Below are 55,389 nucleotides of genomic sequence, written 5' to 3'. Positions count from 1 at the left end.
CGATGACCGCCACGTGCGAGCACATCCGCTGCACCAGGTCCATGACGTGGCTCGACACGACGACCGTGCCGCCGTCGGCCACGTACCCGTGCAGGATGTCGCGGATGTTCGCGGCGCTGACGGGGTCGACCGCCTCGAAGGGCTCGTCCAGCACGAGCACGCGCGGCGCGTGGATCATCGCCGACGCCAGGCCGATCTTCTTCGTCATGCCGGCGGAGTAGTCGACGACGAACGTGTCGCGGTCGCCGACCAGGTCCATCGCCTGCAGCAGGTCCTCGGTGCGCTCCGCGACGGTGTCCCGGTCCAGCCCGCGCAGCAGGCCCGCGTAGGTGAGCAGCTGTGCGCCGGTGAGCCGGTCGAACAGCCGGACGCCGTCCGGCAGCACCCCGAGCTCGGCCTTGGCCCGCTCGGGCAGCGTCCACAGGTCCGTGCCGTGCACGTGCACCGTGCCGAAGTCCGGCCGCAGCAGACCGGTCGCCATGGACAGGGACGTCGTCTTGCCCGCGCCGTTGGGGCCGACGAGGCCGAAGAACGAGCCGGTCGGCACGTCGAGGTCCACGCCGGCGACGGCGATCTTCTGGCCGAACCGCTTCCACAGGCCGCGCAGGCTCAGGGCGGCGGAGAGGTCGGGCGGAGGGACGGGGGCGGGGGCGGCGGGCGGCGGCCCGGTCTGGTCGCTCACAGGTCAACCGTAGTGCGCGCGGCGCGGCGCGTGACAGGGCCGCGCCGCACCGACGTGCTGGTCAGCGACGCGCCGCCGCGGTGCTCCCCCGTGTCGGTGCCCCATGACACCGTGTGGCCCATGACGACGAGCCTCGCGGTGATCCTGGTCCTCGGCGCCCTCGTGCTGGGCATCCTGGTCGGATGGCTCTGGCACGCCAACCGGGCCGCGAGGTCGGGCCGGTCGGACGAGCTGCAGCGGGTCCAGGAGCACGGCGAGCTCGAGGTGCTGCGGCGCGACGCCGCGGAGCTGCGCAGCCGGCTGGCGCAGGCGGGCGAGGAGAGCGACCGTCGGCTCGCGGAGCAGCGCGAGCACGCCCGCCAGGAGGCTGACCGGCGCGTGGCGGAGGCGCGGGAGCAGGCCGACCGGCTGCTCGCCCAGGTGCGCGAGCACCTCGAGGAGCAGCTCGCCGAGGCCAAGGGCGACCAGGAGGCCGCCGCGCAGCGGTTCCGCGCGCTCGCCAACGACGTGCTCACGGCGAATCAGAAGCAGTTCCTCGACCTGGCCGACGAGCGGCTGCGCCGCAGCACGCAGAAGAACGACGAGACGCTCGCCCAGCGCGAGCAGGCGATCCGCGCGCTGCTCGACCCGATGAGCAAGACGCTCGACAAGGTCAACGCCCGCGTCGACACCGCCGAGCAGGCGCGCCTCCAGGGGCACACGGCCCTCACGGAGCAGCTGCGCCAGCTCGAGACGGTCAACGCGCAGCTCCGCGTCGGCACCAGCGACCTGGTCTCGGCCCTGCGCTCCAACCAGACCCGCGGCGTGTGGGGCGAGCTCCAGCTGAAGCGCGTGGTCGAGGCCGCCGGGATGATGGACCACGTCGACTTCGAGGCCCAGGTGCACCGCACGACGGCGGAGGGCGAGACGCTGATCCCCGACCTCGTGGTGAGCCTGGCGGGCGGCAAGAACATCGTGGTCGACGCGAAGGTGCCGCTCAGCGCGTACCTGCGGGCGCAGCAGGCGGACAGCCCGGCCGACGGGGACCGGGAGCTCGACGCCCACGCCAAGGACCTGGCCAAGCACGTCGAGGTGCTCGCGGGCAAGGCCTACTGGTCGCAGTTCGACGCGGCACCCGAGTTCGTCGTCCTGTTCGTCCCCGCCGAGCCGATCCTGGCAGCGGCGGTCGAGCGTCAGCCCGACCTGCTCGAGACCGCGATCCGCAAGCGGGTGCTCGTCGCCACCCCCATGACGCTCGTCGCCATGCTGCGCACCGTGGCCTACGCCTGGCAGCAGGACGCCATCGCCGAGGACGCGCAGAAGGTGCTGCAGACGGGCAAGGAGCTGTACGCCCGCATCGTCACGATGACCAAGAGCATCACCAAGCTCGGCCAGTCGATGACCGCCGCGACCAAGCACTACAACTCGTTCGTCGGGTCGCTGGAGACGCGCGTGCTGCCGCAGGCACGGCGGATGGTCGAGCTGAAGGTCGTGGACGCCGGTCAGGTGATCGAGCCGCTCAAGGCGGTCGAGGACACCACCCGCGCGGTCACCAAGCCCGAGCTGCTCGCCGTGGAGGAGGGCCTGGTCGTCGATCTCGGCACCCTGACCGCGGACGGGGCCCGCGACGACTCGGTCGAGTCGCTGGTCGACGCCGCACAGCGCGACCTCGAGCGCTCGTCCGTGGCCGACGAGAAGGGCGAGTCGGCCGCCGGCTGAGCCCTCCGGCCGGCCCGACCGGCGGGACCGACGGCGTCAGGCCGGCTCGACGGGCAGCGCGGTGCGCGCGCCGCGGCGGGGCCGCTTCTCCTCCTGGCCGGCGGCCTTGAGGCCGCGCGCCAGCTCGCGCGGCAGCGAGAACATCAGGTCCTCGGTGGCGGTGCGCACCTCTTCGACCTCACCGAAGCCGTGGCTGTCCAGGTGCGCGATGACGTCCTGCACGAGGATCTCCGGCACCGACGCGCCGGACGTGACGCCCACCGTCGTCGCGCCGTCGAGCCAGGCGTCCTCGATCTCGGTCGCGCGGTCCACCCGGTACGACGTCCGGGCGCCGGCCTGCAGCGCCACCTCGACGAGGCGCACCGAGTTCGACGAGTTCGCGGAGCCCACGACGATGACGACGTCGCACTCCGGGGCCAGCTTCTTCACCGCGACCTGGCGGTTCTGCGTGGCGTAGCAGATGTCGTCGCTGGGCGGGTCCTGCATCTCGGGGAACCGGTCGCGCAGGCGGCGCACGGTCTCCATGGTCTCGTCCACGGACAGGGTGGTCTGCGAGATCCACACGACCTTCTCCGGGTCGCGGACCTGCACCTGGTCGACCTCGTCCGGGGAGTTGACGACCTGCACGTGGTCGGGCGCCTCGCCGGCGGTCCCCTCGACCTCCTCGTGCCCGGTGTGGCCGATGAGGAGGATGTCGTAGTCGTCCTTGGCGAACCGGACGGCCTCCTTGTGCACCTTGGTCACCAGGGGGCAGGTGGCGTCGATGGTGTCGAGGCTGCGGGCCGCGGCGGACGCGCGCACCGCCGGGGAGACGCCGTGCGCGGAGAACACCAGCCGGGCGCCCTCGGGCACCTCGTCGGTCTCGTTGACGAAGATGGCGCCGCGGTCGCGCAGCGTCTCCACCACGTGCTTGTTGTGGACGATCTCCTTGCGCACGTACACGGGCGCGCCGTACGTCTCGAGCGCCTTCTCGACCGCGACCACCGCGCGGTCCACCCCCGCGCAGTAGCCGCGCGGCGCGGCCAGGAGCACGCGCTTGGTGGACGTCGGGGTGGCGGGGGCCGGGCTGGTCACAGTCACGGGCAACAGTCTAGGTACGGACTGTGGACAACCGGTGACGAGGCTCCGTCGGGGGCGTGGGGCATGCTGGACGCCGTGTCGGACCAGTCCCAGCCGCAAGCCCAGCCGCAGCCCCTGCCCGAGCTCGCCCGCGACACGACCGCGGACCGCCCGTGGCCGGTGCGGCTCCTGTCCGCGAAGGTCCGGGACTACGTCGCGCGGATGTCGTCGGTCTGGGTCGAGGGCCAGGTCGTGGAGCACACCTACCGCCCCCGGGCCGGGATGCAGTTCGTCACCCTCCGGGACACCGACGCCGAGGCCTCGCTGCCCGTGCACCTGCTGTCGCGGATCTACGAGGGCCTCCACCACAAGCCCGAGGTGGGCGACCACGTGGTGGTGCAGGCCAAGCCGGAGTTCTGGGTCAAGACGGGCCGTCTGTCGATGCGCGCGACCGCGGTGCGCCAGGTGGGCGTCGGCGAGCTGCTCGCCCGCATCGACCAGCTGCGCCGGGTGCTCGCCGCGGAGGGCCTGTTCGACCTCGACCGCAAGCGCCCGCTGCCGTTCCTGCCCGCCGTGGTGGGCCTCGTGTGCGGGCGGGAGTCGAAGGCGGAGCACGACGTCGTGGTGAACGCGCGCGCCCGCTGGCCCCAGGTCCGGTTCGAGATCCGTGAGGTCGCCGTGCAGGGCGTCGACGCCGTCCGGGAGGTGAGTGCGGCGATCGCCGACCTCGACGCCCGGCCCGAGGTCGAGGTGATCGTCGTGGCGCGCGGCGGCGGCTCCGTCGAGGACCTGCTGCCGTTCAGCAACGAGGCCCTGGTCCGCGCGGCGTCCTCCTGCACGACCCCGCTGGTCAGCGCCATCGGGCACGAGACCGACACCCCCCTGCTGGACCTCGTCGCCGACCACCGCGCGTCCACCCCGACCGACGCCGCGAAGCAGGTCGTGCCCGACGTCGCCGAGGAGCGGCTGCGCCTCGACCAGGCGCGCCGGCGGATGCGTGCCGCGGTGGCCGGCCGGGTCGAGCGCGAGCAGCACGGGCTGGACGCCCTGCGGTCGCGCCCGGCGCTGGCCCGGCCGCAGACGACGGTCGACGTCCGCGAGCGCGAGATCGCCCAGCACGTGCGGCACGCCCGCCACTGCCTGGACGCCGCGCTGCTGCGCGCGTCCGGAGAGGTGGGCCGGCTCGCGGCCCAGGTCCGGGCGCTCTCCCCGCAGGCCACGCTGGAGCGCGGGTACGCCGTCGTGCAGCGCGCGGACGGGCACGTGGTGCGGGCGAGCCACGACGTCACGGCCGGCGACGCCGTGCACGTGCGCGTCGCCGAGGGTTCGCTGGAGGCCGCCGTCACCGCGACGGCCGCACCCGCGCCGCCTGCCTGAACCGGTCCGCGAGCCGACCGAACGCCGCGGCGAGCTCCTGTCCCTCGAGCACCTCGACGTCCAGGTCGAGCCGGGTGATCCACAGGGCGAGCTGGTCGGGGTCGTCGCTGCCCACCTCGATCCGGCAGGTGGACGGCCCGGCCTCCTCGACCTCCAGCGGGGAGCCGACCTTGGCCACGACCTCCGCGGCGGGAGCGTGCACGAGGATCCGCGCCCGGTAGCGCCAGGTCGCCCGGCCCACCCGCGCCACGACGTGCCGCAGCACCGCGTCCTCGGGGATGACGCGCGGCCGGAAGCGGGCCCCGGTGGGCGGGCGCAGCGTGATCCGGTCGACCCGGAAGACGCGCCAGTCCAGCCGGTCGAGGTCCCAGGCCAGCAGGTACCAGCGCGACCCCCAGCGCACCAGGCGGTGCGGCTCCGTGTGCCGGGAGGACTCGGCTCCGTCGTGGGAGGCGTAGCGGAACCGGAGCCGCTCACCGGAACGGATCGCGGCGGCGACGCCCCCGAGCACCTGCAGGTCCGGCGCCGGGTCCCCGCCCGGCACGACGCTCGTCGCCTCCCGGACGGCCTCGACGCGGCGCCGCAGGTGCGCGGGCATGACCTGCTCGACCTTCGCGAGCGCCGTGAGCGCGGTCTCCCCCTCACCGTGCTGCCCGTGCGCGGCCGCGGCCAGCCCGATCGCGACCGCGACCGCCTCGTCGTCGTCCAGCACGAGGGGCGGCATCGCCGACCCTGCGGCGAGTCGGTACCCGCCGGCGACGCCGGGGCGGGCCTCGACCGGGTAGCCGAGCGAGCGCAGCTTGCCGACGTCGGTGCGCACGGTGCGGGTGCTCACCCCGAGCCGCTCGGCCAGGTCGCCGCTGGTCCAGTCGCGCCGCAGCTGCAGCAGGGACAGGAGCTGGAGGAGGCGGGCCGAGGTCTCGAGCATCTTCGGAGCATCTCACCGATCGCGGAAGCAAGTCTTCCGCGTTTGCTGCGAGCGTGGGAGTCATGAACCGAGTGATGAACCCCACCGCCGACACCGCCCTCGTCCCCTTCCGCGTCGACGTCCCGCAGGCCGACCTCGACGACCTGCGCGACCGCCTGGCGCGCACCCGCTGGCCCCTGCCCGTGCCCGGCCGCGACGACCGCACGGACTTCAGCCGCGGCATCCCCCTGCCGTACCTGCGCGAGCTCGCCGAGTACTGGCGCGACGGCTTCGACTGGCGCGCGCAGGAGGCCGCCCTGAACGCGCACGAGCAGGTCACGACCGTCGTCGACGGCCAGACCTTCCACGTGGTGCACGCCCGCTCCGCGAACCCGGACGCGACCCCGCTGCTGCTGTGCCACGGGTGGCCGGGGTCGTTCGTCGAGTACCAGCGGCTGCTCCCGCTGCTCGCCGACGCGTTCCACGTCGTCGTGCCCTCGCTGCCCGGGTTCGGCTACTCGACGCCCCTGTCCGGCACGGGCTGGGAGGTCGCGCGCACCACCGAGGCGTACGCCGAGATCATGACGCGGCTCGGGTACGAGCGGTTCGCCGTGCACGGCACCGACATCGGGGCCGGCACCACCGGCCGGCTCGCCGCGCTCTACCCGGAGCGCGTGATCGGCACCCACGTCGGCAGCGACGGCCGGTCGCTCGGCATGGTGGGCGCGGCCTACCCGATGCCGGACGGGCTGACCGACGACGAGATCGCCCAGATCGACGCGGTGCGCGCGGCCGACGCCGCCGAGCACGGCTACTTCGAGATGCAGAACCACCGCCCGGACACGATCGGCGCGGCCCTGAGCGACTCCCCCGTCGGGCAGCTCGCGTGGATCGCCGAAAAGTTCCAGACCTGGACGAACCCGGCGTCCCGCACGCCCGACGAGGCCGTCGACCGCGACCAGCTCCTCACGAACGTGTCGCTGTACTGGTTCACCCGTAGCGGCGCGTCCAGCGCGCAGTTCTACTACGAGGCCTCGCACTCCGGGCTCGACTGGCTCTCCGCCTCCGACGTCCCGTCCGGGTGGTCCGTGTTCGACACGCACCCGCTCATGGCGAAGGTCTTCAACGGCTGGGGCGCGATCGACCGGTGGGTGGAGCACGCCGAGGGCGGGCACTTCCCCGCGATGGAGGAGCCGCGGCTGCTGGCCGACGACCTGCACGCCTTCTTCGACGGACGGTCCTGACCCGTCACCGTGCGCGGACGACCCGCCCCTCGTCCCAGACGGGCTCGGGCGTCTCGCGCACGGTGCCGTCCTCGCCGAACACCAGGAACCGGTCGAACGACCGCGCGAACCAGCGGTCGTGCGTGACGGCGACGACGGTGCCGTCGAAAGCCTCCAGGCCCTCCTGCAGCGCCTCGGCGCTGGCCAGGTCGAGGTTGTCGGTGGGCTCGTCGAGCAGCAGCGCGGTGCAGCCGGCCAGCTCGAGCAGCAGGATCTGGAACCGCGCCTGCTGCCCGCCGGACAGCCGGTCGAACGCGCGGTCGGCGGCGACGGTCAGCTCGTAGCGGCGCAGCGCGGACATCGCCGCGCCGCGGTCGCGGGCGTGGTCCTCCCACAGGATCTGCGTGAGCGTGCGGCCGAACAGCTCCGGGTGGGCGTGCGTCTGCGCGAAGACCCCCGGCACCACGCGCGCGCCGAGCCGCCACTCCCCCGTGTGCGCGACGTCGTCGCCGCCGAGCAGCCGCAGGAAGTGCGACTTGCCCGACCCGTTCGACCCGAGGACGGCGACGCGCTCGCCGTAGAAGACCTCGAGGTCGAACGGCTGCATCAGGCCGGTGAGCCCGAGCCGCTCGCAGGTCAGCGCCCGCACGCCCGTGCGGCCGCCGCGCAGGCGCATGCGGATGTCCTGCTCGCGCGGCGGCTCGGGCGGTGGGCCGGCCTCCTCGAACTTGCTCAGTCGGGTCTGGGCCGCCCGGTACCGGGACGCCATCGCGTCGCTGTTCGCGGCCGCCTGCCGCAGCTCGCGCACCAGCCTCTTGAGCTGGGCGTGCTTCTCGTCCCAGCGCCGGCGCAGCTCCTCGAACCGCGCGAACCTCTCCCGGCGTGCCTCGTGGAACGTCGCGAAACCGCCGCCGTGCACCCACGCGTCGGCGCCGGACGGCGCGGGCTCGAGGGAGACGATGCGGTCGGCGACGCGCGCGAGCAGCTCGCGGTCGTGCGAGACGAACAGCACGGTCTTCCGGGTGGCGCGCAGCTGGTCCTCGAGCCATCGCTTGCCGGGCACGTCGAGGTAGTTGTCCGGCTCGTCGAGCAGCAGCACCTCGTCGGGGCCGCGCAGCAGCGCCTCGAGGACGAGCCGCTTCTGCTCGCCGCCGGAGAGCGTGCGCACCTCGCGCCAGCGCGCCTGCTCGTACGGGACGCCGAGCGCGGCGACCGTGCACACGTCCCACAGCGTCTCGGCCTCGTAGCCCTGCGCCTCGGCCCAGTCGGCGAGCGCCTGCGCGTAGGCGAGCTGCACGGGCTCGTCGTCGACCTCCATGATCGCCAGCTCGGCCGCGTCGACCGCGCGGGCCGTGTCGCGGATCCGGGGCGGCGCGACGGAGACGAGCAGGTCGCGCACCGTTGTCTCGTCCCGCACGGAGCCGACGAACTGCCGCATGACGCCGAGTCCGCCCGTCACCGTGACGGACCCGGCCTGCGGCACGAGGTCGTCCGACAGCAGGCGCAGCAGGGTGGTCTTCCCGGAGCCGTTGGGACCCACCAGCGCGGTGGCGCTCCCCTCGGGGACGCGGAACGAGACGTCGTCGAGCAGCGTGCGCCCGTCCGGCAGCACGTGCTCGACGTGCGCCACCTCCAGATGACCCATGCGGCGCACGCTGCCCGACCGCCCGCCCGCCCGCAAGGCATTTCCGCCCGCAGCCGTGCCCGCGACACGGACGACGTCGACGGCCTGTCGGCCCGGTGTTGTTGACTGTCCCCCGTGACCGATGCGAACCCCGGTGCCCCGGACCTGCCCGCCGACGTCTCCGCCCTGACCTACGAGGAAGCCCGCGACGAGCTCGTCCAGGTGGTCGCCCGGCTCGAGGCCGGCAGCGAGCCCCTGGAGGCGTCGCTCGCCCTCTGGGAGCGCGGCGAGGCGCTCGCGGCCCGCTGCCAGCAGTGGCTCGACGGCGCGCGGGAGCGGCTCGCGGCGGCGCAGGCCGCCTCGTCCGCCACCTCGTCCGGCACCGACGAGGCCGAGGAGGACGACGCGTGAGCGCGCACGTCCTCGCGGTGGGCGAGGCGCTGGTGGACGCGGTGCACCGCCCCGACGGGACCAGCGAGGAGCACCCCGGCGGCAGCCTGGCGAACGTCGCGCTCACGCTCGGCCGTCTCGGCCGCGACGTGCGGCTCGCGACCTGGCTCGGCCGCGACGCGCGCGGCGACGACGTCCGGTCGTGGCTCGCCGAGTCCCGCGTGGCCCTGGCCCCGGGCAGCGACGGCGCGGCGCGCACGAGCGTCGCCCAGGCGACCCTCGACGACACCGGCGCCGCGACCTACGAGTTCGACCTCGAGTGGCAGGTGCCCGCGGACGCGGGCGCCACGGCCGAGACGCTCGCGGTGCACACCGGCTCGATCGCCGCCGTGCTCCCGCCCGGGGACGCCGACGTGCGGGGGCTGGTGGAGGTCGCCCGGGCGACGTCGACCGTGACCTATGACCCCAACGCGAGGCCCGCGATCATGGGCGACGCCGACGTCGTCCGGCCGCGGGTCGAGGAGATCGTCGCGCTCTCGGACGTGGTGAAGGTCAGCGACGAGGACCTGGCGTGGCTCTACCCCGACCGGGCGCCGCTCGACGTCGCGCGGGACTGGCAGGCCACCGGCCCGGCGGTCGTCGTGGTGACGTTCGGGGGCGAGGGAGCGACGGCGGTCACGGCGGCCGGCGAGGTCGCCGTCGCCGCGCCGCGGGTCGACGTCGTCGACACCGTCGGCGCCGGCGACTCGTTCATGGGCGCCCTCCTCGACTGGTTGTGGGGCGCGGACCTGCTGGGCGCGGCCCGGCGGGACGCGCTGCGCGCCATCGACCGCGCGGCGACGGCACGGATGCTCGTGCGCGCGGTCGCCGTGGCCGCCGTGACCGTCTCCCGGGCCGGCGCGAACCCGCCGTGGCCCCACGATCTCATCGGGCCTGGACCGCGTGCGGGTCGGCGAGCACGGAACAGAGGAGCACTCATGACCCTGACCCCCACCGAAGCCTGGGCCCGGCTGCGGGCCGGCAACGGCCGGTTCGTCCGCGACGAGCCGGACCACCCCGACCAGGACGCCGTCCGCCGGCGCGAGCTGCGCTCGGTCCAGCACCCGCACACCGTGATCTTCGGGTGCTCCGACTCGCGGGTGGCGGCAGAGATCATCTTCGACCAGGGCCTGGGCGACGTCTTCGTCGTGCGGACCGCGGGGCACGTGGTCGACACGACCGTGCTCGGCTCCATCGAGTACGGCACGGAGGTGCTGCACACGCCCCTCGTGGTGGTGCTGGGGCACGACTCGTGCGGCGCCGTCGCGGCGACCGCGCACACCCTCGCGACCGGCGAGCAGCCCCCGGGCTTCGTGCGCGCCGTGGTCGACAAGGTCATCCCCTCGGTCGCGGAGCTCACGAGCCGCCACGGCGTCACCGGGCCGATCGACCCGGCCGTGCTGCGCACGGAGCACGTCAAGCACACCGTCGCGCTGCTGCGCGGCTACTCGGCAGCGATCGCCGCGGCCATCGACGAGGGCCGCCTGGCCGTCGTCGGCGTCGTCTACGACCTGGACGACGGCAGCGCGCACCTCGTGGCGGTCGACGGCGAGATCGGCGAGGAGCCGGCCGCCGCCTGACGGCGACGCGGGTCCCGCCCGCTCAGGCCCGTGCGGCGGCCGCCAGCAGCCGCCGCACGGTGCCGAGGGTGCGCGTCGTCGCGACGCCCCCGGTGAGCCGCTCGACGAGCGAGTTCGGGTCCGCCCAGGTCCCCGGTCCGCCCCGCACCACGCCGAGGACGACGCCCGGTCGCGCGGCGACGAGGTCGAGCAGGTCGCGCTCGTCGGTCCACGGCAGGTCCAGCGGCAGCGGTTGCCCGCCGTCCACGAACGTCAGGGTGTCGCGGTACGTCCGCTCGTCGCGGGTGAGCGCGAACGGGTCGCCGTCGATCGCCGCGGCGACGTCGGCCAGCGGACGCACGAGCGCTGCATGCGTGTATCCGGAGCGCTCGGCGAGCAACGGCGCCGCCTCTCGCACCACACGCTCGGCCGCGGACGCGTCGCCGCCCGGGTCGAGGAGCACGGTGCCGTTGGTCTGGAACGACCGCACCGCCGCGGCGCCGCCGTCGCGCAGGGCACGCTCGAGGACGTCGCGCACCGGGCTGCCGCGGTGCCCGAGGTTCATCGCGCGGTAGAGCACCACGTGGGTGAAGGTCACGCCCCGATCCTCGCCCACGCCTCCGACACCGGGCGTGACCCGGCTCACGACGGACCGCCCTCGCGGGTGCGGCACGATAGAGGCATGACTTCCGACACCGTCGTCCCCGGCGCGTCCGGCGCGGGCGAGACCGAGTACCGCATCGAGCACGACACGATGGGCGAGGTGCGCGTCCCGGCGCACGCGCTCTACCGCGCGCAGACGCAGCGGGCCGTGGAGAACTTCCCCATCTCCGGCACCACGCTCGAGCGCGGGCACATCGAGGCCCTGGCCCGCATCAAGAAGGCCGCCGCGCGCGCCAACGCCGAGCTGGGCGTGCTCGACCAGGACATCGCCGACGCGATCGTCGCCGCGGCCGACGAGGTCGCCTCGGGCGTGCACGACGCGCACTTCCCGATCGACGTCTTCCAGACCGGCTCGGGCACGTCGTCGAACATGAACACCAACGAGGTGCTGGCCACCCTCGCCACGCGCTCGCTGGGCAAGGACGTGCACCCGAACGACCACGTCAACGCCTCGCAGTCGTCCAACGACGTCTTCCCGACGTCGGTGCACGTGGCCGCCACGGCCGGCGCGATCCACGACCTGGTCCCGGGCCTGAAGCACCTGGCCGACGCCCTGGGCGCGAAGGCCGACGAGTTCGCGGCCGTCGTGAAGTCCGGCCGCACGCACCTCATGGACGCCACCCCGGTGACGCTGGGCCAGGAGTTCGGCGGCTACGCCGCGGCGATCCGCTACGGCGTCGAGCGCGTCGAGGCGGCGCTGCCCCGCGCGGCCGAGGTCCCGCTGGGCGGCACCGCGGTCGGCACCGGCATCAACACCCCGGCCGGGTTCCCGCAGCGCGTCATCGAGCTGCTGCGCGAGGACACGGGCCTCCCCCTGACCGAGGCGCGCGACCACTTCGAGGCGCAGTCGGCGCGCGACGGCCTCGTGGAGCTCTCGGGCGCGCTGCGCACCATCGCCGTGTCGCTCACCAAGATCTGCAACGACCTGCGCTGGATGGGCTCGGGCCCGAACACCGGCCTGGGCGAGATCGCGATCCCCGACCTGCAGCCGGGCTCCTCGATCATGCCGGGCAAGGTCAACCCGGTGATCCCGGAGGCCGTGCTCATGGTGGCCGCCCGGGTGGTCGGCAACGACGCCACCGTCGCGTGGGCCGGCGCCAGCGGCTCGTTCGAGCTCAACGTGCAGATCCCCGTCATCGCGCAGGGCGTGCTGGAGTCGATCCGCCTGCTCGGCAACGCGTCGCGCGTCCTGGCCGACAAGACGGTCTCGGGCATCACCGCCAACGTGGACCGCGCCCGCGCGTTCGCCGAGTCGTCGCCCTCGATCGTCACGCCGCTCAACCGCGTGATCGGCTACGAGGCCGCGGCCAAGGTCGCGAAGCACTCGGTGAAGCAGGGCATGACGGTCCGCGAGGCCGTGATCGACCTCGGTTTCGTGGAGCGCGGCGAGGTCACCGAGGCCCAGCTCGACTCGGCCCTCGACGTCCTCAAGATGACCAAGCCCCCGCAGGCCTGACGTCCCCGCCCCGCGACGGCGGCGCTCCCCTCGGGGAGCGCCGCCGTCGGCGTCTCCCGGTGGTGACCGCATACCTAGCTCGGGGTTGGTAAGGCTAACCTCACCTGCTACTGTCGGCGTACGCGGGGAGGCGCCCCTCGGGGCGCGGGGCTGGGGGGTTCCACCTGAGACGTGCGGCGCCTCCCCGCGATCAGTAGTCCTTCGGGTCCAGGCGACGCAGGACGACGGCGAGCAGCCGGCCGAGCTCGGCCCGCTCCGCCTCGGACAGGTCCGCCAGGGCCGCGCGCTCGTGCTCGATCTGCCGGGGGAACAGCTCGTCGACGAGCGCCTCCCCCTCCGTGGTCAGCGCCACGAGCACGCCGCGCTTGTCGCGCTCGTGCACGGCGCGTCCCACCAGGCCGGCGCGCTCCAGCCGGTCCAGGCGCTTGGTGATCGACGCCCCGGGCGAGCCCGTCATCGTGGTGATCTCGCCGGCGCGCAGCGGGCGCCCGGACCGCCGCAGCGCGGTGAGCACGTCGAGCTCGGCACGCGTGACGTCGCGGGCGGCGAGGTCGTCGGACACCTCGGCCTCCAGCAGGGCGGCGATCCGGCGCAACCGCGCGCCGACGTCGGCCGGGGACGTGTCGACGGCGGGGAGCCGCTCGGCCCACTGCGCGCGCACGCGCTCGATGTAGTCCACGGCGACAGGATAGACGTCACACCGCAACTACTTCCATGATGATTTACCCGTGAACTATCATCGGCGGCAATGCCTCCCACCTCCTCCCCCGTCCTGACGAGCGCCCGCGACGTCCTCGACCCCGCCCACCTGCGCACCGCGCTGCGCATCAACCCCGCCGACGCGACGCTCGCGGCAGCGCTGCGCGTCGGCGCCGCGGCCGCCGTCGTCCTCGCGCTGAGCGCCGCCGTCGGCCGCACCGACCTGGCGGCCTTCGCCTCCCTGGGGGCGCTCGTCATCCTCTACGGCCGGTACGAGCCGTACCGGCGGCGTGCGTCCCTGCTGGCCGGCGTCGCCGCCGTGTTCGTCGTCGCCTTCCTGCTCACGGCCTCCCTCACCGCCGCGGGCGCCCCCGTGCTCGTGGTCCTCGCGGTGGTGGCGCTGGTGGCCGGCGTGGCCACCGCCCTGTGCACCCTGGTCCGCACCGGACCGCCCGGGGCGAGCATCGTCGTCTTCGCCGCGGCGGGCGGCATGGTCGGCCCCCTGGCGTGGGGCGACGTCGCCGAGCGCGGGGCCGCGTTCGCCGTCGGCGCCGCGATCGCGTGGCTCGTCGGGATGGGCGGGTGGCTCGTCCGCCCGAGCGCGCCGGCGCGGCTCGCCGTCCGCCGGGCGGCGGACGCCGTGCGGAGGTCCCTCGACGCCGGCACCGACGCCCCGGACGCCGCGCGGGCCGCGTCGGCCGCCGTGGCCCGGGCCCGCGAGGTGCTCGCCGACGACCTGTCCCGCCGGCGCACCCGCGACACCGCGCGCGTGCTCGCCGCCGAGCTGGCAGCGGTCGAGGCGGCGCTCGACCCCACGACGTCCGACGAGACCCCCGACGGCGCGACCTCGCGCACCGTCCCGCCCGCCGACGCCCTGCCGCCGCGTCGCCGCCTGCGCGACGACGTCCGCGCCGGCTGGCGCCTCCCCGGCTGGCGCCTCGCCGGGGTCCGCGTGGTGCTGGCGAGCGTCGTCGCCGGCGCGGGCACGCTCGCCGCCGGGCTGAGCCATCCGGCGTGGGCGCAGCTCGGCGCCACGGCCACCCTGCAGGGCGCGAGCACGCGCCACGCCGTGGTCCGCGCGCTGCAGCGCGGGGGCGGCACCGTGCTGGGCGCGCTGCTCGCCTGGCCCCTCCTGGCGGCGCACCTGTCGTTCGCCGCGACCTGCGTCGTCGTCGTGGTGCTGCAGGTGGTCACGGAGGTCGTCGTCGGGCGCCACTACGGGCTGGCGATGCTCACCATCACGCCGATGGCGCTGCTGATGACGTCCCTCGGCGGGTCGGTCGACCCGGCCGGGATCGCGGCCTCGCGCGCCCTCGACACCGTGCTCGGCGCCGTGGTGGGGGTGCTCGCCGTCGTCCTGGTGCACCCGCGCCGCCGGCCGGCCGCGCCTGCGGCGGCCTGACCGGCGGCGCGGGCGCGCCCCGTCAGATCTCCAGCGACTCCAGCATCTCGGTGACCAGCGCCGCGACGGGCGACCGCTCGGAGCGCGTCAGGGTCACGTGCGCGAACAGCGGGTGCCCCTTCATCGCCTCGATCACGGCGGCGACGCCGTCGTGCCGGCCGACCCTCAGGTTGTCGCGCTGCGCGACGTCGTGCGTGAGGACCACGCGCGAGTCCTGCCCGATGCGGGACAGCACCGTGAGGAGCACGTTCCGCTCGAGGGACTGGGCCTCGTCCACGATGACGAACGCGTCGTGCAGCGAGCGTCCGCGGATGTGGGTCAGCGGCAGCACCTCGAGCATCTCGCGGTCGATCACCTCGTCGACGACGTCGGGCGAGACGAGCGCGCCGAGCGTGTCGTAGACCGCCTGCGCCCAGGGATTCATCTTCTCGGACTCGGACCCGGGCAGGTAGCCGAGCTCCTGCCCGCCCACCGCGTACAGCGGGCGGAACACGATCACCTTGCGGTGCTGCCGGCGCTCGAGCACCGCCTCCAGGCCGGCGCACAGCGCCAGCGCCGACTTGCCGGTACCGGCGCGCCCGCCCAGCGACAGGATCCCCACCTCCGGGTCCAGCAGCAGGTCGATGGCGATGCGCTGCTCCGCGGAGCGGCCGTGCACGCCGAAGACGTCCTGGTCGCCGCGCACGAGCCGGACCGTCTTGTCGGCCGTGACGCGCCCGAGTGCCGAGCCGCCCGGCGAATGGATCACCAGCCCGGTGTGGCACAGCAACGGCGAGGCGGCCTCGACGACCGCCGGGTCCAGGGCGGCCAGCTCCACCTCGCCGCCCTCGTACAGGGTGCCCACCTGCTCGTCGGCGACGTCGATCTCGCGCATCCCCGTCCAGCCCGAGTCGACGGCGAGCTCGTGGCGGTACTCCTCCGCGCGCAGGCCCACGGCCGACGCCTTGACCCGCATCGGCAGGTCCTTGGAGACCACGGTGACGTCGCAGCCCTCGGCCGCGAGGTTCGCCGCCACGGACAGGATCCGGGTGTCGTTGTCGCCGAGCCGGAACCCGGCGGGCAGCACCTGCGGATCGGTGTGGTTGAGCTCCACCCGCAGCGTGCCGCCCGCCTCGCCCACCGGGATGGGCGCGTCGAGACGGCCGTGCTTGAGGCGCAGCTCGTCGAGCATCCGCAGCGCGCTGCGCGCGAAGTAGCCGAGCTCGGCGTGGTGCCGCTTGGCCTCCAGCTCCGTGATGACGACGACCGGCAGGACGACGTCGTGCTCGGCGAAGCGGTGGATCGCCCGCGGGTCGGACAACAGCACGGACGTGTCGACGACGAACGTGCGCGGGGTGGTGCCGTCCGGTTCGATGGCGTCGACGGTGTCGCGCTCAGGGACGGGTGCAGTTCGGGCCACGGCGAGCTCCCTCCAGGTGGACGGGCGGCCGCCCCGGGGGCGCCGTGCGGCGCCGGGCCGGAGCCGGCCCTCCCGCACGGAGCGTGAACCCCATCGGCTGGCCTCCCCGAGGACGGCTGGACACCGTCCCTGCCGCCAAACTACGACGCTGTGATTCGCGCCACCACCCCCACGTCGGCGGGTCGGGAAGTTGTCACCCCCCGTTCACGCGTTCGACCCCGCCGCGACGCGGGCAGGAAGGGCGAGCACCATGGAGCCGTGACCCCCCAGCCCTCGACACCCCCCACGCCTGCGGACGACCACCCGACCGCCTGGGTCGTGCTCCTGCGCGGCGTGAACGTCGGCGGGTCCCGCCGCGTGACCTCCGCCGACCTGCGCGAGGCCGCCGCCACGGCGGGCCTGGCCGATGCCCGCACCTACGCCAACAGCGGCAACCTCGTGGCCGTCGGGGCGACGGACGACGGCGACGTCGCCGGGCGCGTCGCGGCCGCGCTGGCCGACCGCCTCGACGGCGACCTGCGCGTCGTCGCCCTGACGGCGGAACGCGCGGCCGCCGTCCTCGCCGCCGACCCGTTCCCCGACTCCGTGGCCGACCACCCGTCCCACGTGCAGGTGCACGTCTCCCCCGAGCCCGTGGACGCCGACGCCCTCGCGCGGCTGGTGGAGGACCGGCCGGAGCGGGTCGCCGTCGTCGACGGCGTGCTCTACGTGGACTACGTGGTGGGCATCGGCCGGTCGAAGCTCACCCCCGCGCTGGTCGACGGGGCCGCGGGCACCTGGACCACCGCGCGGAACTGGAACACCCTGACGAAGCTGGTGGCGATGGCCCGCGAGGCGACCTGAGACGCCGGGGCCGGCCTTCGGCACCGGACGTTAGGCTGGCCCGCGGTGAGCCGGGAAGTCTGGTCGGTGGCACCGGCTGCGACGCCGGTAGGACCATCGACCCCACGACCGGACGGGAGCACCACCCTGACCTCCGAGACCGCCACCCAGCCCATCGGCACCCGCCTGCGCCGCTTCGCCTCGCGCGAGACCACGGGCGGGGCGCTCCTCATCGGCGCCGCCGTCCTCGCGCTGATCTGCGCGAACGCCCCGTGGCGCGAGTCGTACTTCGCGCTGTCCGAGGCGGTGCTCGGCTTCGACCGGCTGGGCCCGCTGTCCGTGCACCTCGACCTCACGGTCGCGGAGTGGGCGGCCGACGGCCTGCTCGCGATCTTCTTCTTCGTCGTCGGCGTGGAGCTCAAGCACGAGTTCGTGGCCGGCAGCCTCCGCAGCCCGAAGGAGGCGGGCGTGCCGATGCTGGCCGCCGTCGGGGGCATGGCGGTGCCCGCGATCCTCTACGCGGTGATCGTCGTCGCGCTGGGCGAGCCCGGCGCCCTCCAGGGGTGGGCCATCCCCACCGCCACCGACATCGCCTTCGCGCTCGGCGTGCTGGCCGTGTTCGGCAAGGGGCTGCCCGCCGCGGTGCGGACGTTCCTGCTCACCCTCGCGGTGGTCGACGACCTGCTCGCGATCATCGTCATCGCCGTCTTCTACACGTCGTCCCTGGACTTCGGCTACCTCGCTGCGTCGCTCGTCGTGATCGTGGTGTTCGGCCTGGTCGTGCGCTCCCGCCGCCCGTACTGGTGGATGCTGGTGCCCCTCTTCGCCGTGGCCTGGGCGTTCATGCACGCCTCCGGCGTGCACGCGACGGTGGCGGGCGTGCTCATGGGCTTCACCGTCGCGGCCCGGCCCGCCTACGGCGAGGCCGCCCCGCGCACGCACCGCTACGAGCGGGCGGTCAAGCCCTGGTCGCAGGGCGTCGCGCTCCCGGTCTTCGCGTTCTTCGCGGCCGGCGTCGACCTGGTCGACGGCGGCGGCGTCACCGAGATCCTCGGGCAGCCCGTGGTCCCGGCCATCACGATCGGGCTCGTGGTGGGCAAGCTCATCGGCGTGCTGGGCACGACCGCGCTGGTCACACGGCTCACCCCGCTCCGGCTCGCGCAGGGCATCGGCGTGCGCGACCTGCTCCCCGTCGGCTTCCTCGCCGGCATCGGGTTCACCGTCGCGCTGCTCGTGTCCGAGCTGTCGTTCGGCCACGCGTCGGAGCACACGGAGGGCGCGAAGGCCGCCATCCTGCTGGGGTCGGTGATCGCCGCCGTGCTCGGCGCCCTCACCCTGCGCTGGGACGCCCGGCGCGCCCGCACGTCCGACATGAACCTCGACGGCGTCGACGACGCCGTCGCCGACTTCATCGGGGACGAGAAGGACCGCAAGGAGCACTGAGGGCGGCAGCCCCGCGGGCGGGGATCCGCGGGGCCGTGCCCGCCGCGAGCGCCGGCTCCCGCCGCGCCACCGCGGCCGTCCGCGCCGCCGGAGCGACGCGGCGTCCGCGGGCGGCCCAGGCCGTGAGGGCCCGGTCGACGACAAACCCGAGCACCGTGCCCACGACGATCCCGACGGCGACGGCGAGCAGCGGGTGGTCGCCCAACGGCTGGGCGGCCACCACCCCGAGGAGCACGGACCACGTCGCCCACGCGAGGGACGCGACGGCCGACAGCCCCATGAAGCGGCGCCGCGAGAACCCGACCGCGCCCGCGGTGACGTTGACCGCCATCCGCCCCACGGGCACGAACCTCGCGCCGAGGACGACGGACGCGCCGCGCCGCTCGAAGGAGCGCGCCGCCCAGGCCACGGCACGCTGACCGCGCGGGCCGCGCAGGAAAGGGACCCGGGACGTGCCGAGCGCGCGGCCGAGAGCGTAGGCGATCTGGTCGCCGCACCAGGCGCCGAGGGCCGCGACGAGGATCACGAGCGCGAGGTTCACGGCCTGCCCGGTCTCGGCGCCCACCGCCATCATGATGATCACGGTCTCGCCGGGCACGGGCGGGAAGAAGCCGTCGGCCGCGGTCGCCCCGAACAGGGCGGGGAACGCCCAGGCGGAGGACACGAGCGCGAACAGCGTGCTCTCCAGCTGTCCCCAGAACTGGGCCACCCCCGTGGCGATCGCCTCGATCATGCCTCCCACCCTCCGGCGTCGGGGCCGCCCGCCACCATGGGGTGTGCCCCCGGTTCGACCCTGGGGGAACCCTGAGGTGCCCCGGTCGCCCCGGGGTCAGGCGTCGCGTGCCGGGCGGCCGAGCAGCAGGTCGCGGCTGCGCTCCACCTGGTCGCGCAGCGCCCCCAGCAGCGCGGCGACGGCGGGCCGGCGCCAGGACTCCGGGTGCACGACGGCCCAGTAGGGCAGCCGGTCGCGCACCTCGCCCGGGAGCAGCCGCACCAGGTCAGGGTGCCGGTCGGCCATGAAGCACGGCAGGAACCCGACGCCCGCGCCCGCCCGGGTGGCCTCGACGTGCACGAAGACGTTGGTCGACGTGAGCGCGTCGCGCATCCCCGGCACCAGCCGCCGCGGGGCGTCGAGGGCGTCCACCTGGAGCATCGAGTTCACGAAGTAGACCAGACCGTGGCCCGCCAGGTCCGCGGCCGTCGCCGGTGCGCCGCGGCGGGCGAGGTAGTCCCGCGAGGCGTACATGCCGAGCTCGTAGTCGCCGAGCCGCACCGCCTTGGCGCGGCCCACCTGGGGCTCGCCGACCACGACCTCCACGTCGACCCCGGAGCGGTGCTGCGTGGCGTGCCGGGTGACGGTGACCAGCTCGACGGACAGCTCCGGGTGGCGGCTCCGGAGCGCGGCCACGGCCGGCGACGCGACGTAGGCGCTGAACCCGTCGGTCGCCGTCATCCGCACGACCCCCGTGACCGGGTCCGGCTCGCCGTCCGGGGCGGCCAGGCCGGCGACCGCCGCCGCGACGGCCTCGGCGGCTCGGGCCGCGCGCTCCCCCAGCCCGGTGAGCTCCCAGCCGTCGGCGCCGCGCACCAGGACCCGGCCGCCGAGCGCGCGCTCGAGCGCGGCCACGTTGCGCGCGACGGTCGTGTGGTTGACGCCGAGCACCTCGGCCGCGGTCGTGTACCGACCGGTGCGGGCGACCTCGAGCAGCACGAGGAGCTGGTCGGGCGAGGGCGGCGTCGTCGGCACGCCGGCACCCTACTGCCCGCCGCACCCGATCTGCACCCGTGCACACCGCGCGTGCTCGGTTGGTCGTTGCGCGCACAGCCGTCCGCCCGGCAGCATCCTCGGCGTCAGGTGGCGACGACGCCACGGTGTCAACGACGACACGGAGGAACCATGGCCGCGGGCCAGAACACGGCGCCGGACGGCGCGACGCACGGCACGGGCGACGGCGGCAGCGACCGTTCGCTGCTCACCAGGATCGTGTCCGCCTCGATGGCCGGCACGGTCGTCGAGTGGTACGACTTCTTCCTCTACGCGACCGCGGCGGCGCTCGTCTTCGACAAGGTGCTGATGCCCGCCATGGGCAACGAGTACGACGGCATCATCGCCGCCTTCGTCACGTACGCGATCGGCTTCCTCGCCCGCCCCCTGGGCGGCGTGATCTTCGGTCACCTCGGCGACAAGCTGGGCCGCAAGCACACCCTGCAGGTGACGATCATGATGATCGGCGCCGCGACCGTGCTCATGGGCTGCCTGCCGAGCTACGACGCGATCGGCCTCGCCGCGCCGGCGCTCCTCGTGCTGCTGCGCTTCGTGCAGGGCATCGCGCTGGGCGGCGAGTGGGGCGGCGCGGTCCTGCTCGTGGCGGAGCACGCGCCGGACAGCAGCCGCGCCCGGTGGGCCGCGTGGCCGCAGGCCGCCGTCCCGGTGGGCAACCTGCTCGCCACCGCCGTGCTCTGGATCATGTCCACCACGCTGTCCGACGCCGCGTTCCTCTCGTGGGGCTGGCGCGTCGCCTTCTGGCTGTCGGCCGTCGTCGTGCTCGTCGGCTACTGGATCCGCACGACCATCACGGACGCGCCGATCTTCGAGGAGGCGAAGGCCGAGCTCGAGGAGGGCAAGACGTCGGGCTACGGCGTCCGCGACGTCGTCCGGCGGTACCCGCGCGGCGTGCTCACCGGCATGGGCCTGCGGTTCGCGGAGAACATCATGTACTACCTGGTGGTGAGCTTCTCGATCGTCTACCTCGGCACCGGGCTGGGCATGGACACGGCGTCGATCCTCGGCGTCATCGCGATCGCGCACGCGTTCCACTTCGGGGTGATCCTCTGGGTCGGGCGCCTGGCCGACCGACTCGGGCGCAAGCCGGTGTACCTCGCGGGGGCGGTCCTCGGCGGCACCTGGGGCCTGTGGGCGTTCCCCGCGTTCGGCACGAGGAGCACGGTCGTGGCGCTGGTCGTCATCATGGTGGGCCTGCTGTTCCACGCCCTCATGTACGCCGGGCAGCCGGCCATCATGGCCGAGATGTTCCCGACCCGGATGCGGTACTCGGGCGTCTCCATCTCGTACCAGGTGACGTCGATCGTGGCGGGCTCGCTGGCCCCGATCCTCGCCACGACCTGGCTCAAGACCACCGGCTCGTGGTGGCCCACCGCCGTGTACCTGCTGGTGGCCGGCGCGATCACGACCGTGGCCGTGCTGAGCATGCGCGAGACCCGCGGCATCTCCCTGCGCGACCTCGACGCCCGCGACCGCGCCACCGCCGGGGCGGTCGCATGACGGGCGGCACCGCCCGCCCGGCGCCCGGCGGGCCCACGCTCGCCGGGCGCCGGGCCCTGGTCACCGGCGGCGCGTCCGGCATCGGCGCGGCCTGCGCGCGGGAGCTGGCCGCGCGCGGCGCCCACGTGGTCGTCGCGGACGTGGAGCCCGACGGCGCGAAGCGTCTCGCCGACGAGCTCGGCGGCGAGGCGTGGGTCGTGGACCTCGCCGACACCCGTGCCCTCGACGACCTGCGCCTCGACGTCGACGTCCTGGTGAACAACGCCGGCGTCCAACGGGTCAGCCCGGTCGAGGACTTCGCGCCCGACGACTTCCGGCTCGTCCACCGCCTCATGCTCGAGGCGCCGTTCCTGCTGGTGCGGGCGGCGCTGCCCCGCATGTACGCCCGCGGCTGGGGGCGGGTCGTCAACGTCTCGTCCGTGCACGGGCTCGTCGCGTCGCCGTTCAAGTCGGCGTACGTGTCCGCGAAGCACGGGCTCGAAGGGCTGTCCAAGACGGTCGCGCTCGAGGGCGGGCCGCACGGGGTCACCAGCGTCTGCGTGAACCCGGGCTACGTGCGCACGCCGCTCGTCGAGAAGCAGGTCACCGACCAGGCCGGCGTGCACGGCATCCCCGAGGCGGACGTCCTGACCGAGGTGATGCTCGCCGAGCACGCGGTGAAGCGGCTCGTCGAGCCCTCGGAGGTCGCGTCGCTGGTCGGCTGGCTCACCGGGCCGGACGCCTCGATGGTCACCGGCGCCTCGTGGACGATCGACGGCGGATGGAGCGCACGATGACCGGTCTCGACAAGACCGTCGCGACGGCGGCCGAGGCCGTCGCCGACGTCCCCGACGGCGCCTCGCTCGCCGTCGGCGGCTTCGGCCTGTCCGGCAACCCGGTCGCGCTGATCGAGGCGCTCCTCGCCCGCGGCACCACGGGCCTGTCCGTGGTGAGCAACAACTGCGGCGTCGACGACTGGGGCCTGGGCCTGCTGCTGGGCGCCGGGCGCATCCGCCGGATGACCAGCTCGTACGTGGGCGAGAACAAGGAGTTCGAGCGGCAGTTCCTGGCCGGGGAGCTCGAGCTGGTCCTCACGCCGCAGGGCACGCTCGCGGAGCAGCTGCGCGCGGGCGGTTCCGGGATCGCGGCGTTCTGGACGCGCACCGGCGTCGGCACGCAGGTGGCCGACGGCGGCCTGCCGCAGCGGTACGACGGCGCCGGCGGCGTCGCCGTCGCCTCGTCGCGCAAGGAGGTCCGCGCCTTCACGGCCGCGGACGGCACGAGCGCCGACTTCGTGCTCGAGGAGGCGATCACGACCGACTACGCCCTCGTGCACGCCGCGCGGGGCGACCGGCACGGCAACCTCGTCTTCCACCGCTCCGCCCGGAACTTCTCGCCGCTGGCGGCGATGGCGGGCCGCGTGTGCGTCGCCCAGGTCGAGGAGCTCGTCGAGCCCGGCGAGATCGACCCGGACGACGTGCACCTGCCCGGCGTCTTCGTGCACCGCGTGGTGCACGTGCCCGGGGGCGAGAAGCGGATCGAGAAGCGCACCACGACGCCGACGGCCGCCACCCCGACGCCGACGACGACCACGACGACGAAGGAGGGCTGACCCGTGCCGCTCACCCGCGACGAGATGGCCGCGCGCGCCGCGGCGGAGCTGGCCGACGGCTGGTACGTGAACCTGGGCATCGGGCTGCCGACGCTCGTGCCGAACCACGTGCCCGCCGGCCGTCACCTCGTGCTCCAGTCCGAGAACGGCCTGCTCGGCGTCGGCCCCTATCCCTTCGACGCCGACGTGGACCCCGACCTGATCAACGCCGGCAAGGAGACGGTCACGTTGCTGCCCGGCGCCTCCGTGTTCGACTCGGCGACCAGCTTCGGCATGATCCGCGGGGGCAAGATCGACGCGGCGGTCCTCGGCGGCATGCAGGTCAGCGCCGCCGGCGACCTCGCCAACTGGATGATCCCCGGCAAGATGGTCAAGGGGCCCGGCGGCGCGATGGACCTGGTGCACGGCGCGCGGCGCGTGATCGTGCTCATGGAGCACACCGCCAGGGACGGGTCCCCCAAGCTCCTGCCGGAGTGCACGCTCCCCCTCACGGGGCGGGGCGTGGTGCACCGCGTCATCACCGATCTCGCGGTGCTCGACGTCGCGCCCGACGGCTTCGTGCTCCGCGAGCTGGCACCGGGCGTCGCCGTCGACGACGTGGTCGCGGCCACCGGCGCGCCCGTCGTCGTCGACCTCGACCGCCGGGGCGCCGACAGGGCCGTCGCGTGACGCCGGGTGACCTCAGGCGGCCCGTCGGGAGCGCGCCACCAGCACGAGGGCGACCAGCACGCCGACGACGCTTGCCGCCGCCGCGACCCAGAACGCGGCGGAGTAGGCGCCGGCGGGGTCGGCCGTGCCGGCCGCGAGGAGGGCGGTGACGACGGGCGCCGCCGCCGCCGAGCCGACGGTCCGCACCACGCTGTTCAGCCCGGTCGCCGCGCCGGTCTCGGTGGGTGGCGACCAGGAGACGACGAGCTGGGCGCAGATCGCGTACCCGATCCCGTTGCCGAGGCCGAGCACGGAGAAGGCCACCACGACCGCCCACGGCGTCGCCGGCCACAACGCGAGCCCCACCGCGCCGAGGAGCATCACGGCCGCCGCGACGGCCCCCGTGCCGCCCGGGCCGACCCGGCGCACGAGCGCCGGTGTCGCGCGCCCGCCGAGGAAGACGAGGACGGCGCTGGGGAGCATCGCCAGGCCGGAGACGGTCACGGTCATCCCGTGGCCGTACCCGGTGCCGGCGGGCGCCTGCATGAGCAGCGGCAGGGCGACGTAGCAGACGTAGGGCACGAAGCCCACGGCCACCGTCAGCAGGCTGACGAGCACGATCGGCCCGTGGCGGAAGGTGCGCACGTCGACCACGGGCGCCTCCGTGCGCCGCTCGACGAGGACGAGCACGGCGAGCAGCACGAGTCCGGCCACGCCGACGACGACCGTCCGCGCCGAGGTCCAGCCCCACGAGCCGCCCTGCGAGACGGCGAGCAGCACGCCCACGAGGCCGCCCGCGAGGAGCGCGATGCCGGGCCAGTCCGTCCGGCGCTGCACGGCGGGCGCGCCCCCGCGCGGCACCCACGCGGCGACCAGCGCGCCCGAGCCGAGGATCAGCACGGCGCCGAGGACGAACAGCCAGCGCCAGCCCAGGGCGTCGACGACCAGGCCGCCCACCACGAGCGCCGCGCCCGCACCGAGGCCGATCATGCCGGGGATCCAGCCGAACGCGGCCGCGAGCCGCGGGCCCGCCAGCGCGGACCGCGCGATCGCCAGGGCGAGCGGGAACGTCGCGGTGCTCACGCCCTGCACCACGCGGGCCACGAGCAGCACGCCGAGCGTCGGTGCGGCGGCTGCCAGGAGCGTCGCCGCCGCGAACACGACGATGGTGCCGAGCAGCACGCGTCGGTGGCCGAACCGGTCGCCGAGGTTGCCGACGACGGGCGCGAAGACCGCCCCGGCGAGCAGGAACGCCGTGAGGATCCAGCCGGTCCCCTGGGCGGTGGCGCCGAGCTCCCGGCCCAGCGTCGGCAGGGCGGGCACGACGAGCGTCTGCATCAGCGAGAACGCCAGCACGGCGGCGCTCAGCGCGAAGATCACGCGCCCGGGGCTGCGGACGGCGGTGCTGTCGGTCGGAGGCACGGGTGGGCTCGCTCTCTGTGGTGAGGGTGGCTGCGCCTCGTCGCGCGGGGCCGAGGGGGACGGCACATCAAACGGAACGGAATGCTCGTTCCGATTCACCCTAGCATCGCGCCGCGGGCTACCGTGTGCCCATGCCCTCCCCCGCCGAGCCGTCCGACGAGCGCGCCGACCCTCCGCTGCCCGGCCGGAAGCGGGAGGCGCGCGCCAACGACACCGCCGTGCTCGCCGCCGCGCGCGAGGTCTTCGCGGCGCAGGGCCACGGCGCGTCGATGGCCGACGTCGCCCGGCACGCCGGCGTCGGTGTGGGTTCGGTGTACCGCCGCTACCCGACCAAGGAGGCGCTCGTCGAGGCGCTGCACGTGCAGGCCGTGCGCGAGGCGGCACGCCTGGCGGCCGAGGTCGCCGACCGGTTCGGGTCCGGACCCGTGCCCGAGGACGGCGCGGTCGGCACCTTCCTCGCGCGGCAGATCACCGAGGCCACCGGGCCGTTGCTGCGCCCCCCGGGAAACGGCGGGCCGCTCCCCGACGACCTGGCCGCCGCGACGCGCGACCTGCGCGTGGGGCTCGAGCGCCTGGTCGCCTACGACCGCGCCGCGGACCTGCTGCCTGCCGGCTTCACCACCGCCGACGTCATGCAGCTGCTGCTGCACCTGCGCCCGACGCTCCCCTTTCCTCGCGCCGAGGCGGACGCCCTGCACCTGCGCTACCTCCGGCTCGTCCTGGCCGGCCTGCGGGCGGGGGCACGCGACGACGTCGGGCTCGGCGACGGCCCGAGCTGGGACGAGTGGGTCGGCGCCTGGCACGACTGAGCAGTCCCCCCTCCCGCCGAGCAGGCGGTGAGGCGCCGAATGACCGCTGAGAACGTGCGCAACCGCCTGCTCGGCGTCAGTCGGCGAGCGGCGCGTGCCGCTCCAGGAACTCGTAGACCTCGGTGGTGTCGACGCCCGGGAACGCGCCGGACGGCATCGCCGCGAGCATGGACGCGTGCGGGCGGGCGCTCGGGAACGCGTGCCCGACCCAGCGGCGGGCGAGCGGCTCGGCCGGCCTCCGGCAGCAGCTCTCGTCGGGGCAGCGCGACGTGCTGCGCGCCGTCGTCTCCCGGCCCAGGAACCACTTGACCTGCGCGTACGGCACGCCGACGCTCACGGAGAACCGCCCGTCGGGCGTGTCCTGCACGCGGGACGTGCACCAGTAGGTACCCGTCGGGGTGTCCGTGTACTGGTAGTACGGGCTGAGCCGGTCGGCGATGCCGAACACCACGCGGGCGGTCCAGTGGCGGCACACGTGCTGCCCCTCCACGGTGCCCAGCGGGTCGGCGGGGAACCGCACGCCGTCGTTCTCGTACGCCTTGTGGATCGCCCCCGACTCGTGAACCTTCATGAAGTGCACCGGGATGCCCAGGTGCCGGGTCGCCAGGTTCGTGAAGCGGTGGGCCACCGTCTCGTAGGAGACGGCGAACGCGTCGCGCAGGTCCTCCAGCGAGATCGACCGCCGCTCCTTCGCCTCGCGGAGCTGCTTGACCGCCTCCCGCTCGGGCACCAGGAGCGCCGCGCACAGGTAGTTGGCCTCGACGCGCTGGCGCAGGAACTCGCGGTAGTCGCGCGGCTCGGCGTGCTCCAGCACGTGCGAGGCGAGGGCTTGGAGCACCGCCGAGCGCGCCTCGGACCTGCCGCGGATCCCGTTGCTCGGCAGGTAGACCCGGCGGTGGAGCTGGTCGATCACCGCGCGCGTGGACTGCGGCAGGTCCGGCTCGTAGTGGATCGAGAAGCCCAGGTGGGCGGCCAGCTCCCCCACCGCGCGCTGCGGCAGCGGTCCCCGCCCGTGCCCGACGTCGTCGAGCAGCCCGCGCGCGACGATCTCCAGGTCGGGGAAGTAGTTGTCCTGCGCGCGCATGTCCGCGCGCAGCTCGGTGTTGGCCCGGCGCGCCTCCTCGGGGGTCAGCGCGCGCTCGGAGTGCAGCCGCTCCAGCTCGCGCTGCAGACCGACGATCGCCTCGAGCGCGTCCGACGGGAGGGACTTGCCCACCTTCACAGGACGCACGCCCAGCGCGGAGAAGAGCGAGCCCCTTTGCACGCGCTCCAGCTCGATCTCCAGGGCGTCGCGGTGCGACGGCGGCTCGGCGGAGAGCAGGTCCTCGACCGTGGCGCCGAGGGCGCGGGCCACGGCCTGCAGGCGCGCGATCGTGGGTTCGCGCTTGCCGTTCTCGAGCATGGAGACCTGCGACGGCGCACGTCCGATGGCTTCTCCGAGCTGCTCCAGGGTCATGCCGCGGCGGGTGCGCAGGTGCCGGATGCGGCGGCCGATCGTCAGCGCGTCCGCCTCCTGGCCGATGGGGATGCCGTGCGGCAGCGTGGCGTCGTCCCGGGTACCGGGCGCGGAATCGGTCGAGATGGCCATGCTCGAGGGTGACACGTGCCACACCTTCCGTCCAGGAGAAGAACCCCGGAATTTCTCCTCAGAATTCCTGGCCGCGGGGTGGCGCGGCGCGCGAGGGTCGTGGTCATCGGCACCGCCACCGACGACCGAGACACACGAAAGAGGCTCGACATGACCGCCATCCTCGACTCCCGCAGCACCACCCGCGCCGGCGACCAGGCCCAGACGGCCACGCAGCTCGCCGAGCAGTGGGCCGCCGACCCGCGCTGGGACGGCATCAGCCGTGACTACACCGCGGAGGACGTCGTCGCGCTGCGCGGGTCGGTCGGCGAGGAGTTCACGCTGGCCCGCCGCGGCGCCGAGCGGCTGTGGCGCCAGCTGCACGAGGAGGACTTCATCAACGCGCTCGGCGCGCTCACCGGCAACCAGGCCGTGCAGCAGGTGAAGGCCGGGCTCCAGGCCATCTACCTCTCGGGCTGGCAGGTGGCCGGCGACGCGAATCTCGCAGGCCAGACCTACCCCGACCAGTCCCTGTACCCGGCGAACTCCGTGCCCGCCGTCGTGCGCCGCATCAACAACGCGCTGCTGCGCGCCGACCAGATCGACGTCTCCGAGAACGGCGCCCCGACGCGCGACTGGCTCGCCCCGATCGTCGCGGACGCCGAGGCCGGCTTCGGCGGCCCGCTCAACGCGTACGAGCTGATGCGGTCGATGATCGCGTCGGGTGCCGCGGGCGTGCACTGGGAGGACCAGCTCGCCAGCGAGAAGAAGTGCGGTCACCTGGGCGGCAAGGTGCTCATCCCCACCCAGCAGCACGTGCGCACCCTCAACGCGGCGCGCCTCGCGGCCGACGTCTCCGACGTGCCGAGCGTCGTCATCGCCCGCACCGACGCCGAGGCGGCCACGCTGATCACGTCCGACGTCGACGAGCGCGACCGCCCGTTCCTCACCGGAGGACGCACGGGCGAGGGCTTCTACGAGGTGCGCAACGGCGTCGAGCCGTGCATCGCGCGGGCCAAGGCCTACGCCCCGTACGCCGACCTCATCTGGATGGAGACCGGCACCCCGGACCTCGAGCTCGCGCGGACGTTCGCGGAGGCCGTCAAGGCCGACTTCCCCGACCAGATGCTGGCGTACAACTGCTCGCCGTCGTTCAACTGGAAGAAGCACCTGGACGACGACACGATCGCGAAGTTCCAGCGCGAGCTGGGCGCCATGGGATTCCGCTTCCAGTTCATCACCCTGGCCGGCTTCCACGCCCTCAACTACTCGATGTTCGACCTCGCCCACGGCTACGCCCGCGAGCAGATGTCCGCCTACGTGCGGCTCCAGGAGGCCGAGTTCGCCGCCGAGGAGCGCGGCTACACCGCGACCAAGCACCAGCGCGAGGTCGGCACCGGCTACTTCGACCGCGTGTCGACGGCGCTCAACCCCGACGCCGCCACCCTCGCGCTCGCGGGCTCCACCGAGGCCGCGCAGTTCTGAGAGCCCCGCAGCTCTGACCCTCCCCACCCGTTCCGCCCGACCAGCCCCGACAGACCGGAGGCACGCCATGACCACGCTCACGTCCCCGACCACCGCCCCGCGCACCGCTCCCGTGCCGGCCGTCGCGCCCGCCGTCGGCACGCCGCTCGCCGACACGGCGACCGACCCGTTCGTCTGGGGCGGGACGTCGCTCGCGGAGGGGCACCTCACCGTCACCGCCCCGCTGGAGGCGCGCGACGAGGAGATCCTCACCCCGGAGGCGCTGGCGTTCCTGGCGATGCTGCACGACCGGTTCGCCGACGACCGCACCGCGCTGCTGCTGGAGCGGCAGCGGCGGATGCGGAGCGTCGCGGACGGCGAGGACCCGGACTTCCACCCCGCCACCCGGCCCGTGCGCGACGACCCGTCCTGGCGGGTGGCGGGCGCGGCCGGCGCGCCGGGGCTGAGCGACCGCCGCGTGGAGATCACGGGCCCGACGGACCCGAAGATGACGATCAACGCGCTCAACTCCGGCGCCCGGTGCTGGCTGGCCGACGCCGAGGACGCGCAGTCCCCGACGTGGCGCAACGTCGTGGAGGGGCAGCTCGCCCTGCACGACGCGATCCGCGGCACGCTGACGTTCACCAACCCGGCGGGCAAGGAGTACGCGCTCCGGTCGACGGACCTCACCGAGCTGCCGACCATCGTGTTCCGGCCCCGCGGGTGGCACCTGTTCGAGTCGCACCTGGCGTACACCGGCCCCGACGGGTCGACGCAGCCGGCGTCGGGCTCGCTGGTCGACTTCGGCCTGTACCTGTTCCACAACGCCCACGAGCTGGTCTCCCGCGGGCGCGGACCGTACTTCTACCTGCCGAAGCTGGAGGGGTACCGCGAGGCGCGGCTGTGGAACGAGGTGTTCGAGGCGGCCCAGGACGCGCTCGGCATCCCGCGGGGCACGATCCGCGCGACGGTGCTCATCGAGACGCTGCCCGCCGCGTTCGAGATGGAGGAGATCCTCTACGAGCTGCGCGACCACTGCGCCGGCCTCAACGCCGGCCGCTGGGACTACCTGTTCAGCGTGATCAAGTGCTTCCGGAAGCGGGGGTCGTCGTACGTGCTGCCCGACCGCGGGCAGGTCACGATGACCGCGCCGTTCATGCGGGCGTACACCGAGCTGCTCGTCGCCACGTGCCACAAGCGCGGGGCGCACGCCATCGGCGGCATGAGCGCCTTCATCCCCGACCGCCGCTCCCCCGAGGTGACCGAGCGCGCCGTCGAGCAGGTGTGGGCCGACAAGACGCGCGAGGCCCACGACGGCTTCGACGGCACCTGGGTGGCCCACCCCGACCTGGTCGAGGTGGCGCGCGGCGCGTTCGACGAGGTGCTCGGCGAGCGCGAGAACCAGGTCGACCGCCTGCGCGACGACGTCGAGGTGGGCCAGGCCGAGCTGCTCGACGTCGCCTCGGCGCGGCGCGGGGGCGCCACCGTCACGGCGGCCGGGCTCCGGACGAACGTGTCCGTGGGGCTGCGCTACATCGAGTCGTGGCTGCGCGGCACCGGCGCGGCGGCGATCGACCACCTCATGGAGGACGCGGCCACGGCTGAGATCTCCCGGTCGCAGGTGTGGCAGTGGGTCGCGTCCGGCACGACGACGGAGGACGGCCTGCCCATCACCCGCGTGCGCTGCGAGGCCGTGCTGCGCGACGTCCTGCGCGGCCTCCCGCGGTCCGCCGGCGACCGCTTCGAGGACGCCGCGGCGCTGTTCCGCGAGGTGGCCCTCGGCGAGGAGTTCCCGCCGTTCCTCACCACCGGCGCCTACGCCCGCTACCTCGCGGGCTGACCGCCCTCCGGTCGGTCGCCGAACAGGCGGTTGACACCGTCATCGCAGCCCGTCGGGCCCGATCACGGTGTCAACCGCCTGTTCGGCGTCGCCTCGGGCAGGATCGGGGGATGGCGACGACGCTGCGCACGCTCCTGCTGGGCCAGGTCGAGTTCTACTGGGACGCGCACCTGTGGCCGCGGCTGCAAGGGCTGACCGACGACGAGTACCTCTGGGAGCCGGTCGACGGGGCGTGGAGCCTGCGGCGCGACGACGGCGGCACGGTCCGGATCGAGCTGACGCCGGTGGACCCGCCCGTGCCGCCGGTGACGACGATCGCGTGGCGTGCCGCGCACCTGGGCCGCGACGTCTGGGGCACGCGCGGCCGCGCGCTCTTCGGGCCGACGACCGCCCCGGCCGACGCCGACATGTTCGACGCGCGGCACTGGCCGGAGCCGCTGCCGCTGACCGCCGCCGGCGGCCTCGGCCTGCTGCGCGAGGGGTACGAGCTGTGGCGCGACCACCTGTCGCGGCTCGACGACGACGCGCTCGCCGAGCCGCTCGGGCCTCGCGGCGGGCCCTACGCGGACGACTCGCTCGCCGCGCTCGTCGTGCACCTCAACCGCGAGGCGATGGCGCACGGCGCCGAGATCTGCCTGCTGCGCGACCTCTACCGCGCGCAGCGCGAGCGCCGCGACCCCGTCGTCGCGACGGCGCTCGGGGGCAGCGCGGCCGACCTCGAGCGGATGCTCCGGCTCGACGGCGGCCTGGGCGACCTGCCCGACCGGCACCCGACGCTGCTCGTCGAGCTGGCGGGGCTCGGCCGCTGGGACGCGGTGCGGTCGCTCGCGGAGCGCGGCTTCCCGGTCACCGTCGCGGCCGACGACGGCTCCACGGCGCTGCACTACGCGGCGACCACCGGCACCCCGGACGATGCCCGGCTGCTGCTCGACCACGGCGCCGACCCCAGCGCCGTCGACGCACGCTTCGGGACGACGCCGGCCGGCTGGGCCCAGTTCCTGGGCCGCACGGAGCTGGCCGAGACGCTCGCCCCCTGACCGCCGAGCAGGCGGTCGACACCGTGATGGGCCCCGTGGGACCGCGATGACGGTGTCAACCGCCTGTTCGGCAACGGGGCGCGGCGGCCTGTGGATAACCCCGGCGGGCGGTCGTCCGGGTGCGGCAGGGTGACGGCGCATGGACACCATCACCCCGTTCCGCCCGGGCGACGAGGTCGCCGACGACGCCGAGCTGCTGGAGCTCGCCCATTTCCTGGCGGGAGGCGTCCACCCACGACGGCGCACGCTCACCGTCACCTGGCTCGACGCCGACGACCGGCTCCTCGGGCTCGCGCTGCCCATCGACGACGTGCCCCGCCGGCCCGACCCCGCCGCCCTCGTCGGCCTGGGCACCGTGCTGCGCAGCGTCGTCGACGACGAGGCACCCGGCGGCAGCGCCGTCGTCGTGCTCGAGCGGCCCGGCGACGCGACGCTCACGGCCGACGACCGCGCCTGGAACCGCGACCTGCGCGAGCAGACCGACGCCCAGGACGTGCGGCTGCGCGGGTTCTTCGTCGCCGCCGGCGGACAGGTGCGGCCGCTGGCGCTGGACGACGCGTGAGCTCAGTCCTCCACGCGGACGGACTGGCTGCCGTCGACGACGTCGGCGGTGCCGTGCCGCAGCGGCCGCGGCTCGAGGTCCAGGAACACCAGCCCGCTCTCGCCGATCCGCGACCGCGTGACGGCGAACCCGGACGGCGCGGCGCCGTCGTCGAACAGGCGCGCGCCGGAGCCGACGACGACGGGCGCGACGACGAGCCGCCAGACGTCCACGAGCCCCAGGTCGTGCAGCGTGCTCGCGAGGCGCGCGCTGCCGTGCACCTGCAGCTCGCCGTCCGGGCCGTCCTTGAGCTCCTGCACCCGGGCGGCCAGGTCGGCGTCGTCGGCGGGGTCGATCACGGTCGTCCCGGCCCACTCCGGGTCGCGCAGGGTCGAGGAGACGACGTAGCGGGGGCCGGCGTCGATGCGCGCGGCGAGGGCGTCGTCCGGGTCGGTGACCTGCCCCCACGACGCCCAGAACATGTCGTAGGTGGTGCGGCCGAGCAGGAAGGCGTCGACCTCCGCGAACCACCCGTCCACGACCTCCCCGAACACCGGGTCCGTGGTGAACGGGACGAACCAGCCGCCCTCGGTGAAGCCGCCGCGGGTGTCCTCCTCGGGCCCTCCGGGGCCCTGCACCACCCCGTCGAGCGAGGTGAAGATGTTGACGCTCAGCCGCACGGCATCCTCCGTCATCGACCGCCCGGCCGACCTTTGCCCTGGACTTCCGCGCCTCGGCGGCATACTTTCACCTCGGCAGCATGCTGTGACCGGATTCACACACGCTACCGGATCCGCCGGTCGGACGAGCTGGAGGGAGCGGGGCCGTGGCCGATGTCCTGGTGCTCAACGCGGGCTACGAGCCCCTGCACCGCGTGTCGGTCAAGCACGCCATCACGATGCTCGTCCGCGAGGTCGCGGTCGTCGAGGAGGCGGTGGAGGGCCACCGCTTCGGCCCCTACCCGATGCCCCGCGTGCTGCGCCTGGTGCGGTACGTCGCGATGCGCTGGCGGTACCGCAGCGCGGGCCGGCCGGCGGTCACGAAGGACGGCGTGAAGCGTCGCGACGGCGCGTGCGCCTACTGCGGCGGACCCGCGGAGACGGTCGACCACGTGGTCCCGCGCTCCCGTGGCGGCGACTCGTCGTGGCTCAACCTCGTCGCCGCGTGCGAGACGTGCAACGGGCGCAAGGCCGACCGCACCCCGCTGGAGGCCGGCATGCCGCTGCTGCTCGCACCCTTCGTCCCGCCCGCGGAGCACGGGCTCGTGCGCCGGCGACGGCGCGCCACCGCGCCGGCCGCGGCCTGAGCTCAGGCCGCGGGCTCGTCCTCCGGCAGGTCGGGCACCACGGTGAGCGACCCGGTCGCCGGCAGGGCGTTCGCGCCGCCCCGGTCCGCCGGCGTGAGCGCGCGCGACGCGATGACGCTGCTCGCGAAGTTCGCGTGGCACTCGGTGCAGTACCACTCGGGCGTGGGCACGGGCACCTCGAAGCCGCCGTAGACGACGTCCGGCTCGGCGTTCATCACGTCGTCCTGGAAGGTCATGCCCCACACGATCCGCTTGGTCTTGCCCCGCGCGCCGCAGCCCGGGCACTGGGGGCGCATCCGCGCGCGCTGCGACGCCACGGTGTGCGCGTGCAGCAGGTCGTGGCACTGGCCGCACAGCAGGTGCACATCGCGCACGAGCTGCTCGAGGGTGCGCCCGCCCGCGGTCGTGGTGCCGAGGCGGACCGCGCCGTCGTCGTGCGCCTGCATGCGGTGCACGTCGACGAACCGCTCGCAGGTGGCGCAGCGCTCCTCGCGGCGCATCGACCAGCCCGTCACGGCGCGGTGGCCCAGGATGCGCAGGGCGTGCACGTCGGGCGCGGTGGCGCCGGCGCCGCAGTCGCCCGGGTCCAGCGTGTGCACGGGGCCGCCGCGGAACTGCTCCGCGACGCCGTCGAGCACGAGCCGCGCGTGCTCGGGTGGCAGCCAGCCGGACGTGCCCGTGTAGGTGTCGGCGCCCTCGAACAGGTCGGCCCACACGATCGGGCGGTCCGGGCCGAAGAGGTCGTCGCTCACCCAGCTCTCGCCGTCGCTGGCACCCATGAGCTCGACGGCGGCGACCACGCCGGCGTCGCCGAGCACGGTGACGACGACGTCCCCCCGCTGCGGGCCGTCCGGACCGGCCGGCAGCCGGTGCTCCGGCGACCGGGTCGCGATCGCGACGGACTCCGTCAGCCAGTCGGCCGACCAGTGGAGGTACACGGACGGCACGAGCCACGCGGGCAGGGCCGACAGGGAGGGGAGGGTCTCTCGGGTCACCGGGAGAACATATCGGGCGCCGACCCTCCGACACCACGGGCGAGGTCGTTCCGGTCACGCTGTCCCCGCGCTAGGTTCCCAGCAGGCACGACGGCGTCGCCGCTCCGCACCGTGCACGACCCCAGGCACCGCCGCCGCCCCGCCGACGAGCTTCTGCCGCGAGGAGGCACGGATGAACATCGGACTGTGGGTCGCCGCCGCACTGTTGGCGGCGCTCTACCTGGCGGTGGGCGTCGCCAAGCTGACCCGCCGACGCGACCGGCTCCGCACTGCCATGGGGTGGGTGGACGACTTCCCGGTCGTCGTGGTGCGGCTCATCGGCCTGGCGGAGATCGCGGGCGCGCTGGGCCTGATCCTCCCGCTGGCCACCGACGTCCAGCCATGGCTGACCCCGACCGCGGCGACCTGCCTCGTCGTGCTGCAGGCGCTGGCGATCGCGGTGCACGTGCGCCGCCGCGAGCTCGCGCAGCTGTGGGTCAACGTGCTCCTGCTGCTGGCCGCCGCGTTCGTCGCCGTCGGACGGTTCGCCGGCTGGTGACCTGGCCGACGGCGCCCGTCAGCCCTCGGCGCGCGCCGCGTCGTAGGCCTCGCGGTGCTCCCGGATGGCGTCCGTGTGAGCGAACGCCCACTCCACCAGCGCGACGACCGGCGGCAGGAGCGTCGCCCCCAGGTCGGTGAGCGCGTAGTCGACGCGCGGGGGCACGACGGCGTGCACCGTGCGGCTCACGAGCCCGTCCCGCTCGAGCTGGCGCAGCGTGAGCGTGAGCATCCGCTGCGAGATGCCCTCGATGCCGTGCAGCAGCTCCGTGAACCGCCGGGGGCCGGGCGCGAGCGTCCCCAGCACGAGGGTGCTCCACTTGTCGCCCACGCGGTCGAGGACGGCGCGGACCTCGCTCGTGGCCTCGTCGGCGTGGCACGACGCACCCAGCACCGGGCGTCCCGGCACGTGCCCGACCTGCTCCGTCGTCGCCATCCCCGCTCCGTCCGATGTGCCTGAGGCACACGGGTGTGCCTTTTGTACGCCCACCCATGATTACCCATCATGCTGCCAGGCACAAAGAGTGACCGACCAGACGGGTCGTCACCGGCCGGACCCCCCGAAGGATGCAGCATGAACCTCGCCCTGTGGATCGCCTCCGGCCTGCTCGCCGCCATGTTCCTCATGGCCGGGCTCGGGAAGGCCCTGCGGCCCGCGGCCGCGCTCCAGGAGCAGATGCGCTGGGTCACCCCCGAGCGGCTCGCCGCCGTGCGGGTGCTCGCCTGGCTCGAGGTGATCGGCGCCGTCGGCGTGGTCCTGCCCTGGGCCACGGGCGTCGCGCCCGTGCTGACCCCGATCGCCGCCGTCGGCCTCGCCGTCACGCAGGTCGGCGCGATCCCGCTGCACCTGCGCCTCGGCGAGGGCAGGAGCGTGCCGGTGAACGTCGTCCTGCTCGCGCTCGCCGTGTTCGTCGCCGTCGGCCGGTTCGCCGCCCTCTGAGCTACCCGCGGGCCGGCAGCGCCGCCCACTCCGCGTCGGTGAGCAGCCGCGAGCGGATGAGGAACCGCACGCCCTCGGGCGCCTCGACGCTGAACCCGGCGCCGCGGCCGGGCACGACGTCGATCGTCAGGTGCGTGTGCTGCCAGTACTCGAACTGGGCGCGGCTCATCCACACCGGCACGGTGAACTCCTCCCCCGTCGCGCCGGGTGCGTCGTCCGGCCCGTCGACGAGGCGCAGGTCGCCCAGGTGCACGTCGGCGTCGCCCAGCAGGAAGTCGCCGTCCGGGTAGCACATCGGGCTGGACCCGTCGCAGCAGCCGCCGGACTGGTGGAACATCAGCTCGCCGTGCTGACGCCGCAGCCGGGCGAGGAGCCCGGCCGCGGCGTCGGTCACGGCGACACGGGAGATCGTGTCGTCGGTCATCGGTCTAGAAGAACCCGAGCTTCTGGCCCGAGTAGCTGACCAGGAGGTTCTTGGTCTGCTGGTAGTGGTCGAGCATCATCTTGTGGTTCTCGCGCCCGACGCCCGAGCCCTTGTACCCGCCGAACGCCGCCGCCGCGGGGTACGCGTGGTAGCAGTTCGTCCAGACGCGCCCGGCCTCGATCGTGCGGCCGGCGCGGTACGCCGTCTCGCCCTGCCGGGACCAGACGCCGGCGCCCAGGCCGTAGAGGGTGTCGTTGGCGATCTTCATGGCGTCGTCGAAGTCCGCGAACTCCGTCACGGACACGACCGGCCCGAAGATCTCCTCCTGGAAGATCCGCATGGAGTTCTTGCCCTCGAACACGGTGGGCGTCACGTAGTAACCGCCCGCCAGGTCGCCGTCGAGCTCGGCCCGGTGCCCGCCCGTGAGGACCTTGGCGCCCTCCGCCTTGCCGATGTCGATGTACGACAGGATCTTCTCGAGCTGGTCGTTGCTCGCCTGCGCGCCGATCATCGTCTCGGTGTCCAGCGGGTTGCCCTGCTTGACCGCCCTCGTGCGCTCCAGGGCGTCGCCCAGGAACTGGTCGTAGATGTCGGCCTGGATGAGCGCGCGCGACGGGCAGGTGCACACCTCCCCCTGGTTGAGGGCGAACATCGTGAACCCCTCGAGCGCCTTGTCGTAGTAGTCGTCCCTGGCCGACGCGACGTCCGAGAAGAAGATGTTCGGGCTCTTGCCGCCCAGCTCCAGCGTGACCGGGATGATGTTCTGCGACGCGTACTGCATGATCAGGCGGCCGGTCGTGGTCTCGCCCGTGAACGCGATCTTGCGGATGCGCGAGCTCGACGCGAGCGGCTTGCCCGCCTCGACGCCGAAGCCGTTGACGACGTTGACGACGCCGGGCGGCAGCAGGTCGCCGATGAGGTCCATGAGGAACAGGATCGACGCCGGCGTCTGCTCGGCCGGCTTGAGCACGACGGCGTTGCCCGCCGCGAGCGCCGGCGCCAGCTTCCACGTGGCCATGAGGATCGGGAAGTTCCACGGGATGATCTGCCCGACGACGCCGAGCGGCTCGTGGAAGTGGTACGCGACGGTGTCCTCGTCGATCTCCGAGATCGACCCCTCCTGGGCGCGGATGGCGCCGGCGAAGTAGCGGAAGTGGTCGATGGCGAGCGGGATGTCGGCGGCGAGCGTCTCGCGGACGGGCTTGCCGTTCTCCCACGTCTCCGCGACGGCGATCTTCTCGAGGTTCGCCTCCATCCGGTCGGCGATCCTGTGGAGCACGTTCGCCCGTTCCGTGACGGACGTACGCCCCCACGCGGGCGCCGCGCCGTGGGCGGCGTCCAGGGCGCGCTCGATGTCCTCGGCGTTGCCGCGGGCCACCTCGGTGAAGGTCTGCCCGGTGACCGGGCTGGGGTTCTCGAAGTACTGCCCGCTCGCGGGCGGGACGTACTCGCCGCCGATCCAGTGGTCGTACCGGGCGCGGTACTCGGCGACCGCCCCGGGCTGACCGGGGGCTGCGTAGACGGTCATGCTGCCTCCTCGCACGTGCGGCGCCTCGTCGCGCCGCGATGGACGCGACGGTAGGAGGCGCAGGGTTGCAGTTCCGTTGCAGTGCGGCCCGCACGAGGTCCCGGGCTGGACCCTGGCCCGAGCGGACCGCAGGATCGGCGGAGGGCCGGGAGCCGGCCCGCGACGGTACGGGGGCGTCGATGCGCGGCAGGTCGCGGTTGCTGATCGGCGCGGGAGTGGTGCTCGCCGTGGTGGTGGGCGTCTTCGTGCTCACGCCCGGCGCGCTCGCCCGGTCCCAGTTCGTCCTCCGGGAGCAGCGCACCTCCTGCGGCGAGGTCGAGCACGGCGTGCAGGGCGGCGGGATCCCCGCCGACGCGCGTGACTGCCTCGACGCGGCGTGGGAGTCCGGGGCCGAGCTCACGGTGATGACTCCGACCACCGAGGGCGACCCGACGTTCACCTACTACCGTGTCGGGGGCGGCGGCCTCGAGATCTTCCACGACACGTCAGGCGACACCTACGGGCCGGGCACGTGGAGCCGCAGCGTCTGCCCCGGCGACGACCTCGAGGGCGCGCTCGAGCGCTGCTGACCGCTCAGCTCAGCTCGGTGTCGAGCAGCCCGGCACGGGCGCGGGCGCGCACGGCCTGCGGGCTGCCGGCCGGGGCGACGTCGAGCAGGCGGGTCCAGGCGGCGTGGTCGTCGGCGCCGTCGGCCCCGCGCACCCAGGCGTCCAGGGCGTCGGGGTCGCCGGCGGCGAGGACGGCGGCGCGCACCTCGGCGGAGAGCTCCGCCCGCAGCTGCTCGACGCCGGGGGCGACGGACCGCGGCAGCAGCGGCGCGTAGGCGACGACGGCGGCGCGGACGTCGCCGGCGGCGAGGGCCGCGCGCACGTCGCCCGCGTCGGTGCGCAGGGGGCGGGCGAGCCGGTAGGGGCGCGACCCGGCGAGCAGCGCGCCGACGACGTGCCGCAGCCGCGAGACCTCGGCCCGCACGGTGACGTCGGACAGCTCGCCGGGGTGCAGCAGCACGGCGAGCTCGTCGGCGGCCAGGCCCCGCGGGTGCTCCGCGAGCAGCAGCAGGATCTCGGCGTGCCGCAGGGACAGCGGCCGCTCCCCCGCGGGCGTCCGCAGCAGCGGGCGGCCGAGCACGCGGAGGTCGACCGGCGCGACGCCGGACGGGTGCGGGGCCGCGGCGGCGCGGGTCGCGAGCTCGCGCTCCACGGTGGCGACGGTGGCCCGCACGAGCGACAGCACGACGTGCGTCGCCGCGGCCCGCCGACCGGTGACGTCGAGGACGCCCAGCACGCGTCCGGTGCGGGGGTCGCGGATGGGTGCGGCCGCGCAGCTGAGCTCCTGCACGGGGCGCGAGAAGTGCTCGGCGCCGATCACCTGGACGGCGCGGCGGGTCGCGAGGGCCGTCCCCGGCGCGTTGGTGCCGACGCTCTCCTCGCCCCACACCGCGCCCTCGACGAACCCCACCCGGTCGACCGTGCCGCGCAGCCGGCGGTTGCCCTCCACCCAGAGCAGGCGGCCGATCTCGTCGGAGACGGCGACCACCAGGCCGTCGTCCGCCGCGCCGTCGACCACGAGCTCGCGCACCACCGGCATGACGGCGGCGAGCGGGTGGGCGGCGCGGTAGGCGGCGAGCTCGCTGTCGCCGAGCGCGACCTGCGGGTGCGGGGTGTCCGGGTCGACGCCGCTGCGCAGGGAGCGGCGCCACGAGTCGGCGACGACGGGGTCGATGCCTCCGGGCGGCTCGCCCGTGCCGAGGAAGCGCTCGTACGCCGCGCGCACGCTGCGGGGGTCACGACGCACGCCTGCCGCGCGGGCCCCGTCCCCGCGGGCCATCGACGTGGCCGAGCGTTCCACCGCGACCTCCCGACGTCGTCGTCCGGTGCGTGCGGCACAGTCTAGGGGGCGGACAGCCCAGCCACGGATCGTCGGACCCTGGATCACCCCCGCGCCGTCGGGCACCGTGGGGCGCATGACACGCACCGAGCGCGACCCCGTCCTCCCCGACCTCGCCCTGCCTGATCTCACCGGACGGCGCGCGCTGGTGACCGGCGCGAGCGACGGCGTCGGCCTGCGGATCGCGACCCGGCTGGCGGGGGCCGGGGCAGAGGTCCTGCTGCCGGTGCGCAACCCGCGCAAGGGCGCGGCGGCCGTCGAGCGGATCCGCGCGCGGCACCCGGGGGCGCGGCTCGTCCTCCACGAGCTGGACCTGGCGTCCCTCGCGTCGGTCGCGGCGCTGGCGGACACCCTCGAGGGCGCGGGCGAGCCGATCCACCTGCTGGTCAACAACGCGGGGGTCATGACCCCGCCGGAGCGGCAGGTCACCGCCGACGGCTTCGAGCTGCAGCTCGGCACGAACCACCTCGGCCACTTCGCGCTCACCGCCCACCTGCTGCCGCTGCTCCGGGCGGGGCGGGCCCGCGTCACGACGCAGTCGAGCGTCGCCGCCCGCCGCGGCGCGATCCTGTGGGACGACCCGAACGCGGAGCGCCGGTACGACGGCCGCCGCTCCTACGACCGGTCGAAGATCGCCTGCGGGCTGTTCGGCCTCGAGCTCGCCCGCCGCAGCGCGGCCGCCGGCTGGGGCGTCACGAGCAACGTCTCGCACCCCGGCGTGGCCCCGACGAGCCTGCTCGCCGCGCGGCCCGAGGTCGGCCGCGCCGGGGACACCCGGGCGGTGCGCGTCATCCGCTGGCTCTCCGCGCGCGGCCTCGTCGTGGGGACCGTCGAGAGCGCCGCGCTTCCCGCGCTCCTCGCGGTCGCCTCGGCCGAGGCGCGCGACGGCGGCTTCTACGGCCCGCGCTGGCCGGGACACCTCGGCGGCCCGCCCGGGCCGCAGCGGCCCTGGGCCCCGCTGCGCAGCGCCGACGACGCCGCGCGCCTGTGGGCACTGTCGGAGGAGCTCACCGGGGTCACGTTCCCCTGAGCGCCACGGCCGATCAGTCGCGTCCGAACGCCCTGCTCAGCTCGTCCTTCGCGCGCTCGAGGACGTCGCGCTGCGCCGCGGGGAGGTTCTTCCCGGCCCGGTTGACGGAGAACGTCAGCATCGACATGGCCGACTGGTACGCCGAGCCCTTGCGTCGGTCGCTCGCCTCGGCGGACCGCTTCAGGGACGCGGCGATGCGCGCCGGGTCGTCCCCGGCGAAGACGTCGTCCTCCAGGTCGAGCGCGTCGGAGTGCTCGGTGACGTCCTGCGACCACCGCTCGCCGTCGTCGTCCTCGGCCATGCCACGACGCTAGGCCGGGGGCCGGGATGCTCGCAGCCGCCCCGTTGCTCAGTCCCGCAGGGCGAGGCGGCGGGCGAGCACGGCGCAGACCACGAGCTGGAGCTGGTGGAAGATGATCACCGGGACGGCGATGACGCCGGCCGCGGCGACCGGGAACAGCACGCTCGCCATGGGGAGGCCGGTGGCGAGCGACTTCTTGGACCCGCACATGAGCAGCGCGATCCGGTCCTCGACGGGCAGCTTGAGCGCGGCTCCGCCCCACCACGTGAGCCCGAGCATGATCGCCAGGAACACCCCGCTCACCCCGAGCAGCACGACGATCGCCCAGGCGGAGGTGCCGGCCCACACGCCCGCGGAGCTCGCCGCCGCGACGGCCGAGAACACGACGACGAGGATGGTCCCGCGGTCGACGGACAGGGTGAGCCAGCGGCGGGCGCGGACCCAGTCGCCCACCCACGGCTGCAGCAGCTGACCCACGACGAACGGGAGCAGGAGCTGCAGGAGCACGGTCTGCAGCCCGTCGAGGCCGTGCCCGGCCGTGGCGCCTGCTCCGCCGTCGGCGTCGGTCATGAGCCACAGCACCAGCAGCGGGGTGAGCACCATGCCGAGCACGTTGGACACGGTGGCGCCGCAGATCGCGCCCGCGACGTTGCCGCGCGCCACGGACGTGAACGCCACCGACGACTGCACCGTCGACGGCAGCAGCGACAGGTAGAGCATCCCGGCGGCGAGCGGCGCGCCGACCAGCGGGGCGATCGCCCACGCGACGACGAGGCCGAGCACCGGGAACAGCACGTACGTGGCGACGAGGATGCCGCCCTGCAGGCGCCAGTTGCGCAGCCCGGCCCACACCTCGCGGGTCGACAGGCGCGCGCCGTAGACGAGGAACAGGATCGTCACCGCGACGTCGGCCGCGACGTCGACGACCTGCTGCACCCCCGGGCCGACGGGCACCACCAGCCCCAGCACCATCACCACGACCAGCGTGACGACGAACGGGTCCACCCAACGGCTCAGCACACGACGCACCGGGCGAGTGTAGGGAGTGCAGCGCCGGAGGCGCGGACACGTCCGCGCGGCACCGACCGGACACCCATACCCGACGCGCATGAAACGACCGCCACGAGTCTTGGTGGGCATCGGTCGCGGGGTGGCACGGTCGTGGCCACGACGACCCGAGGAGACGACATGACCCCGACCGTCCGCCGCCGGACCCTGTTCGGCATGGCCGGAACCGCCGCTGCCGGAGCGCTGACCGGCGCCCCTGCCCTCGCCGCGCCCCGGGTGCCGGACCGAGGTGCGGCCGGCCACGCGACGTTCCGCTGGCTCGGCGTGGCGGGCTGGCAGGTCCGCACGCCGCGCGCCCACCTGCTGGTCGACCCCTACCTCACCCGGTTCGACACAGGGCTGGGGAAGGGACTGTTCGACCGCGGCACGCGGCTCACGGTCGACCCGGCGGCGATCGACGACGTGCTGGGGCGGCCCGACCGGGCAGGCCGGGTCACCGCGACCCTGGTCACGCACACCCACTGGGACCACTTCGGCGACGTCCCGCACATCGCCGCGACCCGGGGCGGCACGGTGTTCACCACCCTGACGGGATATCACCTCGCACGGTCCTTCGGTGTGGCCGACGACCAGCTCGCGGTGCTCAAGGGCGGCGAGGAGATCGTCGTGGGTGACCTGGTGGTCCGCGCCGTCCGGTCGTTGCACAGCCGGTCCGGCAACGGTGGGGTGCTGTTCCCCGGGGTGCGCCACGCGGTGCCGGAGCGCCCCGCGACCATCGCCGACCTGCCGGAGGGCGACACGCTGGCGTACCTCCTGCGCGCGCCGTCGGGCCGCAGCGTGCTGCTCCTGGGGGCGAGCGACTTCGACGACGTGTCGTTGCGCGGGCTGCGGCCCGACGCGGTCGCCGTGCCGGTCCCGGCGAACGACGTCACCAGCGAGTACGCCTCCCGGCTCATGGACGTCCTCGGCGGGCCGAGGCTGGTCGTCCCCGTCCACTGGGACCACTTCGAGGCCTCGCCGACCGACCCGCCCACCGTGCAGGACGACGGGACGGCCGACCGGCTGCGTGCCACGGTGGCCGCGATCCGACGCGTGTCGCCCCGGACCCGCGTCGTCGTGCCGGACTACCGGAGCTCGCTCGACCTGCTCTGACGGACCGCCCGGATCACGGGCGTGGTGGGGCGTGGCGGGGGCGCGGTGCGGCGCACCAGGTCGTGCAGCCGGCGAGCGGCACGACCGAGCGCCATCTCCGCGGCCGGCTGCGCCCCCGCCGCCGCGCTGGACCGGCTGAGGACGACGACGACGAACCGGCCGCCGTCCGCGTGCTCGACGACCCCTGCCTCGTGCCGCAGGTTGAGCACGGTGCCCGTCTTGGACGACCAGGTGGACGAGTCGCGGTCGAACTCGGGCGCCAGGCGTTGCCGGTGCACGTTGGAGGCGAGGAGCTCGCGCAGGCGGCCGGACACCGCGTGGTCCAGCCGGTCCGGGTCCCAGACCGCGCCGAGGAGGTCCGCCAGCACGCGCGCCGAGGAGGTCGTCGACACCGAGACGTCGAGCGACCGGATCACGCTCCCTCCGCTCGCCGTGCTCGCCAGCGCCGCGAAGGCGTGCCCGAGGCCCGGCGCGAGGTGTTCCAGGGCCTCAGCCGGGGTGTCGTCCAGCTCGCCGAGACCGTGCCGGATCTCGACGTCCGGCACCCGGAGCTCGCGCAGCACCCGGCTGACGTGGGCGGGAGGGGTCAGGGCGAGCAGCGCGTCGCAGGCGCTGCTGTCGCTCAGCGAGACGGCCAGGTAGAGCAGGTCGTCGAGGGCCACTGACGCCGGGTGCCTGAACCGCGTGATGCCCGGCGGTCCCGGGCTTGTCGCACGCCCCGGGTCGACCACCACCGTCGAGGCGGCGTCGAGCTCCCGGCGACGGATCCGCTCGAGCGTCGCGAGAGCTACCGGGACCTTGACGAGGGAGGCGACCGGGAGTTCGAGGTGCGGGTCGACGCCGACCTCCCGACCGGAATCGAGATCGCGGACGAGGATCCCCGCGGTCAGGCCGGCATCGGCGAGCTCGTCCCGTACCCGCCGGACCTCGTCCGCCGCGGCGGCTCCCGCGATCACGTGGGGAGCTCCGCGGCGCCGAGAGCGAGCGCGATCGCCTCGGCCAGGGCGTCGATCGAGGCGGTCGCGGTCACGGGGTCGCCGGGCCGCAGCTCCAGACGGTGCGCCCGGGCGAGGTCGAGGCCGCCCGGCGACGTCCAGGAGAGCCCCAGCTCGCGCGCCTGCACCGGGGTGCAGAGCAGCAGGTCCGCGCTGGTCGTCACCGCGGCCAGCGCGGGGACCAGCGGGGCCACCCGCACCTGCCGTGGCAGACAGCCTGCTGCCGCGGCGTGCCGGGCCAGGGCGTCGCCGACGAGGGCGTTGTCGTCCTCCGGGGTCACCCACACGCGCCGCGGCGGTCCGGGGTCGCCACGGCGCGGGGACAGCTCGTCGAGGTACACCCGTGCCCCGCCGTCCGGGCCGCCACCTCCCCACCCCAGCGGGGCGGTCCAGCGCGCCGCACCCGTCGTCGCCACGACGAGCGCGGCGTCCGCGCGCGAGTCGCGCACCATCTCCGCGCGTCGCGCCGGAGGGGCAGGCAGCGGCCGCAGCACGATCCCCGCCTGCCGGGCATCAGCGATGAGCGTGGCCGTGACCGTCGGCGAGAGGTCCTCCGGGATCGCGAGGCGCAGCGGCGGCGCCTCGCGCATCGCCGCCGCCGCCCGCAGGTCGTCCGCCGCCTCGACGACGCGCTGGGCGGCCGGAAGCAGCCGGCTCCCCAGCCCCGTGAGGAACACCTCGCGCGTCGTCCGGTCGAACAGACGCCCACCGAAGTGCGTCTCGAGCGCGGCGACGCGGCGGCTCACGACGGGCTGTGGCACGCCGATCGCCGCCGCGCCGCCGGTGAAGCTGCGCCTCTCGCTCACCGCGACGAACGCACGGCAGGTGTTCTCGAGGTCCACGGGGCGATTATCCCCACCGTGCTCTCGCGACCCGCGGAGCGACCGGCGAACCGGCGGGACGACGGGACGCCTGCGGGTCAGGGCGGCACGGCGGAGGCGTTCAGCCCCGCAAGCCCCTGCGCAGGCCGTCGGCCAGCGGCGTGGTGGGGCGGCCGATCAGACCGGCGAGAACGCCCGTCGTCTCCGCCAGGAGCCCGGCGCGGGTGTCGGCGTCCAGCGCGACGAGGAATCCGGCCGTGCCCTCGTCGAGGCCGGCGGCGAGCAGCGCGGCGCGGTGTTCCTCGGGCTCGACCGAGCGGTAGGTCACGGGACGGCCGAGCACCTCCGTGACGGTGCGCGCGAGCTCGTCGAAGTCCCACGCGACGTCGCCGGTGAGCTCGTGGACGGCGTCGTCGTGCGCGCCGTCGGTGGCGAGCGCGACGACGGCCGCGGCCTCGGCGTAGTCGGCGCGGCTCGCGCTGGCGACGCGGCCGTCCCCGACCGAGGCGACGATCTCCCCGGTCTCCCGGGCCCGCTCGACGTCAGGCAGGTAGTTCTCGGTGTACCAGCCGTTGCGCAGCACCGTCGTGGTCAGGCCGGACGCCGCGAGCAGCTCCTCGGTCGCCTTGTGCTCCGGTGCGAGGATCAGGGGGGAGGTGTCGGCGTGCGGGGCGCTCGTGTAGACGACGCGGCGGACGCCGGCGCCCTTGGCCGCGTCGATCACGGCGCCGTGCTGGCGGATCCGCTGGCCGACGGCGGAGCCGGAGACGAGCACCAGCACCTCGACGCCGTCGAGGGCGGGGGCCAGCGTCTCCGGGCGGTCGTAGTCGGCCTCGCGGACGACGACGCCACGCTCCGCGAGATCCGCGACCTTCGCCGTCGAGCGGGCGAGGGCGACGACGTCCGCGGGCGCGGCGCCGCGGGCGAGGAGGGACTCGACGACGAGGCGACCCAGGTGGCCGCTGGTGCCGGTGACGGCGATGGTCATGGTGATGCTCCTTCGGGTGCTGGCTCAGGTCGGGCTCGCGGCCGGGCCCGTCGACCGGACCGCCCCGCCAGCATGCACTTACTTTTCGTTAGTGCCAACCAGATGAGTGTGCGGCGCTCGTCACAGTGCCTGCGTGCGGAGCGCGCCGTATCCTGTCCGAGTGACCCCTGACTCCCCCGCCGTCGCCCCGGTCGACGCCGTCGACGCCGGCCCGACGGACGCGATGATCGCCGACGTGTTCTCGCGCGGGTGCACCTCGCGGCAGGCGCTGGAGGCGGTCACCGGGCGCTGGGGCGTGCTCACGGTGGCCGGGCTGCGCGACGGAGCCGTGCGGTTCAACGCGCTGCGCCGCCGCATCGACGGGGTGAGCGAGAAGATGCTCGCCCAGACCCTCCAGGCGCTCGAGCGCGACGGCATGGTCGCCCGCGAGGTGCGCACCACCATCCCGCCGCACGTCGAGTACTCGCTCACCGACCTCGGCCGCCGCGTCGCCGACCGGCTCGTGGGACTGCTGGACGTCCTCGAGGGCTCGGTCGACGAGGTCAGCGCGGCCCAGCGGGCGTACGACGCGCGCCGCGACGCCTGACCCTCACGTCCGCGAGGTCACGTACCAGAGCACGAGCGCCGCGACGACGAGGAGCGCGACGACCACGGCGACCGCGATCTTCACCGCGCTGAACGGCCGCCGCCCGACCACCTGCCCGGTGTTCGCGTTGACCATGACCTGCCACTGCCGGCCCGCGTACACGTAGGTCGCGATCCACAGCGGCAGCAGCACGAGCTTGAACATCACGTCGGTGTAGGCGGTGGTCACCGAGCCGACCCGCTGCTCGTCGCCGCCGATGTCCCGCCGGACGTCGGCCCGGACGGTCTTGGCCATCGTCTCCTTGGCCCGCTCGAGTCCGGCGGCGGGCTCCACCTCGTACCGGGCCGCCGAGTACCCGGCGAGATACTCCGCCCGGAACGGCACGGCGTCCTCGAGCGGCCACGGCCCGAGGCGGCGGAGATCGGCCTCGGACACCTGGGACGAGGCCGGGACCAGGACGTCGTCGAAGGACCGCTCGACCCGTCCCGTGACCGGCGTCCAGCTCACCCGCCGCTCCTGCCGCTCGTCGTCGCCGTCCTTCACCGTGACGTGGTACGCGTCACCGCGCTGGCCCGTGTACGACGACGACGTCTCTGCGTCGAAGGTCCAGTGGGGCACGTACGAGCCGTGCAGCGACTCCGTGTCGCCGACCTTCTTGAGCTCGCTCGGTGCGAAGGGGCGCGAGCGCACCCAGCGCCGGAACGCCTCGCGCGCCCGCGCCCGCTCCACGCCGAACGGCACGACCGCCTCCGGCTGCACGAGCCCGTCCACCTCCGCGACGGCGACGAGGTGGCCGCCGCAGAAGCGGCACGCCGCGGACAGGTCGGTGCCGCGCGTCGTCGCGCCGCACCCGTCGCAGGTGAGCAGGCGGTCGTCGAGGGCGATCGCACGCGCCCCGTCCTGGGCGGCGGCCCACGCGTCGAACGAGTGCTCGTCGACGGCGTCGCCCGCCGCGTGGACGATCGCCACCTCGCCGCCGCACGCCCCGCACCGCAGGTGCTGCGTGCCGGGCACGTAGGCGAGCTGGGACCCGCAGGCGTCGCAGCGCGTGCGGACGAGGTCCTCCCGCACGTCGCTCACGGCCGCGCCTCCGTGCCGCTCGACGTGCCGCTCGACGTGCCCGCGTCGGGCGGCAGCGGGGGCGGCGTCGCGGCGAAGAGCGGGGCGAGCGCGGGCACCTGCCCGGCCGGCGTCCAGGCGGCCATGCCCTGCCGCCACACGAGGGTCTCGCGCGTGAGGCCGCCCGCGTCGACGAGCGCGGCGACGTCCGCCGCGCTGCCGGGCCCGGCCTGCGCCCCGCCGGCCGACCAGAACCACGGGGACTCGGCGACCGGCAGCGGCGGCGGGCCCGCGGGAGCCGGCGTCACGGCCGGCGGGACGGCCGCCGCGGGCTGCGCCGCCGACGCGAGCGCCTGGGCCATCTGCTGCCCCATCGCCATGCCCATCCCGAGTCCGAGCCCCTCGCCGGCCCCGCCCGGGTTCGCGGCGGCGGTCTCGATCGCCGTCGCCGACTGGAACTTCGCGTACTGGTCGAGGTCCCCGACGACGGCCATCCGGGTCCGCTTGTCCAGCGCCGCCTCGACCTCCGGCGGGAAGGAGACGTTCTCGAGGACGAGGCGCGGCACGGCGACGCCGTACTCCGTGAGGTCCTCGGTGAGCTGGTCCGCCAGGCGGCCGGCGATCTCGCGCTGGTTCGCGGCGAGGTCGATCACGGCGACGCCCGCCTCGGCCAGCGCCGGGCCGAGCCGGCCCACGACGAGGCTGCGGAAGTAGTCGCCGATCTCGTCCGTACGGAACTGCGGGTCGGTGCCCACCAGCTGGCGCAGGAGCGCGGCGGGGTCGACCACCCGCAGCGCGTAGGTGCCGTACGCACGCACGCGGACCGCGCCGAGCTCGGGGTCGCGGAGGATCAGCGGGTTCTGCGTGCCCCACGTGAGGTCCGTGAGCTGGCGGGTCGCGACGAAGTAGACCTCCGCCTTGAACGGCGAGCTGAAGCCGTGCTTCCAGCCCTGGAGGGTGGACAGCACCGGCAGGTTCTTCGTCTCGAGCGTGTACGTGCCCGGGGCGAAGACGTCGGCGAGGCGCCCCTCGCTGACGAACACCGCCGCCTGCCCTTCGCGCACGACCAGCCGGGCCTGGTTCTTGATCTCGTTGCCCTGGCGGGGGAAGCGCCAGACGATCGTGTCCCGGCTCTCGTCGAGGAACTCGACGATGTCGATCAGCTGTCCACGCAGCTTCTCCAAGAAGCTCATCCGGAATCCTTCGGTCTCGTTCGGGGCCGGCCGTTCGGGTCGCGCGGCCGCTGGGCCGCGCTGAGCATAGCGGCGTCTGGCGCCGCCGATGACGGCACCAAGCCCCGGCAAAACGTGCTGGTCGGGGCGGTGAACCCGGGAGTGCTCCGGCACCGGCCCGCCCGCGACCTATCCTGGCCGGGTGCCCGCCGCTCCCCTGTCCCCCGACCCGACGGACACCGCCGCGGTGCTCCTCGCGGCCGGCGCGGGCACCCGGCTCGGCCGCGGCCCCAAGGCTCTGCTCCCCCACCGTGGCCGCCCCCTCGTCGAGCACGTCGCGGACGTCCTCCTCGCCGGCGGGTGCGGCGCCGTGCGCGTGGTGCTCGGCGCCGAGGCGGACCGCGTGCTCGCCGAGGCCGCGTTCCCGGACCCGGCCGTCCGCGTCGTCGTCAACCCCGCCTGGGCGACGGGGATGGCCTCCTCGCTGCGTACGGGCGTCACCGCCGCGCTGGGGCTCGGCCCGCGGCGCGTCGTCGTCGCCCACGTCGACCAGCCCGGCGTCGCTCCCGAGGACGTCGCACGCCTGCTCGCGGCGCACCGTCCCGGCCGGGTCGCAGCCTCGCGGTGGGCCGATGCGACGGCGTCCGACGGGAGCCGCCCGCGCTGGGCGCACCCGCTCGTGCTGGACGCCGAGCTCGCCGGGCCCGCCGCCGCGAGCGCCGTCGGGGACGCCGGGGCGCGCGCCTTCCTGCGCGCGCACGCCGACCTCATCGACGTCGTCACGCACCCCGGCGACGGCCGCGACGTCGACACCGAGGCCGACCTCGACCTCCTCGCCTGATCGTTGTGGGTGGGCGTGTGGCCCTGTTCGCGCCCGAAACAGGGCCAAACGCCCACCCACGACGGTCGGTCAGGGCGTCGCGGCGGCCTTGATGCCCAGGTAGACCTTGTCGCGGGACAGCGGGAGCTCGGTGAACCGCACGCCGGTGGCGGCGCGCAGCGCGTTGGCGAACGCGGGGGCCACGGGGTTGAACGGGCTCTCGCTCATGGACTTCGCCCCCATCGGCCCGGTGGAGTCCGACGTCTCGGCGAAGTACACCTCGCTGCGGGGCACGTCCGCGAAGGTGGGCAGGTGGTACTGGCGGAAGATGTCGGTCGTGACGCGGCCGGCGTCGTCGATCACGACGTCCTCGTACAGCGCGGCGCCGAGGGCCTGCGCGATGCCGCCCTCGACCTGGCCGCGACACTGCCGGGGGTTGACGACCTCGCCGGCGTCCGCGGCCTGGACGCTCTGCAGGATGCGGATCTCGCCGGTGCCGCGGTGCACGGCCACGCGGAAGCCGTGCACGTTGAACGCGACGGACCGGGGCGTGCCGCCCCAGCGGCCCTCGGCCTCGAGCCGCACGCCCGCGGCCTGCGCATGGCGCGCCACCTTGGCGAGCGGCACGACGGCGCCGCCCTCGTACTCGACGCCGCCGGGCACCAGGCGGCAGTCAGCGGGCGCCGTCCCGGTGAGCGACGACGCCACCACGCGCACCCGCTCCGCCAGCTCCGTGGCCGCCGCGAGCGACGCCTTGCCCGCCACCACGGTGCCGGTGGACCCGAACGCGCCGGTGTCGTGCTCCACGAGGTCCGTGTCGGACTGCTTGACGACGATGTCGGCGGCCCGCTGCCCGAGCGCGCTGGCCACGAGCTGGGCGTGCACCGTCGTGGTGCCGTTGCCGAACTCGGCGGTGCCGACCTCGGCCTCGACCACGCCGTCCGGGCGCAGCCGCGCGCGGGCGTGCGCCACGTGCCCGCGCGGCGGCACCGTGTCGATCATCGACAGCGCCGTGCCCTCGCCGACGCCCCACTCGTCCCCGAGCCACGGGCGCGTCGGCTCCGTGGGGTCGGCGCCGTACGCCGCGACGTCGCGCGCCCTGCCGCGGGCCAGCGCGTCGTCGGCCAGCGCGATGCACTGGTCGAGGCCGTAGCTGCCGTACAGCACGTCCTCCTCGGGCTCGGGCGCGGTGGACAGCATCGGCACGCCCGGGTGCACCACGTTGCGGCGGCGCAGCTCGAGCGGGTCGAGGCCGAGCTGCCGGGCCAGCTCGTCCATCGCGGACTCGACGGCGAAGATCATCTGGCTCAGCCCGTACCCGCGGAACGCGCCCGACGGCAGGGTGTGCGTATAGACGGCGTGCGCGTCGACCTTCTTGTTCGCGCAGGAGTAGACGGCGATCGACTCGCCGCAGCCGTGGAACATCACGCCCGGCCCGTGGTTGCCGTACGCGCCGGTGTTGCTCAGCACGTCCAGGTGCAGCGCGGTCAGCGTGCCGTCGCGGCGGGCGCCCGCCCGGACCCGGATGCGGAACGGGTGCCGGGTCGTCGTGCCGACGAACGTGTCGCTGCGCGTGAGCTCGAGCTGCACCGGCCGGCCGAGCCGCAGGGCCGCGAGCCCCGCGACGTCCTCGACCAGCACCTCCTGCTTGCCGCCGAACCCGCCGCCCACGCGCTCGCACACCACGCGCACGCGGTCCATGGGCAGGTCCAGCACGCGCGCGAGATGGCGCCTCGCGAGGAAGGGCACCTGGGTCGAGGACCGCACCACGAGCCGGCCGTCGTCGTCGAACGACGCGATCGCCGCGTGCGTCTCGAGCGCCGCGTTCTGCACCCGCTGCGTGCGGTAGGTGGCCTCGTGCACGACGTCGGCCTCCGCGAGGCCCGCCTCGACGTCACCGAGCTCGGAGTGCAGCTCCGCGACGACGTTCGCCTCCGGACGCGAGACCCGTGCGGTCGCGGCGTCCAGGTCGGGGTGCACGAGCGGCGCGCCGGGGACCATCGCCTGCTCGGGGTCGATCAGCGCGGGCAGCACCTCGTACTCCACCCGCAGCCGGCGCACGCCCTCCTCCGCCGCGGCCACCGAGTCGGCGACGACGGCGGCCACGCGCTGCCCGACGTGCCGGACGACGTCGTCGAGGATGCGGGTGTCGTCGGGGTCGTCCGTCCACAGCTCGTGCTGGGCCGTGCTGAACCGGGCGGCGGGCGCATCCTCGTGCGTGAGCACCGCGCGGACCCCGGGCACGGCGAGCGCGTCGGAGGCGTCGACCGACAGGATCCGCGCGTGAGCCTGCGGCGACCGCGCCAGCTTGAGGTGCAGCAGCCCCGGGTACGCCTCCGGGTCGACGTCGAGGGTGTAGCGCACCTGGCCGGTCACCACGCCGCGGCTCGCGGGCGCAGGCTCCGAGGTGCCGAACGCCGTGCCCGACGCGGCGGAGCCGGCCGTCCGGTCCCCGGCGCCGCGGGAGCGCTGCGGCGTCCACCCGTCGTGGGCGTGGTCACAGGGCGCGGCCCCGGCCGGGTGGGCCGTGCCGCACGCGTCGTCGCCGAGCACCGCGTCGGCGACCGCCCGGTAGCCCGTGCACCGGCACAGGTTGCCCTTGAGGTTGCGGGGCAGGTTCGCGCGCTGGTCGTCGTCGAAGGTCGCGGCAGTCATGATCATGCCGGCGGTGCAGAAGCCGCACTGGAAGCCCTGCGCGTCGTGGAACCGCTGCTGCACGGGGTGCAGCCCGTCCGCCGTCGGCTCCTCGGCCGTGGCGGCGAGGCCCCCGATCGTCGTGACGTCGCGCCCGGCGGCGCGCCGCGCGGGGTACACGCAGCTGTGCACGGGGACGCCGTCGACGTGCACGGTGCACGCGCCGCAGTCGCCGCCGTCGCACCCCTTCTTGACGCCGAGCGAGCCCTGCTCGCGCAGGAACGTGCGCAGGCACTGGCCGGCGCGCGGCACGGCGTCCACGTCGCGGCCGTCCACCCGGAGCACGGGCGAGGAGCCCGGGGAGAGGGTCGTGGGGCGGGTGGTCGCGTCGGTCATCGCCGGCCTCCGTCGGTCAGCTCGGCGCGGATCTCCTCCGCGAGCCGGTAGGTCATGTCGCGGCGCCACTCGGGCAGGCCGTGGATGTCGTCGTGGTAGAGCTCGGACGGGATCGCGACGTCGATCGCGGCGGCCAGCCCGACGGCGTCGGGGTGCGCGCCGGCGGGGAACCGCAGCTGCACCGGCCGACGGGTCGACGCGGTCACGGTGATCACCAGCTCGCCGCCGTCCTCGGGGGCGTCGAGGCGGCCGATCAGCAGGACCCCGGAGCGTCCGAGGTTCGACAGCGACAACCGCCGGTAGGCGGTGCGGGCGCGGAGCGTCGCGGCCGGGAGCCGGATCGCGCGCAGCAGCTCGCCCGGGGCGAGGGTGTTGCGCATCTCGCCGGTGACGAGCTCCGCCACGGGCTGGGTGCGCCTGGCGCCGCCCGGGCCCCACACCTCGGCGACGCCGTCCAGCGCCGCGGTGAGCGACGTCATCGGGCCCGCGGGCAGCGACGTCGCGACGTTGCCGCCGACGGTCGAGGTGTTCCAGATCTTGAACGACGCGACGAACGCGTCGCAGCACGGGCGCACGAGGTCGAGCGCGCGCCACGCGCCGCGCACCGGTCCCGACGCGGCGGCCTCCGGGAAGGCGTACAGCTCGGCGACGGTGCAGGTCGCGGCGATCTCCAGCCCCTCGTCGGTCACGGTGAGCGCGGGCCAGCCGGCGGTCGTGACGTCCAGCAGGCGGCGCAGCGTCTGGCTGCCGTACGAGAACAGGACGGTGCCGCCGGCCAGCCACGCGTCGCCCTCGCGCCAGTCGGCGGGGTCGGCGGTGGGGACCAGGTCGGTGACGGTGTTCATGTCCACCGGGGGTGCTCCTTGGTTCGGGTGGTGCTGGAGGTGGTGCCCGAGGTCGTGCCAGGGGTCGTCCCGGCGGCCGCGTGCAGCGGCCCGTCGGTGCGGCTCAGGGGGACGGCCGCGTCGCGGCCGTAGCGGACCGCGACGAGCTCGGCGACGACCGACACGGCCACCTCCTCCGGCGTCACGGCTCCGAGGTCGAGGCCGATCGGCGAGCGCAGCCGGGCCAGCCGGTCGGGGGTCACGCCCTCGTCGCGCAGGGCCTGCATCCGCTGGGCGTGGGAGCGGCGCGAGCCCATCGCGCCCACGTACGCGAGCGGCAGCCCGAGCGCGAGCCGCAGGGTCGGGACGTCGAACTTCACGTCGTGGGTGAGGACGGCGACGGCGGTGCGGGCGTCGAGCCGGCCGGCGGCGACCTCGGCGGCGAGGTACCGGTCCGGCCAGTCCACGACCACCTCGTCCGCCTGCGGGAACCGGTGCGGCGCGGCGAACACCTCCCGGGCGTCGACGAGCGTCACGCGGTACCCGAGCAGGTGCACGGCGCGCACGAGCGCGCCGGCGAAGTCGTTGGCGCCCACCACCACGAAGCGCGGGGGCGCCAGCCGGGTCTCGACGAGCAGCGTGACGGGCTCCTCCGGGGCGCCGTCGTCGCACGCGCCGTCGGGAACGCCGGGGGCGGCGTGGACCGTGGCGGCGCCGCCCGCCCGCAGCACGGCCGCGACCTGCGCGGACACCGCGGGCAGCGCGCCGTCGTCCACCAGCCCCCGCAACGGGTTGTCAGGGCCACACACGGGTTCTGGTGCTCCTGGCCCTGACGGCTCGGGCAGAAGGATGGTCGTGGGTCGCGCGACGTCGAGGCGGCGGACGAGGGCAGCGGGAGCTCCGCCGTCGGCGACGAGGCGCGCAAGCGCGACGGCGGCGGGGTCGTCCGGGTCCCCGGGGCGCACGGGCTGCACGTGCACCTCGAGGCTGCCGCCGCAGGTGAGCCCGACGGCGAACGCGTCATCGTCGGAGTAGCCGAAGGTCTCGCGGTGGCACTCGCCGACGGCGATCGCGTCGAGCGCGGCCGCGTGCACGGCCGCCTCCACGCAGCCGCCGGAGAGGCTGCCGACGACGGCGCCGTCGGCGCGCACGGCCATCGCCGTGCCGACGGGCCGCGGCACGGAGCCGGACGCGCCGACCACCGTCGCGACGGCGAACGGCTGCGCGCCGGGCTCGAGCCACGCGGCCAGCTGGTCAGCCAGGGTGAGCATCTGGGGTCCCTCCCCGTCGGGGGGGGGCGCGCCCGGGGGGGGCCGCCCGCCCCCAGGAGGCCTGAACCCGC

53 protein-coding genes (1 of these 53 running past the window's edge) are annotated in these 55,389 nt (G+C 74.9%); 26 read left to right on the top strand and 27 right to left on the bottom strand.

Features of this window, described 5'->3' with window-relative positions; translation table 11 throughout:
* On the bottom strand, window positions 1–682 hold the 5' portion of the coding sequence (locus ACFQ8T_RS02925; RefSeq protein ID WP_430545052.1) for an ABC transporter ATP-binding protein. 143 nt of this gene lie to the left of the window's left edge; 682 of the gene's 825 nt are visible here — the first part of the coding sequence; the start codon lies at window positions 680–682; its stop codon lies off the left edge, out of view.
* Window positions 683–802: 120 nt separating this feature from the next.
* Between ACFQ8T_RS02925 and rmuC the strand changes: the two genes are divergently transcribed.
* On the top strand, window positions 803–2,380 hold the full coding sequence (gene rmuC, locus ACFQ8T_RS02920) for a DNA recombination protein RmuC (RefSeq protein WP_430545051.1): 1,578 nt from the start codon (window positions 803–805) through the stop codon (window positions 2,378–2,380).
* A 36-nt stretch (window positions 2,381–2,416) separates the two neighbouring features.
* Here rmuC and ACFQ8T_RS02915 read toward each other — a convergent pair whose 3' ends face one another.
* Window positions 2,417–3,460: a 4-hydroxy-3-methylbut-2-enyl diphosphate reductase gene (locus ACFQ8T_RS02915; protein ID WP_430545050.1), complete on the bottom strand. Its 1,044-nt coding sequence runs from the start codon at window positions 3,458–3,460 to the stop codon at window positions 2,417–2,419.
* 63 nt (window positions 3,461–3,523) lie between these two features.
* Here ACFQ8T_RS02915 and xseA point away from each other — a divergent pair, with 63 nt between their 5' ends.
* The gene (gene xseA, locus ACFQ8T_RS02910; RefSeq protein ID WP_430545049.1) at window positions 3,524–4,816 is read left to right on the top strand and encodes an exodeoxyribonuclease VII large subunit; all 1,293 of its coding nucleotides are present in this window, start codon (window positions 3,524–3,526) and stop codon (window positions 4,814–4,816) included.
* Here the strand turns inward: xseA and ACFQ8T_RS02905 are convergent.
* The gene (locus tag ACFQ8T_RS02905; protein WP_430545048.1) at window positions 4,782–5,744 is read right to left on the bottom strand and encodes a helix-turn-helix transcriptional regulator; all 963 of its coding nucleotides are present in this window, start codon (window positions 5,742–5,744) and stop codon (window positions 4,782–4,784) included. The two genes, xseA and ACFQ8T_RS02905, sit on opposite strands and share 35 nt — an antisense overlap.
* Window positions 5,745–5,806: 62 nt before the next feature.
* Here ACFQ8T_RS02905 and ACFQ8T_RS02900 point away from each other — a divergent pair, with 62 nt between their 5' ends.
* A complete protein-coding gene (locus tag ACFQ8T_RS02900; protein ID WP_430545047.1) occupies window positions 5,807–6,967 on the top strand; it encodes an epoxide hydrolase family protein in 1,161 nt (386 codons plus the stop codon).
* A 4-nt stretch (window positions 6,968–6,971) separates the two neighbouring features.
* On the opposite strand, the gene ACFQ8T_RS02895 is transcribed toward ACFQ8T_RS02900, so the two are convergent.
* The gene (locus tag ACFQ8T_RS02895; protein WP_430545046.1) at window positions 6,972–8,591 is read right to left on the bottom strand and encodes an ABC-F family ATP-binding cassette domain-containing protein; all 1,620 of its coding nucleotides are present in this window, start codon (window positions 8,589–8,591) and stop codon (window positions 6,972–6,974) included.
* Window positions 8,592–8,705: 114 nt separating this feature from the next.
* Here ACFQ8T_RS02895 and ACFQ8T_RS02890 point away from each other — a divergent pair, with 114 nt between their 5' ends.
* Together ACFQ8T_RS02890 and ACFQ8T_RS02885 are read left to right on the top strand one after the other, a co-directional pair.
* Complete coding sequence (locus ACFQ8T_RS02890; RefSeq protein WP_430545045.1) at window positions 8,706–8,981, top strand: exodeoxyribonuclease VII small subunit; 276 nt, start codon at window positions 8,706–8,708, stop codon at window positions 8,979–8,981.
* The gene (locus tag ACFQ8T_RS02885) at window positions 8,978–10,579 is read left to right on the top strand and encodes a PfkB family carbohydrate kinase (RefSeq protein WP_430545044.1); all 1,602 of its coding nucleotides are present in this window, start codon (window positions 8,978–8,980) and stop codon (window positions 10,577–10,579) included. The genes ACFQ8T_RS02890 and ACFQ8T_RS02885 overlap by 4 nt, the downstream gene beginning before the upstream one ends.
* A gap of 22 nt (window positions 10,580–10,601) precedes the next feature.
* On the opposite strand, the gene ACFQ8T_RS02880 is transcribed toward ACFQ8T_RS02885, so the two are convergent.
* Window positions 10,602–11,156, bottom strand: coding sequence for a DUF1697 domain-containing protein (locus tag ACFQ8T_RS02880; protein ID WP_430545043.1), 555 nt, complete (start codon window positions 11,154–11,156; stop codon window positions 10,602–10,604).
* 84 nt (window positions 11,157–11,240) lie between these two features.
* On the opposite strand from ACFQ8T_RS02880, the gene ACFQ8T_RS02875 reads away from it, so the two are divergent.
* On the top strand, window positions 11,241–12,677 hold the full coding sequence (locus tag ACFQ8T_RS02875) for a class II fumarate hydratase (RefSeq protein WP_430545042.1): 1,437 nt from the start codon (window positions 11,241–11,243) through the stop codon (window positions 12,675–12,677).
* Window positions 12,678–12,867: 190 nt separating this feature from the next.
* Here ACFQ8T_RS02875 and ACFQ8T_RS02870 read toward each other — a convergent pair whose 3' ends face one another.
* The gene (locus ACFQ8T_RS02870) at window positions 12,868–13,356 is read right to left on the bottom strand and encodes a MarR family winged helix-turn-helix transcriptional regulator (protein WP_430545041.1); all 489 of its coding nucleotides are present in this window, start codon (window positions 13,354–13,356) and stop codon (window positions 12,868–12,870) included.
* Between the two features lie 69 nt (window positions 13,357–13,425).
* On the opposite strand from ACFQ8T_RS02870, the gene ACFQ8T_RS02865 reads away from it, so the two are divergent.
* Window positions 13,426–14,778 (top strand): FUSC family protein, encoded by a 1,353-nt coding sequence (locus ACFQ8T_RS02865; protein WP_430545040.1) that lies wholly within the window; start codon window positions 13,426–13,428, stop codon window positions 14,776–14,778.
* A 22-nt stretch (window positions 14,779–14,800) separates the two neighbouring features.
* Here the strand turns inward: ACFQ8T_RS02865 and ACFQ8T_RS02860 are convergent, their stop codons facing one another.
* Complete coding sequence (locus tag ACFQ8T_RS02860) at window positions 14,801–16,132, bottom strand: PhoH family protein (RefSeq protein ID WP_430545090.1); 1,332 nt, start codon at window positions 16,130–16,132, stop codon at window positions 14,801–14,803.
* Between the two features lie 303 nt (window positions 16,133–16,435).
* Between ACFQ8T_RS02860 and ACFQ8T_RS02855 the strand changes: the two genes are divergently transcribed.
* Both ACFQ8T_RS02855 and nhaA read left to right on the top strand, forming a co-directional pair.
* Window positions 16,436–17,020, top strand: a complete 585-nt coding sequence (locus ACFQ8T_RS02855) for a DUF1697 domain-containing protein (RefSeq protein WP_430545039.1) — start codon at window positions 16,436–16,438, stop codon at window positions 17,018–17,020.
* Window positions 17,021–17,065: 45 nt separating this feature from the next.
* Entirely contained in the window at window positions 17,066–18,442 is a 1,377-nt protein-coding gene (gene nhaA / locus ACFQ8T_RS02850) for a Na+/H+ antiporter NhaA (RefSeq protein WP_430545038.1), read from the top strand.
* On the opposite strand, the gene ACFQ8T_RS02845 is transcribed toward nhaA, so the two are convergent.
* On the bottom strand, window positions 18,408–19,175 hold the full coding sequence (locus ACFQ8T_RS02845) for a DedA family protein (protein ID WP_430545037.1): 768 nt from the start codon (window positions 19,173–19,175) through the stop codon (window positions 18,408–18,410). The two genes, nhaA and ACFQ8T_RS02845, sit on opposite strands and share 35 nt — an antisense overlap.
* Window positions 19,176–19,271: 96 nt before the next feature.
* Entirely contained in the window at window positions 19,272–20,189 is a 918-nt protein-coding gene (locus tag ACFQ8T_RS02840; protein WP_430545036.1) for a LysR family transcriptional regulator, read from the bottom strand.
* Window positions 20,190–20,339: 150 nt separating this feature from the next.
* Here ACFQ8T_RS02840 and ACFQ8T_RS02835 point away from each other — a divergent pair, with 150 nt between their 5' ends.
* The 4 genes from ACFQ8T_RS02835 to ACFQ8T_RS02820 are packed head-to-tail and all read left to right on the top strand — an operon-like array spanning window position 20,340 to window position 23,985.
* Window positions 20,340–21,725 carry an MFS transporter gene (locus tag ACFQ8T_RS02835; protein ID WP_430545035.1) on the top strand — a complete coding sequence of 462 codons (1,386 nt, stop codon included), beginning with the start codon at window positions 20,340–20,342 and terminating at the stop codon, window positions 21,723–21,725.
* Entirely contained in the window at window positions 21,722–22,501 is a 780-nt protein-coding gene (locus ACFQ8T_RS02830; protein ID WP_430545034.1) for a 3-hydroxybutyrate dehydrogenase, read from the top strand. The genes ACFQ8T_RS02835 and ACFQ8T_RS02830 overlap by 4 nt, the downstream gene beginning before the upstream one ends.
* Window positions 22,498–23,316 carry a CoA transferase subunit A gene (locus ACFQ8T_RS02825; RefSeq protein WP_430545033.1) on the top strand — a complete coding sequence of 273 codons (819 nt, stop codon included), beginning with the start codon at window positions 22,498–22,500 and terminating at the stop codon, window positions 23,314–23,316. The genes ACFQ8T_RS02830 and ACFQ8T_RS02825 overlap by 4 nt, the downstream gene beginning before the upstream one ends.
* Before the next feature lie 3 nt (window positions 23,317–23,319).
* Entirely contained in the window at window positions 23,320–23,985 is a 666-nt protein-coding gene (locus ACFQ8T_RS02820; protein WP_430545032.1) for a 3-oxoacid CoA-transferase subunit B, read from the top strand.
* Between the two features lie 12 nt (window positions 23,986–23,997).
* Here ACFQ8T_RS02820 and ACFQ8T_RS02815 read toward each other — a convergent pair whose 3' ends face one another.
* Window positions 23,998–25,386: an MFS transporter gene (locus tag ACFQ8T_RS02815; RefSeq protein WP_430545031.1), complete on the bottom strand. Its 1,389-nt coding sequence runs from the start codon at window positions 25,384–25,386 to the stop codon at window positions 23,998–24,000.
* Between the two features lie 131 nt (window positions 25,387–25,517).
* Between ACFQ8T_RS02815 and ACFQ8T_RS02810 the strand changes: the two genes are divergently transcribed.
* Window positions 25,518–26,195, top strand: coding sequence for a TetR/AcrR family transcriptional regulator (locus ACFQ8T_RS02810; RefSeq protein WP_430545030.1), 678 nt, complete (start codon window positions 25,518–25,520; stop codon window positions 26,193–26,195).
* Between the two features lie 76 nt (window positions 26,196–26,271).
* On the opposite strand, the gene ACFQ8T_RS02805 is transcribed toward ACFQ8T_RS02810, so the two are convergent.
* Complete coding sequence (locus tag ACFQ8T_RS02805) at window positions 26,272–27,783, bottom strand: helix-turn-helix domain-containing protein (RefSeq protein WP_430545029.1); 1,512 nt, start codon at window positions 27,781–27,783, stop codon at window positions 26,272–26,274.
* A 150-nt stretch (window positions 27,784–27,933) separates the two neighbouring features.
* Here ACFQ8T_RS02805 and aceA point away from each other — a divergent pair, with 150 nt between their 5' ends.
* From aceA to ACFQ8T_RS02785, 4 genes are all read left to right on the top strand, one after another.
* Window positions 27,934–29,247, top strand: a complete 1,314-nt coding sequence (gene aceA / locus ACFQ8T_RS02800; protein WP_430545028.1) for an isocitrate lyase — start codon at window positions 27,934–27,936, stop codon at window positions 29,245–29,247.
* Between the two features lie 67 nt (window positions 29,248–29,314).
* Window positions 29,315–31,066 (top strand): malate synthase A, encoded by a 1,752-nt coding sequence (gene aceB / locus ACFQ8T_RS02795; protein ID WP_430545027.1) that lies wholly within the window; start codon window positions 29,315–29,317, stop codon window positions 31,064–31,066.
* A gap of 110 nt (window positions 31,067–31,176) precedes the next feature.
* Complete coding sequence (locus ACFQ8T_RS02790) at window positions 31,177–32,103, top strand: ankyrin repeat domain-containing protein (RefSeq protein ID WP_430545026.1); 927 nt, start codon at window positions 31,177–31,179, stop codon at window positions 32,101–32,103.
* Window positions 32,104–32,242: 139 nt separating this feature from the next.
* Complete coding sequence (locus ACFQ8T_RS02785) at window positions 32,243–32,665, top strand: hypothetical protein (protein ID WP_430545025.1); 423 nt, start codon at window positions 32,243–32,245, stop codon at window positions 32,663–32,665.
* A gap of 2 nt (window positions 32,666–32,667) precedes the next feature.
* Here ACFQ8T_RS02785 and ACFQ8T_RS02780 read toward each other — a convergent pair whose 3' ends face one another.
* The gene (locus tag ACFQ8T_RS02780) at window positions 32,668–33,339 is read right to left on the bottom strand and encodes a dihydrofolate reductase family protein (protein ID WP_430545024.1); all 672 of its coding nucleotides are present in this window, start codon (window positions 33,337–33,339) and stop codon (window positions 32,668–32,670) included.
* A gap of 131 nt (window positions 33,340–33,470) precedes the next feature.
* Between ACFQ8T_RS02780 and ACFQ8T_RS02775 the strand changes: the two genes are divergently transcribed.
* Window positions 33,471–33,950, top strand: a complete 480-nt coding sequence (locus tag ACFQ8T_RS02775) for an HNH endonuclease (RefSeq protein WP_429762592.1) — start codon at window positions 33,471–33,473, stop codon at window positions 33,948–33,950.
* 2 nt (window positions 33,951–33,952) lie between these two features.
* Here ACFQ8T_RS02775 and ACFQ8T_RS02770 read toward each other — a convergent pair whose 3' ends face one another.
* Window positions 33,953–34,945 carry a hypothetical protein gene (locus ACFQ8T_RS02770; protein ID WP_429762593.1) on the bottom strand — a complete coding sequence of 331 codons (993 nt, stop codon included), beginning with the start codon at window positions 34,943–34,945 and terminating at the stop codon, window positions 33,953–33,955.
* 172 nt (window positions 34,946–35,117) lie between these two features.
* On the opposite strand from ACFQ8T_RS02770, the gene ACFQ8T_RS02765 reads away from it, so the two are divergent.
* A complete protein-coding gene (locus ACFQ8T_RS02765; RefSeq protein WP_430545023.1) occupies window positions 35,118–35,483 on the top strand; it encodes a DoxX family protein in 366 nt (121 codons plus the stop codon).
* An 18-nt stretch (window positions 35,484–35,501) separates the two neighbouring features.
* Here ACFQ8T_RS02765 and ACFQ8T_RS02760 read toward each other — a convergent pair whose 3' ends face one another.
* Window positions 35,502–35,918 carry a winged helix-turn-helix transcriptional regulator gene (locus tag ACFQ8T_RS02760; RefSeq protein WP_430545022.1) on the bottom strand — a complete coding sequence of 139 codons (417 nt, stop codon included), beginning with the start codon at window positions 35,916–35,918 and terminating at the stop codon, window positions 35,502–35,504.
* 138 nt (window positions 35,919–36,056) lie between these two features.
* Between ACFQ8T_RS02760 and ACFQ8T_RS02755 the strand changes: the two genes are divergently transcribed.
* Window positions 36,057–36,422 (top strand): DoxX family protein, encoded by a 366-nt coding sequence (locus tag ACFQ8T_RS02755; RefSeq protein WP_430545021.1) that lies wholly within the window; start codon window positions 36,057–36,059, stop codon window positions 36,420–36,422.
* A 1-nt stretch (window position 36,423) separates the two neighbouring features.
* On the opposite strand, the gene ACFQ8T_RS02750 is transcribed toward ACFQ8T_RS02755, so the two are convergent.
* Entirely contained in the window at window positions 36,424–36,846 is a 423-nt protein-coding gene (locus ACFQ8T_RS02750) for a DUF779 domain-containing protein (protein WP_430545020.1), read from the bottom strand.
* 4 nt (window positions 36,847–36,850) lie between these two features.
* Window positions 36,851–38,374 (bottom strand): aldehyde dehydrogenase family protein, encoded by a 1,524-nt coding sequence (locus ACFQ8T_RS02745; protein WP_430545019.1) that lies wholly within the window; start codon window positions 38,372–38,374, stop codon window positions 36,851–36,853.
* A 179-nt stretch (window positions 38,375–38,553) separates the two neighbouring features.
* Here ACFQ8T_RS02745 and ACFQ8T_RS02740 point away from each other — a divergent pair, with 179 nt between their 5' ends.
* Window positions 38,554–38,943: a hypothetical protein gene (locus tag ACFQ8T_RS02740; protein ID WP_430545018.1), complete on the top strand. Its 390-nt coding sequence runs from the start codon at window positions 38,554–38,556 to the stop codon at window positions 38,941–38,943.
* 4 nt (window positions 38,944–38,947) lie between these two features.
* Here ACFQ8T_RS02740 and ACFQ8T_RS02735 read toward each other — a convergent pair whose 3' ends face one another.
* Window positions 38,948–40,222, bottom strand: a complete 1,275-nt coding sequence (locus ACFQ8T_RS02735) for a GAF domain-containing protein (RefSeq protein ID WP_430545017.1) — start codon at window positions 40,220–40,222, stop codon at window positions 38,948–38,950.
* Window positions 40,223–40,337: 115 nt separating this feature from the next.
* Between ACFQ8T_RS02735 and ACFQ8T_RS02730 the strand changes: the two genes are divergently transcribed.
* Window positions 40,338–41,291, top strand: coding sequence for an SDR family oxidoreductase (locus ACFQ8T_RS02730; protein WP_430545016.1), 954 nt, complete (start codon window positions 40,338–40,340; stop codon window positions 41,289–41,291).
* 13 nt (window positions 41,292–41,304) lie between these two features.
* Here the strand turns inward: ACFQ8T_RS02730 and ACFQ8T_RS02725 are convergent, their stop codons facing one another.
* Window positions 41,305–41,592, bottom strand: a complete 288-nt coding sequence (locus tag ACFQ8T_RS02725; RefSeq protein ID WP_430545015.1) for a DUF3175 domain-containing protein — start codon at window positions 41,590–41,592, stop codon at window positions 41,305–41,307.
* Window positions 41,593–41,640: 48 nt separating this feature from the next.
* On the bottom strand, window positions 41,641–42,621 hold the full coding sequence (locus tag ACFQ8T_RS02720; RefSeq protein ID WP_430545014.1) for a bile acid:sodium symporter family protein: 981 nt from the start codon (window positions 42,619–42,621) through the stop codon (window positions 41,641–41,643).
* 159 nt (window positions 42,622–42,780) lie between these two features.
* Between ACFQ8T_RS02720 and ACFQ8T_RS02715 the strand changes: the two genes are divergently transcribed.
* Entirely contained in the window at window positions 42,781–43,752 is a 972-nt protein-coding gene (locus ACFQ8T_RS02715; protein ID WP_430545013.1) for an MBL fold metallo-hydrolase, read from the top strand.
* Here ACFQ8T_RS02715 and ACFQ8T_RS02710 read toward each other — a convergent pair.
* The 3 genes from ACFQ8T_RS02710 to ACFQ8T_RS02700 all read right to left on the bottom strand — a co-directional run bounded on the left by ACFQ8T_RS02710 (window position 43,725) and on the right by ACFQ8T_RS02700 (window position 46,556).
* Window positions 43,725–44,708, bottom strand: coding sequence for a serine hydrolase (locus tag ACFQ8T_RS02710; RefSeq protein WP_430545012.1), 984 nt, complete (start codon window positions 44,706–44,708; stop codon window positions 43,725–43,727). The genes ACFQ8T_RS02715 and ACFQ8T_RS02710 overlap by 28 nt on opposite strands.
* Window positions 44,705–45,589 carry a LysR family transcriptional regulator gene (locus ACFQ8T_RS02705; protein WP_430545011.1) on the bottom strand — a complete coding sequence of 295 codons (885 nt, stop codon included), beginning with the start codon at window positions 45,587–45,589 and terminating at the stop codon, window positions 44,705–44,707. Before ACFQ8T_RS02705 ends, ACFQ8T_RS02710 begins: the two co-directional genes overlap by 4 nt.
* Window positions 45,590–45,689: 100 nt before the next feature.
* Window positions 45,690–46,556: an SDR family oxidoreductase gene (locus tag ACFQ8T_RS02700; RefSeq protein ID WP_430545010.1), complete on the bottom strand. Its 867-nt coding sequence runs from the start codon at window positions 46,554–46,556 to the stop codon at window positions 45,690–45,692.
* A 160-nt stretch (window positions 46,557–46,716) separates the two neighbouring features.
* Between ACFQ8T_RS02700 and ACFQ8T_RS02695 the strand changes: the two genes are divergently transcribed.
* Window positions 46,717–47,142: a winged helix-turn-helix transcriptional regulator gene (locus ACFQ8T_RS02695; RefSeq protein ID WP_430545009.1), complete on the top strand. Its 426-nt coding sequence runs from the start codon at window positions 46,717–46,719 to the stop codon at window positions 47,140–47,142.
* A 3-nt stretch (window positions 47,143–47,145) separates the two neighbouring features.
* Here the strand turns inward: ACFQ8T_RS02695 and ACFQ8T_RS02690 are convergent, their stop codons facing one another.
* Both ACFQ8T_RS02690 and ACFQ8T_RS02685 read right to left on the bottom strand, forming a co-directional pair.
* On the bottom strand, window positions 47,146–48,222 hold the full coding sequence (locus ACFQ8T_RS02690; protein ID WP_430545008.1) for a hypothetical protein: 1,077 nt from the start codon (window positions 48,220–48,222) through the stop codon (window positions 47,146–47,148).
* The gene (locus ACFQ8T_RS02685) at window positions 48,219–49,394 is read right to left on the bottom strand and encodes an SPFH domain-containing protein (RefSeq protein WP_430545007.1); all 1,176 of its coding nucleotides are present in this window, start codon (window positions 49,392–49,394) and stop codon (window positions 48,219–48,221) included. Before ACFQ8T_RS02685 ends, ACFQ8T_RS02690 begins: the two co-directional genes overlap by 4 nt.
* A 181-nt stretch (window positions 49,395–49,575) precedes the next feature.
* On the opposite strand from ACFQ8T_RS02685, the gene ACFQ8T_RS02680 reads away from it, so the two are divergent.
* Entirely contained in the window at window positions 49,576–50,214 is a 639-nt protein-coding gene (locus ACFQ8T_RS02680; protein ID WP_430545006.1) for an NTP transferase domain-containing protein, read from the top strand.
* A gap of 69 nt (window positions 50,215–50,283) precedes the next feature.
* On the opposite strand, the gene ACFQ8T_RS02675 is transcribed toward ACFQ8T_RS02680, so the two are convergent.
* From ACFQ8T_RS02675 to ACFQ8T_RS02665, 3 genes are read right to left on the bottom strand one after another with little or no spacing between them, the layout of a single operon-like run.
* Window positions 50,284–53,223, bottom strand: a complete 2,940-nt coding sequence (locus ACFQ8T_RS02675; RefSeq protein WP_430545005.1) for a molybdopterin-dependent oxidoreductase — start codon at window positions 53,221–53,223, stop codon at window positions 50,284–50,286.
* On the bottom strand, window positions 53,220–54,074 hold the full coding sequence (locus ACFQ8T_RS02670; RefSeq protein ID WP_430545004.1) for an FAD binding domain-containing protein: 855 nt from the start codon (window positions 54,072–54,074) through the stop codon (window positions 53,220–53,222). The genes ACFQ8T_RS02675 and ACFQ8T_RS02670 overlap by 4 nt, the downstream gene beginning before the upstream one ends.
* Entirely contained in the window at window positions 54,065–55,318 is a 1,254-nt protein-coding gene (locus tag ACFQ8T_RS02665; protein ID WP_430545003.1) for an XdhC family protein, read from the bottom strand. The genes ACFQ8T_RS02670 and ACFQ8T_RS02665 overlap by 10 nt, the downstream gene beginning before the upstream one ends.
* Between the last annotated feature and the right edge of the window lie 71 nt (window positions 55,319–55,389).

Source organism: Isoptericola sp. NPDC056618 (assembly GCF_042792715.1).
Lineage (GTDB): Bacteria > Actinomycetota > Actinomycetes > Actinomycetales > Cellulomonadaceae > Isoptericola > Isoptericola nanjingensis.
This window is presented reverse-complemented; position numbering and strand designations above follow the sequence as displayed.

Coding starts and splice junctions, on each gene's coding strand:
- ACFQ8T_RS02805 (WP_430545029.1), bottom strand. CDS start 27,783: ATGGCCATCTCGACCGATTCCGCGCCCGGTACCCGGGACGACGCCACG.
- aceB (WP_430545027.1), top strand. CDS start 29,315: ATGACCACGCTCACGTCCCCGACCACCGCCCCGCGCACCGCTCCCGTG.
- ACFQ8T_RS02865 (WP_430545040.1), top strand. CDS start 13,426: ATGCCTCCCACCTCCTCCCCCGTCCTGACGAGCGCCCGCGACGTCCTC.
- ACFQ8T_RS02905 (WP_430545048.1), bottom strand. CDS start 5,744: ATGCTCGAGACCTCGGCCCGCCTCCTCCAGCTCCTGTCCCTGCTGCAG.
- ACFQ8T_RS02750 (WP_430545020.1), bottom strand. CDS start 36,846: ATGACCGACGACACGATCTCCCGTGTCGCCGTGACCGACGCCGCGGCC.
- ACFQ8T_RS02825 (WP_430545033.1), top strand. CDS start 22,498: ATGACCGGTCTCGACAAGACCGTCGCGACGGCGGCCGAGGCCGTCGCC.
- ACFQ8T_RS02895 (WP_430545046.1), bottom strand. CDS start 8,591: ATGGGTCATCTGGAGGTGGCGCACGTCGAGCACGTGCTGCCGGACGGG.
- ACFQ8T_RS02810 (WP_430545030.1), top strand. CDS start 25,518: ATGCCCTCCCCCGCCGAGCCGTCCGACGAGCGCGCCGACCCTCCGCTG.
- rmuC (WP_430545051.1), top strand. CDS start 803: ATGACGACGAGCCTCGCGGTGATCCTGGTCCTCGGCGCCCTCGTGCTG.
- ACFQ8T_RS02790 (WP_430545026.1), top strand. CDS start 31,177: ATGGCGACGACGCTGCGCACGCTCCTGCTGGGCCAGGTCGAGTTCTAC.
- ACFQ8T_RS02900 (WP_430545047.1), top strand. CDS start 5,807: ATGAACCGAGTGATGAACCCCACCGCCGACACCGCCCTCGTCCCCTTC.
- ACFQ8T_RS02700 (WP_430545010.1), bottom strand. CDS start 46,556: ATGACCATCGCCGTCACCGGCACCAGCGGCCACCTGGGTCGCCTCGTC.
- ACFQ8T_RS02685 (WP_430545007.1), bottom strand. CDS start 49,394: ATGAGCTTCTTGGAGAAGCTGCGTGGACAGCTGATCGACATCGTCGAG.
- ACFQ8T_RS02830 (WP_430545034.1), top strand. CDS start 21,722: ATGACGGGCGGCACCGCCCGCCCGGCGCCCGGCGGGCCCACGCTCGCC.
- ACFQ8T_RS02780 (WP_430545024.1), bottom strand. CDS start 33,339: ATGACGGAGGATGCCGTGCGGCTGAGCGTCAACATCTTCACCTCGCTC.
- ACFQ8T_RS02760 (WP_430545022.1), bottom strand. CDS start 35,918: ATGGCGACGACGGAGCAGGTCGGGCACGTGCCGGGACGCCCGGTGCTG.
- ACFQ8T_RS02725 (WP_430545015.1), bottom strand. CDS start 41,592: ATGGCCGAGGACGACGACGGCGAGCGGTGGTCGCAGGACGTCACCGAG.
- ACFQ8T_RS02785 (WP_430545025.1), top strand. CDS start 32,243: ATGGACACCATCACCCCGTTCCGCCCGGGCGACGAGGTCGCCGACGAC.
- ACFQ8T_RS02665 (WP_430545003.1), bottom strand. CDS start 55,318: ATGCTCACCCTGGCTGACCAGCTGGCCGCGTGGCTCGAGCCCGGCGCG.
- ACFQ8T_RS02835 (WP_430545035.1), top strand. CDS start 20,340: ATGGCCGCGGGCCAGAACACGGCGCCGGACGGCGCGACGCACGGCACG.
- xseA (WP_430545049.1), top strand. CDS start 3,524: ATGCTGGACGCCGTGTCGGACCAGTCCCAGCCGCAAGCCCAGCCGCAG.
- aceA (WP_430545028.1), top strand. CDS start 27,934: ATGACCGCCATCCTCGACTCCCGCAGCACCACCCGCGCCGGCGACCAG.
- ACFQ8T_RS02745 (WP_430545019.1), bottom strand. CDS start 38,374: ATGACCGTCTACGCAGCCCCCGGTCAGCCCGGGGCGGTCGCCGAGTAC.
- ACFQ8T_RS02675 (WP_430545005.1), bottom strand. CDS start 53,223: ATGACCGACGCGACCACCCGCCCCACGACCCTCTCCCCGGGCTCCTCG.
- ACFQ8T_RS02730 (WP_430545016.1), top strand. CDS start 40,338: ATGACACGCACCGAGCGCGACCCCGTCCTCCCCGACCTCGCCCTGCCT.
- ACFQ8T_RS02755 (WP_430545021.1), top strand. CDS start 36,057: ATGAACCTCGCCCTGTGGATCGCCTCCGGCCTGCTCGCCGCCATGTTC.
- ACFQ8T_RS02715 (WP_430545013.1), top strand. CDS start 42,781: ATGACCCCGACCGTCCGCCGCCGGACCCTGTTCGGCATGGCCGGAACC.
- ACFQ8T_RS02875 (WP_430545042.1), top strand. CDS start 11,241: ATGACTTCCGACACCGTCGTCCCCGGCGCGTCCGGCGCGGGCGAGACC.
- ACFQ8T_RS02765 (WP_430545023.1), top strand. CDS start 35,118: ATGAACATCGGACTGTGGGTCGCCGCCGCACTGTTGGCGGCGCTCTAC.
- ACFQ8T_RS02845 (WP_430545037.1), bottom strand. CDS start 19,175: ATGATCGAGGCGATCGCCACGGGGGTGGCCCAGTTCTGGGGACAGCTG.
- ACFQ8T_RS02740 (WP_430545018.1), top strand. CDS start 38,554: ATGCGCGGCAGGTCGCGGTTGCTGATCGGCGCGGGAGTGGTGCTCGCC.